Origin of the sequence: Bacillus sp. M13(2017) (assembly GCF_002218325.1) — a bacterium.
GTDB lineage: Bacteria > Bacillota > Bacilli > Bacillales > Bacillaceae_G > Bacillus_A > Bacillus_A thuringiensis_K.
On the sequence record NZ_KZ268504.1, the window covers coordinates 115,344 to 173,014 of the forward strand.

Sequence of the window (57,671 nt, forward strand, 5' to 3'; positions counted from 1 at the left end):
GATGAAATATTTATAACGCGTTTATCTACTTTCCATTCTTTCGTATGCTTCATGAAAGTAGATGTAAGAATCATAGGTGCAAGTAAATTAATGTGAACGTTCGTAATGAATTGTTCGCTTTCTGCTTTTTCAATTGGTTTCATAGGTGCGAGTGTACCAGCGTTATTAATTAAATGAATAGATGATACAGTGTCTTCTTGAATAGATGAAATGATTTTGTTAAAGTTCGTTTCTAAATTATGTACATCTTGAAGATCTAAGGAGTGGAAAACACAATTGCTATTATATTGCTGTGCAAGTTTCGTAAGTTCTTTATTTTCTCTTCTAGAAATAGAGATAATACTCGTGTTTTCTTCTAACAATTGCGCGGCGATAGCCTCACCTAAACCTTGTGAAGTTCCTGTTATAATAACATAGCGCATAGTGTAGTAAGCTCCTCTCATACGTGCGGAATTTTGTTGGACAAAGTACATTGCATAGTTTGTCTACATTTTATAGTATAGAGCACTTTTTACTATAAATGAAATGAGATGATTACGTGCCTTTTTTGAATCGCTTTACGACAACAGTAACTGGTGCCGTCACGTTCACTGGGAACACGTTAGGACTTAGTCCCACATCGCCTGCACCAGGTAATATTTTTGGTACACTTGCTGTTTTTACAACGGTAAATACAGCGCTGCAAGTACCAGGGTTCCCAGCAGGTACAACGGATGACTGGCGATTGAATTCTTCAAGTGCAATTTTAAATCTTCCGGCAGGGAGTAGTATTTTGTATGCAGAGTTAGTTTGGGCAGGAACTTTCCGGACTGATACGGAAGATGTTTTACCATTTTTAAATGATAATATTACATTTACAACACCAGCAGGAACATTTTCTGTTACGCCAGATCCTGCTACCGCGCAGCAAGGCTCAGTAGGCAATCAGTTTTATTATGCTCGCTCTGCTAATGTAACGAATCTTGTTAGTGCGGGTGGGGCAGGAACTTATACGACAGGGGCCGTGCCAGCTACAAGAACTTCGGCTGATCCGACAATCAGTCGTTCAGCTGGATGGACGCTTGAGGTAGTGTATCAAAATGCAAGTTTACCACTTCGGAATTTGTCGGTATATGCAGGTCAAGAAATTATCGATGCTTCATCACCACCAGTTGATACTATCATTTCAGGATTTGCTACTCCGGGAACAGGAGCAGTTACAGGAAGAGTGCTCGTAACTGCTCAAGAAGGTGATTCCAACATTGTTGGAGATCAACTTCGCTTCGGCCCGAATGCAAATGCTACAATTGCATTATTCGGCCCGAGAAACCCTGCTAATAATTTCTTTCAGTCACAAATTTGTAACGACATTGGAGAGTTAGATACAACTGGAACGTTTGGAGAGTTGAATCAGCCTTTAGGGATAGCTTTGGCTGTCCGAAGACAAGGATGGGATATTACAAATGTAAATGCCACTTCATCATTAGTAAATAATCAAACGTCAGCAACAGTTCGATTCGTTACAAATGGAGATGGATACGCTGCAGCTGGTTTTGGTGTTCAAATTGATGCGACGGGTCCAATTATTAATCCTGTTAAATCAGTTGATAAAACAGTTGCAGGAGTTGGAGATATTCTCACCTATACAATTACTGTTCCGAATACAGGGACAGGAAGTGCAGATAACGTTGTATTACAAGACAGTATTCCAAACGGAACGACGTTTATAACTGGTAGTGTGACGGTAGGGGGAGTAGCGCAACCGAGCGCGAACCCAGCTAGTGGAATTAATTTAGGAACGATACCTAATAATGCGCAGAGAATTGTAACATTTCAGGTAAGGATCACGTCATTTCCAAATCCAAATCCAATTCCAAATCGTGCGGTGGTATCTTATCAATTCCGTCCTTTCGTAGGAAGCCCACTCGTTACAAGTACAGCTTCTTCAAATACAGTACAGACGATAATTAATCGTGCGAATGTAAGCTTACAAAAGTCTGTAGATTTGCAAACAGCAACAATTAATGACATATTAACGTATACAGTTAATGTGACGAATAATGGAAACATCACTGCGAACAATGTTATTTTTGTTGATAATATCCTTGCTGGAACAACATTTGTTCCAAATAGTGTTACGGTAAATGGAGTAGCGCGTCCAGGAGCAAATCCAGCAAGTAGTATTAATCTTGGGAGTATTAATGCCTCGCAAACGACTGTAGTCCGCTTTCAAGTTCGAGTAACATCTAATCCTCTTGTAAATCCAATTCCAAATCGTGCAAGTGCAACATTTACCTATACCCCAGTGCCTGGTCAAACACCAATTTCAGGTCAAGCGACAAGTAATACTGTATTTACTACAATTAATGTAGCTGATATAAGAACGCGAAAAACAGTAGATCGAGCTTTTGCAACTGTAAATGACGTTCTTACGTACACCGTTACAATTGAGAATACAGGAAATGTACTTGCGACGAATGTTGTTTTTCAAGATCCAATCCCAACTGGAACGACTTTTATCGTAAATAGTGTAACTATAGATGGGATTTCACAACCTGGAGCAAATCCGGCAACTGGGTTTACGATAGCAAATATTTCTCCAGGCGGAAGTAGGACGGTTACATTTCAAGTACGGGTTACATCTACGCCATCCGGAGGCACGATTGCGAATCGCGGAAATGTATCTGCTAATTTCGTTGTTATTCCGAATCAACCACCAGTGACGATTAATAGACAAACGAATACAGTTGTGACACAAGTTAATACAGGTGGTTTAAATGTAATAAAAGAAGTGAATACGACACAAGCGGCAGTAGGTGATACTTTAACATATACGATTGCCGTCCAAAATACAGGAAACGTTCCGTTAACAAACGTGTTTTTCCAAGACACTATTTCTCCCGCTGTCTCATTTGTTGCAAATTCTGTAACAATTAATGGCGTACCACAAAGTGGATTGAATCCAAATACAGGATTTTCTCTTCCGAATATTCCTGCGGCTCAAACAGTTGTAGTCACATTTGACGTATTAATTGTACAGGATCCAGAAAATGAAGATATTTTAAATCAAGCAAATGTAACAGCAAGTTTTCAAGTGGATCCGAGTGAACCACCCGTAACAATCAATGTTCCGAGTAACATTGTGAATACAACAGTACAATCAGGGAACTTTGAAGTTGTGAAATCAGTGAATACGGATGTTGCAACGGTAGGGGATGTTTTAGTATATACAATCGAAATCATAAACGCAGGTAGTGTACCAGCAACAAATGTATTTTTCCAAGATTCAATTCCACAAGGTACATTATTTATTGAAAACAGTGTCTTTGTGAATGGGGTCTTACAAGAAGGGGCAGATCCAGAATTCGGATTCCCATTAAATAATTTGCCTACTGGTGCGAGTGTAATTGTTACGTTTGAAGTATTAATTGATGACATTCCCCAAGGAAATAATGTCCTAAATAATGCGAATGTAACTGGAGATTTTCTTGTAAATCCCACAGAACCACCAATTACTGTAACGGTACCAAGTAATACTGTTATGACAGTCGTGAATTCTTCAGGGTTAAATGTGAGAAAGAGTGTAAGCGCTACTGAAGCAGGAATAGGAGATACGTTAACATATACAGTTCGTATACAAAATAGTGGAACGGTAGCAGCGACAAATGTATCATTTCTTGATCCAATTCCAGTTGGAACAACGTTTGTAACAAATAGTGTAACAATAAACGGAACATCTCAACCAGGTTTAAACCCAACAACTGGATTTCCACTTGCCAATATTCCAGTAGGAGGGATGGTAACAGTTGCTTTTCAAGTGACAATCACGAGTGTACCACCAAATAGAGTTCTTCCGAATACTGCGAATGTAACTGCGGATTTCCAAGTAAGCCCTCTCCAGCCGCCAATTACAATTGTAACGATTAGTAATATTGTTGTGACGCGAGTGAATGTAGGATCACTTAATGTAATGAAGAGTGTAAATACATCGCAAGCAGGAGTAGGAGATACGTTAACGTATACGATTCTTATTCAAAATACAGGAACTGTTCCTGCAACGAATATTATTTTTCAAGATCCAATTCCGTCTGGTACTGCCTTTGTAGCAAATAGTGTGACGATAAACGGAGTCGTGCAGCAAGGTGCGGATCCTATGGCAGGTTTCCCAGTACCAAATATTCCGGTCGGGCAAACATCTACGATTACGTTTCAAGTTACAGTGACGAGTGTTCCGAACGGTGGAAATATAAGAAACCAATCGAACGTTACTGCAAGTTTTCTTATAAATCCAGCAAACCCTCCAATAACGACTGTAACAAATAGTAATTTTGTAGTGACGCAAGTAAACACAGCACAGCTAAATATACAAAAATCTTCATCTGTACAACAAGCAGCACTTGGAGAAACTTACACGTATTCTGTAGTCATTCGAAATAACGGCACAGTAACAGCAACGAATGTTTCTTTTATTGATCCAATTGCTTTAGAAACAACATTTGTAGCAAATAGCGTAACGATAAATGGAACGCCTCAACCTGGATTTGATCCAAATATTGGTTTCCCGCTTCCTAATATTGCAGCTGGAACATCATTGACAGTAACGTTCCAAGTTACGGTAGTTGCACCGTCTACACGTGGAGCAGTATTAAATACAGCATCTGCTACAGCCACTTTCTTATTGAATCCTTTACAACCACCTGTAACAACAACGAATTCAAGTAATACAACGGTAGTTACAATACCGTTACCTCCTCCTGGTGAAGTAACAGCAACAAAAACAGTTGATGTTGCAACTGGGGCTGTCGGGGATGTATTAACGTATACAGTGCTAATAACGAATGTAGGAATTATCCCTGTTACAGATGTACTCTTCCAAGATGTCATTCCAGAAGGGACGACGTTTGTTGACAATAGTGTAACGATAGGTGGAGTGCAGCAACCAGGATTAAATCCAGAAATAGGATTTACAGTTACTCCATTATTAATCGCTGGTGGAAGTATTGAGGTCACATTCCAAGTGACGATTACAGAAATTCCAGATAATGAAGTCATATTAAATGATGCAGATGTTACATTTACTTCACAACCAAATCCGCAGGAACCACCGATTACGGAAACGATATTAACAAATTTAGTCGTTACGACAATTAATATAGCGTTTATTTTTCCATTGAAACTAGTAGATAAAGAAGTAGCGACGGTAGGAGAAATATTAACGTATGATGTATTGATTTTTAATTTCGGAACAGTGCCAGCGACGAATGTTCAATTTATCGATACTACTTCCGCGGGTGTAGCATTTGTACCAGGAAGTGTGAGCATAAACGGGGTACCAGCACCAGGATTAGATCCTTTCATTGGTTTTACAGTTCCAGATATACCTGTCGATGATTTTGTACTTGTCACATATCAGGAAGTGGTTACAAGCATACCAGAAGGTGGAACGATTGTTAATTTTGTAGACGTTACAGCTACATTTGCTGTAAGTGAAACAGAACCGCCTATTACGGAAACAACGACAAGTAATACGACATTAACAGAAATCAATGAATCTGGTTTGAATGTTTTAAAATCAGTAAGTCAGCCGGTTGTTGCAGTAGGCGATACAATCACATATACAACAGTCGTTCAAAATACAGGAACAGTGGTAGCGACGAATGTTCAATATAGCGATGTATTACCGGCCTCTATCACATTTGTACCAGATAGTGTAACGATAGACGGTGTGTTACAACCTGGGTTCAATCCGAACAATGGATTCCCGCTTCCAGATATAAATCCAGGTGAAAGTGTAGAAGTCACATTCCAAGTAACTGTTGTTAGTGTGCCAACAAACGGAACAATTGCCAATACGGCAAATGTAACAGGAAGTTTTGTATTAGTACCAGGAGAACCACCAGTTATAGTAACAGAGCCGAGCAATACAACACTTACTACTGTAAATAGAGGACAATTTAATGTTATAAAACAAGTAAATAGGGCTGCTACTCTCGTTGGAGATGTATTAACGTATACGGTTCAAATAACGAATACAGGAACAGTAACAGCTAATGATGTTCAGTTTATTGATACTATTTCAGCAGGAGCGTCATTTGTACCAAATAGTGTAACGATAAATGGAGCCCTGCAACCAAACTTAAATCCAATTACTGGATTTGGAGTTGGAGATATACCAGTTGGTGAAACGGTTATCGTGACGTTTCAAGCGATAGTTACAAACATCCCGTCATCAGGAACAATTACGAACGTTGCAAATATAACAGGAAGCTTTACTTTAGTACCAGGAGAGTCACCGGTTGTAGTAACAGAGCCGAGTAATACGACGATAACAAGAATAAATAGAGGGCGTTTTAGCGTTATAAAATCTGTAAATAAAGAAGCAACACGTTTAGGAGATACGTTAACGTATAGTGTGCAAGTTACAAATACGGGAACGGTAACAGCAACGAATGTTCAGTTTATTGATGTCCCATCACCTAGTTTAGAATTCGTTCCTGGAAGTGTACAAATAAATGGGATTCCGCAAGTAGGTTTAAATCCATTTGTAGGCTTTTCATTACCGGATCTTGCAGTAGGGGATAGCGTATTAATTACATTTGAAGTAAATGTAATCGCAGTTCCGCCGTCTAGTAGCATTATGAATACAGCAAGAGTAACGGGTGATTTCGAATTGATTCCAGGAGAACCTCCGTCTACAATTACAAATTCAAGTAATACGACGGTTACGCCGATAAATAGAGGCAGCTTAGAAATGCTAAAAGAAGTAGACCATTCAGTTGTTGGCGTAGGAGAAACGGTAACGTATACTGTTCGTATATTAAATACTGGTACTGCTGATGCAATGAATGTTCAATTTATCGATGTACTATCTCAGGAAGCTGATTTCGTACCAAATAGTGTAACGATAAATGGGGTTCCACAACCGGGGTTAAATCCGCAGATTGGATTTACGATACCAGATATTCCAGTTGGTGAGACGGCACTTGTAACATATGAAGCTACGATTACAAGTTTTCCGGATGGTGGAACAGTAGTAAATGTTGCTGGAGCGTTAGCAGAATATATTTTAGTACCAGGAGAGCCGCCAGTTACATTGATGGACACGAGCAATACAGTTATTGTAACGGTAAATACTGCAATCTTATTTGTTGCAAAAGGAGCAAACTTTGAAGTAGCGATGGTAGGGGATGTTGTCACTTACGGAATTGCCGTTATAAATGATAGTACAGTTCCTGTGACCAATATTGTGTTAACAGATATCATTGATCCGAATACGCTATTTATAAATAGCACGGTAACGGTAAATGATGTACCTTTTCCATTCGCTAACCCGAATACTGGTATTCCGTTAGGTGATTTTCAGCCAAATGATGCAGCAATTATTAATTTCCAAGTTGTCATAACAGGAGAACAAATAAATAATTTAGTTACAAATACTGCTACAGCGAATGGGCTCGCAACTGTAAATCCGAATGAGCCGCCAGTAGTAGTTGAAGGTGATAGTAATACAGTTGTTATCCCGTTTATTCCTCAAAATGTCTCAACGACAGTCGTAAAAACGGCAGACCATCAAACAGCAACGATTGGAGATGTTATTACGTTTACGACAGTTATTACAAATACGGGGGATACAGCAATACAAAATATTCGTTTTCAAGATATGTTAGATAGTAGTGTTCGATTTGTCCTTGGAAGTGTAACTGTTGATAATACGCCAGTGTCAAATGTAAATCCAGTATCAGGATTTCTTATAGGAAGTTTAAATCCGGGTGAGGCACAGACAGTTTCGTTCCAAGTAGTAGTGGAGAGAGCACCAAGCGGTTCAGGGAATTATATAAACCAAGCGAGTATTCGTTTCGAACATCAAGTAGGCACAGTATTGCCACCTGTTACACAAATGGTAGAAAGTAACATAGTTGTCATTCCATTTGTTCCAACGATAGAACAAATTTGTGAAACGAATCTTAATTGCTTAGGGAAAATTCCTTTTCAATGTTCTCCGTGTAATCATTTGCAAATAAATAAAAAATAAATACAGAAAGAGCATCCGGAAAAAAGGATGCTCTTTCTGTATTGATCATGTAGATTCTTTTTTGGGTGAGGTGAAAAATTCGTCGATTTTGTCGGAGAGTAGTAATGGAATGGCTCCTTTTATAACAGAAATGTCCCAGTCCCACCATGCGAGATTCTCTAGTTTGTCAATCGTTTCTTGCGGGAAACGATATCGAACAAATTTTGCAGGATTACCAGCTACAATTGCATACGGGGGTACATCTTTTGTAACAATGCTCCTGGCGCCGATAATGGCCCCGTTACCAATTGTAACACCAGATAAAATGCAGGATTGATAACCAATCCATACATCATTGCCAATTACGATATCACCTTTTGAAGAAGGGTGACCAGTAATATGTGCTCCTTCATCAAAAAGTGCATTAAATGGATAAGTTGTTATCCAGTCTGCTCGATGTTCACCGCCAAGTATGAAAACGACTTCTTCTGCTAAGGAACAAAACTTACCTATTTTTAATTTTGTTTCATCGTTCCAAGAAAAAATGGTTGGCCCTACTTTACTATAAGTATAATCACCAATATCATATTTATTATATTCAGGTTTTTGATTTAAATATAACATGCTTCTTCAGCCTCCTTTCTCAATTAAGCGATACGTATGGAATATTATATGCAAGATGTAGTAATGTGAACTGTATTAATAGGTGAAATGAACAAAAGGGAGTGGGATGTATGCGATACGAAATGGGTTTATATAATAAACCGTTTCAGTCAATTCAATCAGGAAAAAAAGTATATGAAGTACGCCTATACGATAAAAAACGTCAACTAATAAACAAAGGCGATGAAATCGTATTTACGAATCTTACGACGACGGAAATGATGACGGTAAAAGTAACGGAAATAAAGCGATACGAGAGCTTTAAATCTATGTATGAACAAATTGATAAAAAATTATTGGATTGTGAGAATGATAGTTTAGAGGAAATGTTAGAAAGTACATACAAAATATATACGAAAGAACAAGAAAAAGAGTGGGGAACAGTCGCGATTCGTATTGAGGAAATAAAATGATAAGAAATCGCGGGGCGGCTATCATTGTACAGGAAGGGAAAATTGCTCTTATAAAACGTATTCGAGAAGAGGAAACATATTATGTTTTTCCTGGCGGAGGGGTTGAGGAAGGTGAAACGCCTGAAGAGGCAACGAAAAGAGAGGTATATGAAGAATTAGGGCTACATATAAAAGTGGAGCACCTTATTGCAAAGGTAAAATATAAAGGAAATGAATATTATTATGATGCCTATATTACAGGCGGAGTGTTCGGAAGTGGAACAGCTGAGGAATTTCAGCGGGAAGGTAGAGGAAGTTATATTCCGTTATGGCTACCGATAAACGAGTTGGAAAAAGTGAATATAAAGCCTTATGAAGTGGTCGGAAATATATTTAATCATTATAAAATATAACGTCTGACAACATACAAAAAAAACCATTGACATAGGCTTCTGATTTAAGTATTGTATTCGAGTATGTTTATAATCAGGAGGTTTATATGAGCAATCAAACTACTACACATCATGTGAAAATGACAACAGCGGATCCATCTGGAATTGGTCTATTTGGATTAGCGATGGTAACACTTGTAGCATCATCTCAAAAGTTAGGCTTAACAGATGGCGTTTCACTTGTATTACCGTGGGCAATCTTTTTAGGAGGATTTGCACAAATCTTTGCTTGCATTCACGATGCAAAGCATAACAATACATTCGGTACGACAGCATTTGGTGCGTACGGCCTATTTTGGTTAGGTGTTGGAATGACTTGGTTAATTCAACTTGGAGTATTTGGCGAAAAATTAGCACAAGCTGCAGATTCAAAACAGCTTGGTGTAGCCTTTATCGGATATTTGATTTTCACAATCTTTATGACGATTGGTGCAATGGAAACACATAAAGTATTATTTATGATCTTTGTCCTTATTGATTTCTTATTTATTGGTCTTTCATTAAGTACTTTAGGTGTTATGCCGCACGCAATGCATAATTTAGCAGCATATTCTGAACTTCTTATTTCATTATTATCTTTCTATGGTTCAGCAGCAGCAGTGTTAAATACACACTTTGGAAAAGTTGTTTTACCAGTAGGAAAGCCTTTTGGTATTTTTAAAAAGTAATAAAAAAGCACAGATGATTGTATAGTCATCTGTGCTTTTTTATTTATCCCGCTATTTGCCGGACAGTAAGACCCCCCACCTCAAAATTCAGTGGAAGCAAAGAAGTTAGGTGAGGGCCCTGCTGCCCGTAAAAGTCCGATTGGTTCAACTAATAATGAGTGGGGGATGAACAAAACTCCTACTCATTAAAGTTTCACTTTATTTGAAATAAGTAATGTAAATAAAAGTAGAAAAAATCAATTGAAATTGATTCTCATTATTAATATAATGAGAATGAGAATCATTTATTGTAAGAGGGGGATGCCGAAGTGGCGAAAATTTTAATAGCTTATGCAAGTATGTCAGGAAATACAGAGAGTATTGCTGATTTAATAAAAGTTAGTTTAGATGCTTTTGATCATGAAGTAGTATTGCAAGAGATGGAAGGCATGGATGCTGAAGAATTATTAGCTTATGATGGAATCATTTTAGGATCTTATACGTGGGGAGATGGTGAACTACCATTTGAAGCGGAAGATTTCCATGATGACTTAGAAAATATAGATTTATCAGGGAAAAAAGTAGCGGTATTCGGATCAGGAGATACGGCGTATGAACTGTTTTGTGAAGCGGTAACGATATTTGAAGAGAAACTTGTAGAACGTGGTGCAGAGCTTGTACAAGAAGGATTGAAAATTGAATTAGCTCCAGAAGATGAAGAGGATGTTGAAAAATGCAGTAATTTTGCAATTGCATTTGCTGAGAAGTTCTAAGAATGGGAGTGTCAACGTGGAGACAATGTTAAGTGCAACTGCTATTACAAAGTTAAGAGATGGAAAACTGTTGTTAGCTACTACATATAATGGCTTATTTATTGAACAAGACGGAGAATGGAAACGAATTTTAAATGGTTTTCAAAAACGAATTAGGGATTTACATAGCGAAGATAATGTAGTTTATGGTGTAGGTGACGAAGGGATTTTTATTCGTAGTATGAATGGTGGAGAGAACTGGACAATTCAGCGTTTTCCAACAAAAGCAACGAGTTGGAATGTATGTAGCAATGTACAAGGAACTGTCATTGCTCATGGAGAAAAAACGCTGTATCTTTCTAATAATTTCGGTTCGACATGGGAGACTATTCATCCGTTTCTTGAGTATGGCAGTGCGGCACCGTCTATTCGATCGTTATTTTTATATAAGCATTACTTATTTATTGGTACGAAAATACATGCTAAATATGGTGGTGTTTGGCTCTTTGATTTGAAGACACGTAAATTAAAGAGGATTAAAATTGCGATAAATCAAATGATCTCCGCGTTGACTTTACACAATTCTTATTTAGTAGCGGCAAGTGGATCGTGCAAGGGAGTTAGCGGGAATATTTCTTATTGTAAAATAGATGAAAGTATTGCGAGTGAAAAAATATATTGGCATACATGTCAAAGTGAGCAGAAAGCAAGTAGTTATTTAGACTTAAGTGTAGATCAACATGTTTTATATACAACTTCAACACAAAATAAGGCGGGTATTAGTAGTGTGTGCCGTGTGCTTCTTGACGAAGGTATTGTTACAGTATGTGATTCAGTTAAAGGGCACGGATGGCGCATTGTTAATCAAAAAGATGGTTATGTAGTAGCCGGATCAGGCGAATTAAAAGCAATGCAGTGGGAACGAAAAATAATTTAAGAAAAAAACTTTACTTTTATTATATTGATATGATATAGTATATTTAAACCATTTTACTTTTAATAATATAGAGATTTAAATGAGCTGTAACTTCCGAGGAGGATAGCAATGTTAAATCTCCTCAGGGGTTGCAGTTTTTTAATATCTGGCTTATTATTGTAAGGTGGTTGAAAATGAATATGTACATATAGGTACATTGTAGGAGGATTTTTTTCATGCAAAACGGTAAAGTAAAATGGTTTAACTCAGAAAAAGGTTTCGGTTTCATCGAAGTTGAAGGCGGAGAAGACGTATTCGTTCATTTCTCAGCTATCCAAGGCGAAGGCTTCAAAACTTTAGAAGAAGGTCAAGAAGTTACTTTCGAAGTAGAACAAGGTAACCGTGGACCTCAAGCTACTAACGTAAACAAGAAGTAATTTTTGAAAAAAGAAGGGCTCGCCCTTCTTTTTTTTTGCATTTTTATAGATGTCCTCCTACTTACATATCATAACAAGACTGAATTTTCATTTATTTTTTTGGGTATTTTTGTATAAAGTACATGAATAAATAAATACTGAAAATAAAGTGTTTGTGTGAAAAGGAATTTAGAAAGAGGTAAATAAATTGAAAAACGCTACACATTACATTGTGTTTGATATTGAGAGGAATTTCAGACCGTATAAATCAGAAGATCCGTCAGAAATAGTTGATATCGGAGCTGTAAAAATAGAAATAGGTACAATGAAGATAATCGAAGAATTTTCGGAGTTAGTAAAACCAAGTGCACGATTAACTCGTCATACAACAAAATTAACCGGTATTACGAAGAAAGATTTAATGGGTGTAGAAAAATTCCCTCAAATTATAGAGAAATTTATTCAGTTCATCGGCGAAGATTCTATATTTGTTTCATGGGGAAAAGAAGATTATCGTTTTCTATCTCATGATTGTACATTACATGGTGTTGAATGCCCAAGTATAGAAAAAGAAAGTAGAATTGATTTGCAAAAATTTGTTTTCCAAGCATATGAGGAATTGTTTGAACATACGCCAAGTTTACAATTTGCGGTAGAACAGCTCGCTTTAACGTGGGAAGGGAAACAGCACCGTGCTTTAGCAGATGCCGAAAATACAGCAAATATACTTCTTAAAGTGTATAGTGAGAGAGATATTAATAAGCGATACAAAAGACATGGTGAACTTGAACTTGTAAAAAACGGAAAACTAACAGAAAAAGCGAAAAAAAAGATGCGAAAATGGGTGTTTAAAGAACTAAAGAAAGATACAGAACGCCTTTTTGAATGGAGTACATTTGAAAGTAGTGACACGTGGGAAAGTATAACGGAAAGATATTATATAAGTGAAAATACAGTAGAACTGCTGAAAAAACATTTTCGTACGGCGGTTAGAAAAGCGGAAAGGCAGATTAGATACTTGGCTGAAATGGAGGAGAATACAGAGGTTAAATGAATTTCTTCTCCATCTCTAACTACATACATGTAATAACAGCGTATTGATATTAAATAGGCATCAACTTGTTGTTGTGATTGCGCATTATAATGGCTTAGGGAGTGTTAAGATGTAATAAGAGTTTTAAACCGTATTAATAAAATAAAAATATATATAAAGAAAAGAGTGTAGTTTAATGGAAACAATCTTTAACATTTTAACTGTTTTAGTTTTTGGGATAATATTTACCACACAATTAGTATTAACTACACTTTCTTTCATAGTAAAGAAGAATTGGAAAAAACTTAATATCTCTTTAAGTTGTGGTGTATTAAAGTTTAAAATAGAAGAGTAAGATTGAGTTTTGTACAAGGGAGGTGTGGTAGTGGTAGACTTGGATATTAAAGATGTCACAGTAAAGATGGAATTAAACGGTGTCTTTTGGAATGAGGATGGGATTGCTGAAATGAAGGTGACTACAAAAGAAGAGCATTCTTTTATTCTTCGTCTAGTAGTTGATTTAGAAAGTAAAACTATTAGGGCGACGAGTGCGGAAATAGTGAATGGATTCTGCCCTCTGTGCAAACAGAAAAAGGACGAATGTAGTGAACTTAATGACTTGCAAAACAAAATGGAAATTTTAGAAGAAGCCTACGATTGGGTAAGAGAACATCCGGAATATCGTTTTCAATTATCTTTTTACGAGTACAATAAATTTGAGGTAGTGAAGTGAAGTTTTAATTTTGAGAACATACATAGTGACTAAAAGGAACAACATAAAAAACTTATAGAAGGGTTTAATCAACTAGAAATATTGAAGCAGATATCTTTAATGGAAATACGCTTGTATAACAAGGAAAGAATCTACTTGATTCTGCAACAAATTTCATCTTAGATTAAAAAATTTTAAACATAAACATATTTTGCTATAAAGCAGAGCAACCGATTCTTAGTAGAATCGGTTTTTAATATAAATGTCAACTAAGTCTAAAATAAAAGAGCGCTTGTTAAAAGCGCTCAGTAAAAATAGTTATATGGAAGTATTTATTCAATACCGCTCGGATCAAACGAATACTGCTGCTTATTCTCAATCCGCTCAATCACATCTTGCAGCTCATCTGGCTTCAGAAACTCAATAGGAGAGAAGCCTTTTTCAAACGTAAGTGTGTCTGCTTCAATCATAAGTACATATCGGTCATTTACCTTCGCAATATGTATTTGATCCCCGAAATCAGCAAGCAGGGCCTTTACAGAGATATGGTCTGCTTTTAGCTTTAATTCCACTTCAGGAGCGTGCTCGACGATTTGAGCGGTTGCTTCCATTACCTCTTCGGTTGAAAATTGTTCCATAATTTCGCGTTTCGGACTGGCAGCCCATACTTCCATCGCTTGGTCGAATTGTTCGCGTTCTTCCGTACCTTCTTCAAATACATCTTCAATTTGGTCGTATACCATGTCCATTACCTGTGTTTTCATAATTTCAGGCATAGAGCGTTCATATTCGACAAATTTTAAGAAGTCTTCGAAGTAGCGGGCATGTGATGCTTGGTGTATTTTTAGTTCGCCTACTTCAACCATACCTTCTTCAGGCATGTACGGATATTGGATAGATTTCATATTCTTTGTTGTGATGGCCATTTCAACGTTACGAATCAGTGTTGATTCATCAGAAATAGAAGCCACCTTTGGTTCGAAGTCACATTTCATTACGAATACGAATGGATCATCAAAGTATTTGCGTAGTTTTGCCTGTGCAATTAAAAATACACCTCCGCGTACAGCGCTTGTGTCAAGATATGTATAAACGAGAGGTTCGCTCATATCTTTAAAGCTTTCCTTTGTTTCTGCAAAGCGAATACGATTAAAAAGGTTGTAATGAGGGTTTGAATCCAGTTCGTGTCCTTCTTCTACAATAAAGCGACCAATCTTTGTTGGGGCTTGTTCTGTTTTTGCATGACGTTCTACTTTTCGCTTTGATATTTTTAATAACTCACCATTCAAAAATTCTTTTAATGAGCTATCTTCATATTCTTCAGCGTCTAAAGTTTGAAAATGTTTGTAGCGTTTATCAACTGCTTCACCTTTTCCTTCTACTTGTACAACATAAAAGGAAAGATAATTTATTTCAAAATCCATATTTATCACCTTGTTTCATTTCATTAACTCTTATCAGTATAGAGATGGAAAAAACTTTCGTCAATTTATATAAGGAAGGGGGAGCCCCTTCCTTATATAATTTTTATTTTCTCGATTAAAATCCGTCTTCTAATGCTGCGAATGGAATGTTTAGTCTGTTTTCTACTGTGCGTAAACGTTGGTTTAAGCGGTTTAGTCTACGTGTATGGCGCTCAACTGTATTTTCTAGTCGACGTACTCTTTGTTCAAGCTCATTTACGCGTCTTTCTAATTGACGATTTCCAGTGCCAGGAAAAGAGATTGGAAGTTGGAATTGTCTATTTTGGTCATATGAATTCGTTTGCTCTGCTTGATCTATATAAGATTGGTATTGTGCTTGTAAGTCATACTGTGGTTGTTGGTACGCATATTGATTATATGGATCATATGGATTGTAGGGATACATAATAACATCCTCCATTTCTTTAAAATAGGTTGAATTCACCATAATGTATGTGCAAAAGCGGAGCGGTGACACGGCAAATACCTATTTATATTGAGGGATTTCTCTTTATCGTGCTATTTGCTGGGCAGTAAGACTCCCACTGATTAAAGTTTCACTTTATAAAAAATAGCTTGAGGGTTTTTAATTTGTATTTCTTTTGGTTAATGGTATATACTGGATAAAAGGGGAGTTTACATAAAAGTTACAATTCTATCAAGCTCAAACTTTTATGTAAATATGTATAGACATTTGTAAAAGAAAAGAGTAATTTATATAGAGTGAAAAATAACTTGTAACATTTTATAAACATATTGTAAAATGATTGTAACAAAACATACATAAAAATGAAATAAATACATAATAGTGATGTTGGGGAAAGGGAGAGAGTATATTGTTCCGTAAAGTAAAGGGTATATTAGTTGGGGTGTTATGTGTAGCTATAATGAGTGGCTGTGGTGCAAAAGTAAGTGATGTTGCATTGGTAAGTGATATTGGTGGGCACACTGTAGAGGCTAAAGCAGAAGTGCAGAATACTATTAGTTTAGTTGATGGTCGAACTGGTACTGAAGTGAAAAAATTAGATTTATCTAGTTTAGGCTATTTTGAAGATGAAGCGAAATTTAAAAAGTCTGTAACAAAGGTTGTTGGTGAGGTTGGAAAAAGCGTCGACAAAAAAATGGTTCCTTCACGTATAGCACTTGATGGAAGTTGGCAAGAAGGAAAACCTTCTTATGAATTAATGGAAAAAGAATTAGTAGATAAATTGTTAAATGTTGGTATGTGGGATGCTACGTATCAGTTGCCGATCGTGGAGAAAAAACCAGTCGCAACATTAAGTGATGCGCAAGGAAATGGTACGGTAATTGGTAGATATGAAACGAACTTAGGTGGTTCAACAGGTGGCCGTATTGAGAATATTCGTTTGTCAGCAGCGAGCATAAATGGAGTTGTGCTAGCAAAAGGAGACCGTTTCTCTTTTAATTCATTAATCGGTGATACAACACCAGATAAAGGATATCAATTAGGGAAAGAAATAGTTGATGGTAAATTAGTAGATGGATATGGCGGTGGTGTTTGTCAAACATCTTCAACTTTATACAATGCAGCAGATCAAGCTGGCCTGAAAATGGTGGAGAGAACTACACATTCTAAAACGGTAGGTTATGTTCCACAAGGAAGAGATGCTACAATTGCATATCCATATTTAGATTTAGTATTTGAAAATACGAATGATGCACCTGTGAAGCTTTATATGGGCATTCAGGGTGGAAAGCTAGTTGCTGAAGTACATAAAATGAGATAAGAGTTAAAAAGCCACCTTTTCTAAAAGTTAAAATGAAGTGCACCCCAATTGTTAGACACAGTCTAACAATTGGAGGTGCATTTTTTATTATGAAAATAAAAATGTATGTAAATTCTGACTTTTATTATTTACATAGGATGATTTTACTTGTATCCTTCATAGTAACGGTTATATGTAATGGGGAAATATAGGGATAAGGAGATGAAGTTATTCATGGTACAAATTCATCCGAAAACACGTATTGGTCATGTTGAATTTAAAGTGAAAGATTTAGAGCGTCAAATTGCTTTTTATGAAAATGTTGTAGGCTTAGAAGTAATTAAGCAAGAGGAAAATAAAGCATATTTATCTGGAAAAGGTGGAAAGAACGCGTTACTTGTTCTTGAAAAGTTAGAGGAAGGGGTACTGCAAGAACCGCGTACGACTGGTATATATCATGTAGCCTTTTTAGTTCCGACTCGTGAAGCTTTTGCTTCTGCGCTATTTGGGGTTCTTCGTAATAAGAATGTAATTGACAGCCCGGCTGAGCAAGAAGGGCGTTATACATATTCAAATGAAATTTTACCAATTTCAAGGTTTAATAGTGCAAGTGATCATACATATAGCGAAGCTTTTTATTTGCAAGATTTAGAGGGGAATGGTATTGAAATTTATGCAGACCGTCCGCGCGATCGATGGGGAGAAGGGCCAGGAGGAAGTACACCACTTGATTTAAAAGAATTGGCAACACTTGTTGATTATGAGTTTGCTGGTTTGCCTGCTAATACTGTCGTTGGGCACGTACATTTACGAATAGCTAATGTAGAGAAATCACATGAATTTTATGTGGAAACAGTAGGTTTTGAAGTACAACAGCGTGAAGAGGATTGCTTATTTATTTCAGCAGGGGGATATCATCACCATATTGGTGCAAATACGTGGAACGGAGTAAACAATCCACATCCACCAGTACATGCAACTGGACTAAAGGTATATGCGATTGTACTACCGCATAAAGAAGCATTAGATGAAGTGAAAGAAAGATTAATAGAAAAACAACATGAAATAAATGAAACTACAAATGGGTTTGCGGTGGTAGATCCAAGTGGTATTACAGTGCAGTTTGAAATAGAAGCAGTGTAAAAGAAGCGAGAAAGTGTATAATCACTTTCTCGCTTTTTTGTGATCATTCATAGCTCAATCCAATATCTTCTTACTACATTCCCATCTTCCTCAGTGAAATCATCATTACGAATCCCGCCGTTATGTAAAATTGTTTTTTCAGAAGCGGTATTCACTGCGTCGCAAACGACAAGTACTTTCGTGATGTCTAATTCCTTCGTTTTTTCTAATGATAATGCTAGTAACTTCGTAGCATAACCTTTTCTTCTTTCAGAAGGGCGAATGCCATAACCAATATGACCGCCAGCGTTAAATAAATGTTCGGTTAAACTATGACGTATATTAACAACTCCCACAATTTTATTTTCATCTGTAACAAGCCAATATGTAGAGTCTGGTACCCAAGTTTCAGGGATATTTATTCCGTTATGCGCATCGAGAAGTTCTTGAACCATAGCTGGGAAGTTGGCAGGATTTTTTGAGATAACCCACGGGATCATTTTTTCATCGCTATCTTTCCATTCGTTATAGAAATCTAAGTATTCTTCTTGTAAATCAGTAGTAGGTGTAAGTAACGAGACGTTCATTGTTAGTAAGCTCCTTTATTTATGTAGTTTTTATAAAAAATTATGACACAAAATGAAAGCGTTTTCCGGAATTTCTCAACCTAATTTCATGTAATCCACCTTTGGTTTTTTAGAAAATTAGTGAAGGTTTAAAATTAGGAGTTATTTATTTTATGTTAATATTTAAAATATTAACATAAAACGGTCGGAGTATTAAGTTTATTTTAGTGATATTCTTTCATATTGATAAATGGATATTTGTGATAATTTTTGTTTTATCTATCTATAATGAATGAAAGGGGGAAGTGCCCGTGAGTGTAGATTTTGATTTTATTATACGAATCGGTGTTGCTGGCTTGTTAGGAGCAATGATTGGTATTGAAAGAGAAATTCGATCGAAAGAAGCTGGATTAAAGACTCATTTCCTCGTAGGGGTAGGAAGTGCGTTAATAATGGTTGTTTCGAAATATGCCTTTTCAGATATTGTGTATGAAGAGCATACGTCTCTAGACCCAAGTCGGATTGCAGCGCAAGTCGTTAGTGGAGTTGGTTTTTTAGGTGCAGGCACAATTATTATTCAAAAACAGGCGGTGAAAGGATTAACGACCGCGGCTGGTTTATGGGCTACTGCCGGCATAGGATTAGCAATTGGAGCAGGAATGTATGTAGTAGGCATTGGAGCGACGATTCTCGTTTTAATTGGTTTAGAAATTGTAAGTCGTATTTTTAAGGTGCAATTTTTATTTCCACAAAATATTACAGTGCAAATGTTTGTAAACAAACATGAAGCGGTACAACAAGTATTGGAAACACTACAAGTGAAAGGCATCCCAATACTCTCATATGAGGTGGAAGCTTCACAGCAAGGTACAGAAACTGTTTATAAGATAGGGATGCAACTGAAAAATATATCGTCAGAAGAACAGAATGAGTTTATTCAGCATATGCAAACATTACCGGAAGTTACGTTTATAAAGTTAAAATCATAGTGTTGAAAATGAGGATAGATGTAGCAGGAATTTTGCTATTATCTATCTTTTTTTGATATAAAATGTACGGAAAGTCAAGCGTTAATTTTACATGGAATGAATACATGTGTGAACGTTACCTTATTTTTTCTCAATACAGGACATAAAGTGAAAATAGTAAAATAATGGAGCGGGACACTAAAAATGTAAGGTAGGGGAGAGCATGAAAGGCTATTCAAAGAAAATGTTAGTAGGGGTAAGTTTTGCTAGTTTAATGTTAGGGAGTTTTCAAGGGGGAAGTTTGGCAGAAGATACTAAGGGAGAGCAAGTTTCTTATCGAAATGTGCTCAAAATGGAGCCAGTCGGTGTACAACTACCAGTACAAGAATTAGCTCATTCATCGAAAGTGCTCGAAAGCAAGTCTTTTGAGAAAAGGCTACAATTTGCCGATTTATCACAAAGACCACCTGAGGTGAAAAAAGAAAGTAAGCAATTAGCTGTAGCGAAAACTTATACAATTGCTGAATTAAATCAATTAAGCAATCAGCAGTTAGTAGATTTACTTGTAACAATTGATTGGGAGCAAATTACGGGGCTATTTCAGTTTAATACAGACAGTCTAGCATTCTATCAAAATGATAGTAGGATGCAGGCGATTATTGATAAATTGAAGCAGCAAGGACAAGCCTATACGAAGGATGATTCAAAAGGGATTGAGACATTAGTGGAGGTATTACGTTCAGGATTTTATTTAGGATTTTATAATTCGGAACTTAGTAAATTAAATGAACGGGGTTATCATGATAAATGCTTACCCGCATTAAAAGCGATAGCTAACAACTCAAATTTCAAGCTGGGTACATTAGAGCAAAATAGAGTGGTATCATCATACGGAAAGTTGATAGGAAACGCTTCGAGTGATGTGGAAACGATAACATCGGCTGCAAAGATTTTTAAACAATATAATGATAATTTTTCTACATTAGTAGATAATCTTTCAGCTGGAAATGCTATTTACGATATTATGCAAGGTATTGATTACGACATTCAATCGTATTTGTACGATACGAGGAAAGAACCGAAAGATACAGTATGGTATCAGAAAATAGATAGTTATATTAATGAACTAAGTCGTTTTGCATTAATGGGAACGATTACAGAAAAAAACGGTTGGCTTATTAATAATGGCATTTATTATACAGGTAGACTCGGTATGTTCCATAATACAGGAACGAAAGGGTTACAAGTTGTAACAGATGCGATGAAAATTTACCCGTATTTAGGGGAGCAATATTTCGTAGCTGCTGAGCAAATCGCAACGAATTATGGCGGAAAAGATGCAAATGGTAACGTGGTGAATTTAGATCAAATAAGAGAAGAGGGAAAGAAAAAATATTTGCCAAAAACGTATACGTTTGATGATGGGGCAATTGTTTTAAAAGCTGGAGATAAAGTGACAGAAGAAAAAGTAAAACGTTTATATTGGGCGGCAAAAGAAGTGAAGGCACAATTCCATCGTACGGTTGAAAGTGATCAACCTTTAGAAAAAGGAAATCCTGATGATGTATTAACGATGGTTATTTATAATAGCCCAGCAGAATATCAATTTAATCGTCAATTGTACGGTTATGAAACGAATAACGGTGGTCTTTATATAGAAGGAACAGGTACGTTCTTTACTTATGAGCGTACGCTAGAAGAAAGTATTTATAGTTTAGAAGAATTATTCAGACACGAGTTCACGCATTATTTACAAGGTAGATATGAAGTACCAGGGTTATGGGGACAAGGGAAAATATATGAAAATGAAAGGTTATCTTGGTTTGAAGAAGGGAATGCTGAATTTTTTGCAGGGGCAACGAGAACGGATAATGTTGTACCGAGAAAGAGTATTATAGGAGGAGTATCTTCAAATCCAGCAGAGCGTTATACGGCAGAGCGAACGTTAAATGCAAAGTATGGAACGTGGGATTTCTATAATTATTCCTTTGCTTTACAATCGTATATGTACAATAAGAGATATGATATGTTCGATAAAATACATGATCTTATTAGGAAAAATGATATAACAGCATATGATGCATATCGCTCTACATTAAGTAAAGATGCGAATTTAAATAAAGAATATCAAGATTATATGCAAATGCTAGTTGATAATCGTGAGAAATATAATGTGCCATTAGTATCAGACGATTATTTAGCGAATCATGCATCGAAGCGAGTTTCAGATATTGCGGCAGAAATAACAGCGGAAGCAAAATTGAAAAATGTATCAGTGAAGAAAAATAAATCACAGTTCTTTAATACATTCACACTACAAGGAACATATACAGGAACTACAGTAAGAGGAGAATATGAAGATTGGAAAACAATTACACAAAACGTTAATGATACGTTAAAACGTTTAAGTGCAAAGGAATGGACAGGCTATAAAACAGTAACAGCATACTTCGTAAATTATCGCGTGAATGCATCAGGACAATTTGAATATGATGTTGTGTTCCACGGTATTAATACAGAAGAAGGTGCAGAGAATAAAGCACCAGTTGCAGTTATAAACGGTCCGTATAGTGGAAATGTAAATGAAGCAATTTCATTTAAAAGCGACGGATCAAAAGATGAAGATGGGAAAATTACTTCATATAAATGGGAGTTTGGTGATGGGGCAGTAAGTAATGAGCAAAATCCAATTCACGTATATACAAAAGAAGGAACGTATACGACGAAATTAACGGTAACAGACGATAAAGGAGCAACTAATACTGCTACAGCGACTGTAACTGTTCAAAAGAAAGAAGATAACAGTGTAGAAAAAGAACCGAATAACTCATTCCAAACAGCAAACAAACTGCAGTTAAATCAAGTTTTACGTGCTAGTTTAGGAAATGGCGATACAAGTGACTTCTTTGAAATTAATGTGGAGACTGCTAAAAATCTTCAAATTAACGTAACGAATGAAAATAATATTGGAATGAACTGGGTACTTTATTCTGAAGCAGATTTAAATAATTATGTTACGTATGCTCAGCAACAAGGGAATAAACTAGTAGGTAGTTACTACACGTATCCTGGAAAATATTATTTACATGTGTATCAGTATGGCGGGGGGACAGGGAATTATACGGTGGAAGTGAAGTAGTAAAAGGGTAGTTGCCTTTTTCAATGAATGGAAAAAGGTCTGTACTTTAATGGAAAAACAGCTGCAGGAAATGTCCCTAATGATAATAACAAATTAAGTGTCGCGAGATATTATATTTACATTAAACAAGTCTAATCAGTAAATGAGATAAAATCGATGAACTAATATTTCATCACGATGTAAGAAAAGTTATAAATATTAAGTGTTTTTAATTGAATTAAACTAAAGGATCAGAGTATATCTGTAACAATAGATAAGCTCTGATCCTTATTAGTTTTAATTAACACACATAAATTTAAGATAATTAATAAGTAAGCTAGCTAGCTAACGGGATTCTTAAAATGCGCTTATGTAATTAACTAAACAGAAAATTGTTATCACGTTAGCAAGGGATACTAATAGAAAAGCGTGTCCCTTTCCCTAATTCACTCTCTATTTCTATATCTCCGTTTAATTCTCTAATAATACTATAAGCAATCATAGTACCAAGCCCAGTTCCTTTTTCTGTTGTTGAATAGAATGGCAAAGCAATTCGTTTTATTTGTTGAGATGACATCCCAATTCCTGAATCAATAATATCAATTATGATATTTCCTTTTACTTTTTGTATATTTATTTGTAATAATCCACCATTTTTCATAGCTTCAATTCCGTTTTGGATGATGTTGTTTAGACAGAGTTTGAATTTTTCGGGGTCCCCATTTATATAAAAGGAATCTGTACTATTTTGTTTGATTTCAACTTTGTATGATAGAGCGAGTGGTGAAATAGTATCTTTCACCTGATTTAAAATGTGATTAATATCTATTTTTTCTTTTAGGGTGTTCTGTGGTTTGGTTAAAGATAAATAGTTATTAATAGTAGATTGTATTTGCTGCATTTCAATTAACATGATTTCTAAGTATTGATCCTGAGAAGGCTTAGAGGCATGTTTTTCATTTAATAATTGAGTGAATCCATGTACCGTGGTTAGTGGATTGTGGATTTCGTGTGCAATTGAAGCTGCTAGTTCGCTAGCTATATAAAATTTTTCAGCCCGTTGCAGTTTTTCTTTCATTTTATATTTCTCAATCATTTCCTCTATAAAATAAACTGATAATAATAATGTGAAAATATTAATGACTATATAATTTAATAAAAATTCTATGAGAGTAGAGTCTATTTTACCTCCTGTATTTATTTGAGTTACAATACCGCAAATAGAAAGTGAAGCTGTACATACTAAAATAAGAAGTAAGCTTAGTGATATCTTTTTTTCTTTAAAATACATAGGTAATAAGTAACGAAAGAGCATTGTTATACCCAAAATAATAGTGAAGATAATAAATGATGGAAGAACGCCATTTCCGCCTAAGTAAAACCGATAAGAAAGATATAAAATTCCTATAAAAACAATGTTTTTTGTATTTCCATATAGAAAAACCAATATTATAGGAATAAAACGTAAATCATAAATAAATCCGACATGTAAATGAAAAGGAAAAGTCATACAAAAAATAATAGCAATGGAGGAAAGGATAGAAAATAACATATTATTACATGTTATTTTTTCTTTAAACTCTAGCCAAAATACGTGATAGCTAAGGATACAAATTATTATAATAAAGGTATTTAATAAAAGAGTAGAAATTCCCATAGTTTTGCATCTCCGATAGTTTGTAAGTAGAATTATGTATGAGTTGGACATAGATGTTTAGTATTAGTAGACTTTTTATTTAAAAAAGGAAGGGTACTTGAAAAGTGCTGTTATATTACTCGTATTAAAATTGATAAGGAAAATAGAAAAAAATAATAGATAAAAAATCTATTTAAATTTATGTACATATGAAATCATAAACTAACTTTTGTATAGGTGAAATTTGGATTGAGTTACTGATAAAATAAGTCTTTTTAAGTATGAATATTCTGTAAAAATGATATGCGTGGTGACTCCTGTTTTGTAGCCTTCGTTATATTAACATGGAATATATCAAATTACAAAGTGAAATTTTAGAAAAATTTTATTAGTACATTTTATCTGAAATAGAAATGCTATTTATTTGATTATTTTGGTACTTACTCGTATAAAACTTTGTTAGAAAAAGACTTTAAAATTTACATGTTTTTTATGAAGTGTAATATTGTAGCTTTATCTATGTGGCTTTCTCAATAACTATTAAGGTGAAAAGTTAAGATATATAGGTTTATAGATATGAATTATTACATAAAAACGCACTTAAAAAAGGATGTATGATGGTAATAGAATACAAACATCAAGGGGGAACTTAAAATGAAGTTAAATAAACTAGTGCTTAGTTGTGGAGTAGTTTCAGCATTAACACTTGGTGTGTTAGGGAATAATACTTATGCTGAAGAAGTACACAAAACGAATGATCCAATTCATTTAGTTGAACATGTTTCTGCAGACTTATTATTAACTCAAACAATGGATTATAGCGGCGAGGCTGTAACTTCTTTCGTATATGATGGGAGTACTGACTTAAGCTTCTCTATGAAAAATAATGGTCAAAATACAATGGGATATAGTGTAAAAGGTCCAAATACAGAGCTAATTGTTGGTGGTTATATAAAACCTGGAGAACAACAAATTAATGTTACAAATGTACGGAATGCTTTATCTCCATTACCGAATGGAACATATAAAATTTACGTTTCAAATGATGATGGTTCTAAGGGGCAATTCCAAGTTTCAGTAAGATCTATGAATTAAATTTAAAACGCTTTGTTTTTAAGTTAATTTAATCTTTGCTTATTGGAAAGAAGCTAAAATGAATTGAGAATTACCGATAAAAATGAAAACGAGCACCTTATCTAATTGTGAGAGGGTGTTCGTTTTTTGCTATTAAACAGAAAATAATTATAAATATATTTTGATATCCCCATTGCTAACCTACTAGATTGTGTCAACGAGAGAATGTCTACTATAAAAGATATTAAAATAAAGATGATGTAACATTTAGCTACATTATATGGGGAAATAGAAAAACCACTCTTATATGAGTGGTTTTTAGTAATTATTTTTAGGTTATACATTTAAAATTAGACTAAGTTATAGAAATAATAAACATTTTATCCGTTGTTATTATTTTGGTTCTGGATAATGATTGTAGTATGAGATTCTAATAAATTCTTGGTAGACATTTGTTAATTTGGCATCTCTAAGAGCATCGTTGAATTTTTGCATACGTACACTCCCTTGAGCGTAGCCTCCACCTGGAGTATAAGGGTTTTTAGCTTCAAAGTCATCCAAAAATACTTTTAATTTTTTATAGTCTTGAGATTGATAGAAAGCCACGGCCTCTTCAGGAGTGACATCAAAGTAAGAGGATGACGTTAAGTTATAAGAAGCTGCTTGAGCAGTAGGTGCCTCTAGCATAGTTGCAGCTCCACCGAACATAGTAAGCGCCATAGAAGATACAATAATTTTTTTAAACATAATAAAACCTCCATGTAGAATATTGGATTAATAGTAATCCTGTAATCATTATAGTTACATCGAAAATGATTATCAAATGCAATATTGCATAATATATCCCGCTATTTTTGGGCAGTAAGACTCCCGCCCAAAAATTCAATGAAAGCAAAGAAGTTAGAGGGGAATCGGGCGGATTAAAGTTTCACTTTATTCTTTGAACAAGAAGTCACCTTTATATTTAAATGGAGGAGTGTAATAGATTAAAAGAGGTGTATAAATTACTCAGATTAATAAGAAAGTGAAAAGGCTATTTTTAATAGGGGGAAAGCTTAATAATTGGAGTAAAGGAATTGCTATTTATATATTTAACATACATATTTGTCTTTTAAATTGTAGGCATGTTTTAGAATTTGTATATAGTAAATTCGTTAAAAAACTTGATAAATAATAAAATGTGTAAATTTTTTGACTATTTTATTAAAATTATTTAATATTTGTAATTTATTGTTTTATAATGATAATTGGGTCGATCGTGAATGTTTTAGATATTGCGATATATACTCGAATTAATTTATTCTAGGGAGGTTACAAAATTGGGTAAGAGAGTCATTATAAGAGTTTTTACATTATTATCAGTACTGGTATTATTCCTTAATGTATTTTTACCTAGGGCTAGTGCAGAGGTTATGACGCATGAGAAATATTCAATGGACTGGAGTTATAGTAACAGTCTAGCTAAGTACATTCGCACTGAAATGATTAAAAATTCAAGTGGTCAAATTGCTTATTGCTTAACTCTTGGATTAAAATCACCAAATGGTGAAGATCTTCCTGAAATGGGGAAAACAGATAATGTAGTATATAGAGTCTTATTAAATGGTTTCCCGCAAAAAAGTGCTGAACAGCTGGGAGTAGCTAATAAAAATGAAGCGCATTATGCAACGCAACTTGCGGTTTGGAATGCATTAGGTCAACTCGATGTAAATGAATTAAAACATGAGAATAAAAATGTTGAAAAAGCAGCTAAGGCTATTATTAGTAATGCTAATAATAGTGAAGAGACTCAAGATGTTTTTATGAATGTGATTCCTGCTGAAAAGCAAAAAGCAGAATTAAAGGGTGAATTCTTCGAAACAAATCTATATTCAGTACAAACAAATGCTAAGAGTGGTTCTTATAAGGTAGTAGCGAAAAATGCACCTAATGGAGTTAGAATTGTTAGTGAAAATGGAGAAGTGAAAGATCAGCTTTCAGTTGGAGAAAAATTTCGTATCCAAATTCCTAAGAATACAAAAACGGGTGAATTTAATTTAAGTGTTGCTGCTAATTTAACTAAAGTTCAAGCAATTGCTTACCGTGGTACGGATACTGTTCAGAATGCTACAGTACTATTAGAAAGAAATGAAGAAAAGCTTAGTAGTGATCTTGCAGTAAATTGGGAAGCAGCTGGTTCTTTAAAAATTAAAAAGGTTGGAGAAAATGGAGAAGTTTTAGCTGGTGCAGTATTTGAGGTCTTTAATACAAATAATGAATCAGTCGGAAAAATCACGACTGGTGCTGATGGTATGGCAGAATTAAACAACTTACCAATTGGTACTTACACATTAAAAGAAATTAAAGCACCAACAGGCTATGTTTCAGATGATAAACCACAAACTATTGAAGTTAAGACAGGAGAAACAGGAGCTGTCCAAATAGTAAATAACAAAGTAAAAGGTAACATCGAAATTAAAAAGCTTAGTGATTCAGGAAAGATTTTACCAAATGTTGAATTCACAGTCTTCACTGAAGATGGAAAAGAAGTGAAAAAAGTAGTAACAAAAGAAAATGGAATTGCAAACGTTGAAGGTCTTACGTATGGTAAATATTATTTCTTAGAGACAAAAACACCTAATGGATATGTTGGAAATAAAACAAAGTATCCTTTTGAAATTAAAGAGCACAATAAAACACTTACTTTTACAGTGGAAAATACCGAAGTGAAAGGTAGTGTAAAATTACTAAAAGTAGATAATGAAGATATTAGTAAAAAATTAGAAGGTGCAGTATTTGAATTGAAAGATGAAAGTGGAAAAGTAGTTGGGAAATATAAGACAGATAAAAATGGCGAGATTAACGTCAAAGATTTAGCGTATGGTAAATATTCATTTGTAGAAAAGGCTTCTCCAAACGGTTACGTTCTTGTTAAAGAACAAATCGTGTTCGAAATAAAAGAACATGGGAAGATTATTGAGTTATTGGCAGTTAATCATCTTATCAAAGGTGATCTAGAAATTACAAAGGTAGATGTGGCTGATGGAAATAACAAGCTTCCAAATGCAGAATTTACGATTTATAACGAAGTAGGAAAAGAAGTAGTAAAAGGAAAAACAGACGATAAAGGAATCGCTAAATTTGAAAAATTACCATTTGGAAAATACACATATAACGAAACTATTGCACCAAAAGGCTATGTATTAAATGAAGAAACGTTCTCTTTTGAAATTAAAGAGAATGGTCAAATCATTAAACACATTGTCAAAGATGAAAAGATTCCTTCAATAAAAACAACAGCTACTGATAAAACAGATGGTACAAAAGAAATGCACACGTCTAAGTCTGTAACAATCCAAGATAAAGTGGAATACAAAGATCTACAAGTAGGTAAAGAGTACACTTTAAAAGGTAAATTAATGAATAAAGAGACTAATAAACCATTAGTTGTAAATGGTAAAGAAGTAACAGCTGAAACGAAGTTTACACCAAAAGAAGCAAATGGTTCTATTACATTAGACTTTACATTTGATGCAACTGGTTTAGAAGAAAAAGAAGTAGTAGTATTCGAAGAGTTACTGAAAGACGGAAAAGTTGTTACGACACATGCTGATATCAATGATAAAGGTCAAACAGTTAAGTTCGTTAAGCCATCAATAAAAACGACAGCTACAAACAAAGCTGATGGTGGAAAAGAGATTCATTCAAAGGATTCTATCACTATTCAAGACAAAGTAGAGTATACTAACTTAGTTGTAGGTAAAGAGTACACTGTAAAAGGTAAACTAATGAACAAAGCTATTAACAAACCATTATTAATTGATGGTAAAGAAGTAACAGCTGAGACTAAGTTTACTGCAAAAGAAAAGAACGGTTTTGTAACATTAGACTTTACTTTCGCTGGTGCTGAACAGCAAGGAAGAGAAGTAGTCGTGTTTGAAGACTTATTACATGAAGGTCAAGTAATTGCAACTCACGCTGACATTAACGATGTAGGTCAAACAGTTCGATTTGTAGAACCGTCCATTAAAACGACAGCTACAAACAAAGCTGATGGTTCTAAAGAGTTAGACGTTTCTAAATCTGTAACAATCCAAGATAAAGTGGAATACAAAGACTTAATCGTGGGTAAAGAGTACGTTGTGAAAGGCAAACTAATGGATAAAGCAACAAACAAACCATTATTAGTTGATGGTAAAGAAGTAACAGTAGAATCTAAGTTTACTGCTAAAGAGAAGAATGGTTCTATCACATTAGACTTCATATTAAATGCTTCTGAACTACAAGGTAAAGAAGTAGTAGTATTTGAAGAACTGTATCAAGATAATATATTAGTAGCTATTCACGCTGAAATTGAAGATAAGGGGCAAACAGTGAAATTTAAAGAGGTAAAGCCGGAACAACCTAAACCAGAACAACCAAATTCAGATAAAAATACGCCAACACCAGAGCAACCTAACGAGCAAGTAAAAGAACAACCACAACTTAAGAAAGAAATTCAATCTAAAATTGGATGGTTACCACAAACAGGTACTAATCTTACAAGTTGGATCTCTATGGTTGCAGGAGCATTACTATTAATTGTTGGTGGAGTGATTTTCTTAAAACGTAAAAATGCATAGAAATTAAAAAATAAGCACATCTGTTTTTATAACAAGATGTGCTTATTTTTATCATTTTAGCTAAGAAGACTCCTATATTTAAGCGTGAATGGCATTTAAAATAGCAACTTTATTTGTAGTAAACAATACATAATTTTGTTTTACTGTTTTAATTAAAATACGGTCTGTTGTCCCATAAGCTGTTCCAATACATATTACATCTACTTCTTCAACACCAGCATAGGTAGCATCTTCGGTAACCTCAATCACATCACGTAATGGAATTATAATCTCCGCCAATTGCCATGAAATAATTAACTCTTCATTTGTTTTTTTTACATTAATGCCTAGCATTATACCAAGACCTTCCAATAATAATAATATGCTATACTTCTGATCTTATTATATAAATTTTTAGATTATTTATCTATATATAGGAATAGAATTTATTTCTATTTGTGAGCATCTTAATGATGTCAAACAAATAGAAGGATATACAGTCTTTCTATTAAGAAATATGTTAAGAACAAAATTTTACTTCAAATTAATATGAATTTGATATGGTTGAGATATTATGAACGAGAAACAGTAAGAGTTGCAGGAAGGAAATGAATAATGAGACTTAAATTAGTAGGGATTTTCATTTGTGTAATTATGATGTTAGGTATCTTTATAATTTACACCAATCAATCTATTGCTAAAGAACCAGATAAGATGAACTATGAATCTCGTGAAAACTTCATAAATAAAGAGAAAGATAGTAGAGGAAAAAGGCAATCAAAATACAATGAAAGTTCTTTTGCTAGTATACAGGCTGTAGTTAATAAGGAATATGGATTACCCGAAGACTTAGTGGACAGGATTGTTACTGCATTAACAGATAAACCTAATGTGTAAATTATTCAGTGTTTATGAATTCTATTATTACTATTTAAAGCCTAATTTCTCAATGTATTGTAGAGAAATTAGGCTTTTTTTATCAATTCATTAAAGTTTTTATAATTCAAGGACTCAAGTTAATGATTATATTTTCAAGTATTCGTTTTGAGCTACATAGATATAGTTTTCGTTGCAACTGTTTGTTGAAATATTTTATCATGCTCAACAATAACCATTGTGGGATTAAATTGTTGAATAAGTTCTTCAATCTGCATACGGGAATAGATATCTATAAAATTTAGTGGTTCGTCCCATATATATATATGAGCTTTTTCACATAAACTTTTAGCGATAAGCAGTTTTTTCTTTTGTCCACCAGAATAATGAGATATATCTTTTTCAAATTGAATTCGGTCAAAGTCCATCTTACTTAGGATGGACTTAAATAAGGTTTCATCAATCTTGTGCTCTTCAATAAAGCCTGATAGCGATCCCTTCAAATGAGAAGTATCTTGTTGGACATAGGAAATGATGAGTCCTGTACCTAAAGTAACTAAGCCTGTATGCTGTATCGGATGTCCTAGAATTAGTTTTAGGATACTACTTTTTCCGCTCCCATTCGTTCCATCAAGTACAATTCGGTCACCTTGTTCAACTATGAAGCTAATCGGCTCATTCACAATTTGATCATTGTACTTAACGGACACGTCAACTAAAGTAACCAATTCATTTGATTTAAATTGTAGTTGTTCCAATTTTAATGACTCAGTTTTTTCCACATTTTTTAGTAATTTTGATTTTTCCTCAATAGCTTTTTGTTGCCTTGATTCAAGGTTTTTTGCTCTTTTCATCATCTTGGCTGCTTTATGTCCTACAAACCCCTTATCCAACTTAGAGCCTGAATTCCTCGTTCCATTTTTTGAAGCTTCCACGTCATTAGACCAACTTGCTGAACGTTTGGAAGACTGTTTTAATCGCCCTATGTCTTTTTGTAGACGCTCATTTGTAGCCTTCTCGTGTTCTTGCTGTCTATCAAAATTTAACTTCCAAGAAGAATAGTTACCACTTTGAACTTCAATATTTGCTCTATTAATAGATAGGATATGGTCAACGCACCCATCTAAAAATATTCTGTCATGTGAAATTAAAATAAATCCTTTTTTCTTCCTTAGATAATCGGAGACTATCTTTCGTGCATCTGTATCTAAGTGATTTGTTGGTTCATCAATTAATAGAAATTGACCCGCATTTAAAAACAGTGCAGCAAGCAACACTTTTGTTTGTTCCCCATTTGATAATGTTTTAAATGGTCTGTACATGACCTCAGCATCAACATTTAAATAGGATATCTCACGTAGAAGTTCCCAATCTGCGGCTTGGGGACAAATTTCTTCAAGGATTTCATGAGTGAATTTGTTCTTATCTGAAACAGAGTAGGGGAAGTAATTGAATTCTACTGAAGCAAGGATTTTCCCGCTATACTCATAATTCCCTAACAATAAATTAAAGAATGTCGTTTTACCTCGTCCGTTTCTACCAATAAATCCTAGCTTCCAATCCGTATCTATTTGGAAGTTTACACTTTCAAAAATATTATCAAAGCTACCTGGGTATGAAAAAGTTAAGTCTTGGACCTTTATCATTGACATAATAATTCCTCCTTTATATATCGAAACGTTTCATATAAAGTCGGAACATCCATCCATTTTTTAATTCCTCTATATAAGTTTGATGGATATTAACGACTTATATAGAGCATTACATGTGTAACAATAGTATCTGAAGTACTCATTTTTCTCGCTCCTTTATTTGTGAAGTACATTTAACAATTAGTAAGTTTCAACTAAGACAAACGGGAATAAAAAAATCCCCCAATTTGTAATCGGAAGGATTAGTCTTTCGTCTATACTTAATAAGTACTTATTAATCATTTGAATCATGACAAATAAAGTATGAACTGAATTTTAAAAATGGATAGACTAACCCTATATTTTGTAGTTTGAAGTTATAAAATTCAACTTAAAATATAAATTAGTTAATCATTATTCATCCATCATTCCTTTCATAATTCTATTTTTAGAGTAACATTCTTTTTAGGGAGATGCAATATTAGCTTCAATTTCATCTAATTCTAAATCATTTATAATTCTTTGAGTAAGGAGATAAAACTTTACCGCCCTTTTTATAAACATCACATTTTTGTTCAATAGGTCATGTCTTTTGTCCGTTAAAAAGGGAGGATATGAAATTGACATCAACTTTTTGTGTAACTATAATAGTTACGGTTAGTTTCGTAAACTAATTTGAATTTCTATTTTAATGATAGTATATTTTCATTCCTTTTTAAGTGTGACAGATAGCAACTATAATCCAATAGAGGAGTAGATTCTATCTCATATGTAAAGAGTAGATAAGTTGTACCCGCCAAATTTACGATGCTCAAATACTTAAAAAATTACATTTTTCAGCTTATCCTTTTTAGAATCCTCAGTATTGATAATTGTAAACATCTACAAAAAGTTAATAAGATTGTTGTGTGTAGAAAGAAATCTTTTAAAAAGGTCATAATATGGATAATAGGTAGCACACATTTTAATTAGTAGGACTTGTGCCACCATCAAGCCATTTTTTAATAAAAGTATAGAAAAATCAAGAAGGTGAATCCATTGCGTAAACATGTATATGTGCAATTTTATGTATTGATATTGGCTTTAATAACTTATATAAGCTTTTGCTTTATATTTTTATTTGTTTTTCCGAATCATTATTTCGTATCAGATTTTAATATCCGACTATCATCTTTAGTCGTTGAAACTACTGTATTTATCTCATTACTGTATTCTATATTATCCCAAAAAATTAAGTTAGGAGTATTCTGGGTTTGCATTACTATTGCAATAGGGTGTTTTTTGATAGGGAATTTCATATCCGCTTTTCAAGTACTTAATGTAGAATTACCAATACAAAATTTTAATATTTCTGATGTATTTCTACTGTTTTTCTTATTCTTCTTTCTTTTTGCGTTCTTTTATAAAATTATGATGGAATGTAACAAATGGGAGAAAGCGTATTTACTTTGTGATTTATGCATTGTTGTTACTGCTATTTTTACATTAGAGTGGTACCTATTTAATAAACCATCTGCAAATATTTTATTCTTATCAATTGGAGATGTTTTTCTCTCATTTATTTTTCCGATTATAGATTTATTGCTTCTATTACTTGGAGTTACACTGATCTTTCGACCTGCTATTTTCAATGCAAAAAGTAAATTGTTTATTTTTATCCTAGTATTAACTGGATTGGCTATTACGGACTATTTGTATTTTTACTTACAAGGTGATTTGTCAGAGCGTTCAGTTATATTTTTAAGGTGTTTGTATAGAGTTTTCCTATTATTTATCGCTATTGCTGCTACAATCCCAAAGAATACTTCTTCTAAAAGAAATTATTTTATTATTAATCCGACATTTGGAGAGAAACTTCTTGGTATATTCCCTTATCTTGCAGTTGCAGTCTTAATTGGCTTTACTTTGAAAGAGCAAACTTCTTCAGCTACATTAATTACGGGAAATTGTATTGCTTTTGTATTTGTACTGATTCGTCATACAATCGTACGAATGCAAAACAAAGAGTTAACTAAAACATTAAAAGTGTTTAATAATCAATTAGAACAAACAGTATCTCAAAGAACAAGGGATTTAATAAATAAATCTAATGATTTAGTAAAAAATCAAGAGAGATTTAAGTCATTATATGAGTATCATCCGGATCCTATTTTAACGATTGATTCAAACGGTATCGTATTAAATATAAACCAGGCTGGAAGTATGTTATTAGGAAAAGAAAGTGCTGCATTGATAGGGAAAGAAAGTGCTGCATTGATAGGGAAAGAGTGCTTCTCTATTTTTTTAGATGAAGATAAATCTGAATTGGAAGCAGCTATAAAGAAAGGGAAACGATGTAGTTCATCTTCACTACAGTTACGTGTGAAAAATAACAATGAGAAGGATATACTCTTTTGGTATGTCACTATAGTTCCTATTATGATAGAAGGACAAACCTTTGGGAGCTATGTAATGGTAAAAGACATAACAAGGATGAAACAACAACAGGAAGAGATAAATTACCTTGCATTCCATGATACGGTGACGGAGATTGGAAATCGTATATTCTTCCAACAAGAATTAGATAGATCTATTAAGCGTGCACAAAAAACACAGGATAAGTTTGGGCTCCTGTATATTGATTTAAATCGCTTTAAGACTATTAATGATACATTGGGTCATTCGATTGGTGACAAGGTTTTAAAAGAAGTTGCCAAACGTTTTAGGACATGTCTGTCACCGACTATTCCTCTAGCAAGAATAGGTGGTGATGAGTTTGCGATCATTGTCCATAACCAAACAGAGCAACAGCTATTGGATTTGTGTACAACTCTATTTCGTATAACTGAAGAACCATTTGTAGTAAATCAGCATAGTTTTTACTTATCTCTTAGTATAGGAATAGCAGTGTATCCATTTGGAGGAATAAATACTACTACACTTTTACAACACGCTGATATCGCTATGTATAGCGCAAAGGAAAAAGGTAACAATGCTGTTTGTATGTATGACGAGACATTATCTCAAAAAGTAACTCGTCGATTACGATTAGAAAAGGATTTACCAAATGCAATTGAAAATAATGAGTTGTTTTTATTGTATCAACCACAAATTGATAGTAAGGCAGGTAAGGTTATTGGTGCAGAGGCTTTAATACGTTGGCAACATCCAGAGCTTGGGCTGATTTCTCCTTTTGAGTTTATACCTATCGCAGAAGAAACGGCGCAGATTATTTCAATTGGGAAGTGGACGTTACAGAAAGCGTGTCAACAACTGAAAGAATGGCATTCTGCGGGCTTTTCAAATCTAAAGATGGGGATAAATTTATCAGCTATAGAGTTTGAACAGAAAGATTTTGTTCAAACCATTATATCTACCATAGAAGAGATAGGAATACCTGCTAATTCGATTGATTTGGAATTAACAGAGCGAATAGCAATGGTAGATGAAAAGGAAACCTTATCGAAGTTAAAAGCATTAAAATCATATGGTGTACATTTATCAATTGACGATTTGGGTACAGGTTATTCTTCATTAGCGTATCTGCCTCTTTATCCAATTGATACTTTGAAAATTCCAAGAGAATTTGTTAATAGGATTGGAACTTCTACTGATGGAGATGAAATTATACAAACCATTATTTCACTTGCTCATACTTTAAACATGAAAGTGATAGCAGAAGGGGTAGAAACGAAGGAACAATTAACAGTGTTACAACGTACTGCATGTTATCTAATTCAGGGCTATTACTACAGTAAACCTGTAAATGAAGATGAATTTATTGGTTTTTTAAGTACAATACAAAATGAATAAGTGAAAAATCAGTATATGTATGAAATAAAGTGAAAAGACGATCTATCCATATGGATTTGAACGTCTTTTCATTTTATTTTCAGTAGTTATGCAGCAAGGTTTCAGCCTTTGAAAGTAAAATAAGTATCTATATTCCTTGTATTTAGGGCTAATGGGATATGAGGTGAAAGTTGCTTCTTGTGAAACCGCATTAGGGACAGCTCGTATATTCTTAAAGCAATTTGAAAAAGCGGAAGAACATTTCAATCGTTCCATTGACCTTTTGCAAAAACATCATGAAGAAAAATTGATTTTAATAGTAAGGCATAATCTAGGACTATTATATGCAACTCAAAATTTATCTAAATTAGCAATTCGTCATTTATCAGAAGTGACAGAGAAGAATATTGCCCATTTTAAAGCATTGTTCTTACAAGCGCGTGAACACTATAAGCTAAGAAAAACAAATATTGTAAAAGAACTTATTGAAAAAGGATTAGCAGTTTGTATGGAATTAGGAAATGAAGAGTATATCATTTCAATATTTTACGTTCTCTTAATGAAGATGAAGCAATTAAACTCTTAGAAGAAGTGAAAAAAGTATTTCTTACTTCGAAAAGCAAGGTTTATGGGATTTCGTAGAAGAATATGCAGATCTAAAAAAGGAAGAAATTATACAATAATCACATGCTATCATTTTTAATAGCTAATTAACAAAAGGACTTCAATTATGGATTCTCTTTGTTAATGGGATAATGCTTTAGTTTATCTAATTATAACAATATTTGTAAAAGGTGTAAAAGGGTCCTAGTTTGGAGGGGGAATTATTTAATAAAAGGGATGATATTTAGTTATCTGCGCTTCTTAATTATGTTTTTTATCACAATTTGAAGTAAATTTCAGTTAATCTTATTTATTTTATAGGAATTATAAGTTATACTAAAAGTAGGTGCAAAATGTACCATTTGAAAAAGAGTGCATTGCAAAAAGGAATCCGTAAAGGATTCCTTTTTTGTTTCTTTTAAAATGAAGCAACGTTCTAATTATCTCTTTCTTTTTTTATGAATGAACTACCAATGTATAAATTTAAAAGGTATTTTTGGAAAATTGCCATATTCCTGTAACAAAACAAAGGTATGTTATGTGTGTTAAATATAAAGAGAAAGAAGGGAAAGTTGTGAAAAAAGTTTTGCCAATTGTTGCGTTATTAGGCATGATGAGTTTTGGAGTACAGGAAATGAATGTAAGAGCTGATACATACCACAAGGGAGATTCAAAAATTAGTTTTTGGGATTCGAAAAGAAAGGGTACTAATTTCATGAATAGTACGTCATTACCTGAAAACTATAAAAGTGCAAAAGAAGCTAATATTGAATATGTGCGTTTAGCACCTGATAAATGGGCAAAAGATAAAGATTTTCTATTTGAGGATAAACCAGATACTTCTGGAAAGGATTTTCTGATAGGTAATGCAGATAACTATCGGGGATTAGTAAAGGAAGATCTAGAAAAATTAAAGGCGGATTTAGATGCCGCACAATCACAAGGAATGAAAGTCGTTCTTACAATGTTATCCTTACCTGGTGATCGATGGCGTCAATTTAATAATAATAAGAATGACGACAGAATATGGGAAGAAGAGAAGTATCAAGAACAAGCAAGTCAATTTTGGAAGGACCTCGCTCTGGAACTAAAAGATCACCCCGCGGTGGTTGGTTATAATATTATAAATGAACCACATCCAGAAACAGCTAAAAATAATAGATATAATGATTTTTGGACGGAAGATTACGAGAAATGGTATGCAAAAGTAAAAGGAACGACAGCTGATTTAAACAGATTTTATGAAAAGGTGATTAACTCCATTCGTGAAGTGGACAAAGAAACACCGATTATTTTAGATTCAGGTTTATATGCTACTCCATGGGCCTTTAAATATTTAAAACCAGTAGAGGATAAAAAAACACTATACGCATTTCATATGTATGAACCATATGAATTAACGAGCCAAGGTGAAAAACAAAACAAGGAATATCAATATCCAGGATTAGTAAAAGTAGGGGATTTAGAGAAACCTGTAATGTGGAATAGACAGGGATTAGAGAAGTTTTTGAAGCCAATTCAACAATGGTCTAAGAAAAATCATGTACCATCTAATCGAATTATTGCAGAGGAGTTTGGAATTAACCGTACTGTTCCAGGTGCTACTCAATACATGCAAGATCTTATTTCTATCTTTAACCAAAAAGGATGGCATAAATCATTCTATGCATTCCGTGAAGACACATGGACAGGGATGAATTATGAATTGGGAACAGAAAAAATAAAATGGGATGAAGAGGGTAAACCGATGCGTCAAGATAATTCACTCTGGGATGTAATAAAAAAAGATTTACAAACGCGTAAATAGTTTAGAATATTAGGTTTAAGGACTAAAGGTAAGCATCTAATTCAAATAGAATTAGATGCTTTTTATTTCGAAAAAAGGTGGAGTTGAATTAAAGGTTCCATCTTTTCTTTTGCATAAAGAGTACCAATCAGGTTTATTTACAACGAAAAATAAGATTTTTAGAGAATAGCTTAGAAAAAATTGTGGAGGTTTAAACAAATGTGGTCACAATTGTTTAAACCTTTAAAGTAAAATGGAAGTTGGACAGTTGCTATACAGGCAGCAAATTTACAATATGTTTCGGCTGAGCCTTCGGGAAATATAATAGCAAATCGTAATGCAGTTAATGAATGGGAGAAATTCGAATTAATTCGGACTGGGGAATTATATACGTACGCTTTAAAAACTAAAAGTAATGGGAAGTATGTTTTGTTTGAGCCAAATGGTAGAGTAGTAGCAGATCGTACATCAATTGGTGCATGGGAAAAGTTTATCTTATATAATGGTGGAGACAATAGGATATATGTATTACAAGCACTAAGTAATGGTAGATATATATCAGCAAATGGTGGTAGAGAATTAACAGCTACTAGTTATGTAGCTGGAAGCTGGGAAAGATTTGTTATTGTATACTTCTAAACTTTGAAGTGTTATATATCTAAATGATAATGGCATGTTTAGTTGGTATAAATACCTAATACAATAAAGTTTTAAGCATGTAATACAAGTGTATATTAACGTGTAAAAGGGCTGCAAATAATTAGCAGTCCTTTTTGTATGGACTTACTGAGGTTATAATGAAAAGAAAAAGAACCCTATAGGGTTCTTTTTCAAGGCATATTAACAGTAAGGAGAATCATGAAATGCTACTTCAAATCTTTATTAGGGGAAAGATTTTGAAAAAGCTTAACATGTATTTATTTTTACATAAATGTAAGATGTAGTAAATTGATAATGTTTATACTTACTATTACTAATATTCAATTAAGATAGTTAATACTATTTATATAGTGTTAACTGGTGTATAGTACAGTATAGATTTAGAAATTTAATATTAGATTACATTTGTTAAAAAAGTTAATAGATATATTATTTCAAATTCTAACTAACATTTAAACGGTTTTAATTGAAATTGGTTGTGTATTAACCCTTATAAGCCGATAAAAGTAAATAAAATAAACAAAGACCCTGTAATAAATACAGGGCCGGATACAGGGTTAAGGGAACGCATAGTTTCTTAATATCATAGTAGCATATATTCTTTGTATAGCTACATGAGGATTTTGACAGAATTAAGAACAAGACAGAAAATCTGTAGGAAAGCAAATATAGTGCTGGAAATGGGATTTTAAATTAAAATATATTTATATTGAAATAGATGAAAACTCTTGAGTACCATGATTAAATTGCCTTTAATTATGAGGTTTAGGTTAGAGGGATAATTGGATCTTACTGAAAAGAAAAAATGTTTTTTAGATTAAAAGAAGAAAAGACACCTTTTGGGTGTCTTTTCTTTAGGTAAACAGTTCACATATTGCTGAATTAGCTACGAAACCATAATTCGACTACGAAGTAAATCCTAACATAATCTGAACAGAAAAAATATGTAATATTACATTTTTATTTTTTAATTATTTTATTCAATATAGAGAAGCAACGTAAATAAAAGGGCATGCAGTCGTATCTGCAGCCCTTTTTAAGAGGAATTTAAGATACCAACAGGACGCGTATTGGTAAACAGGTTCAAAAATAGTATATGTGTTAAGAAAAAGTCCTATACAAAAAAATTACTGTAAGTAAGCCTATTTGTATGTGAAATAAAGAAGGGCCGTCCTATTTGGAGGGCTCTTCTCGTTTGAAGAATTAATATTCAAATAGTTTATCCATTAAATTTTGAATTTCACGTTTTCTTTTTTCTTTTATCAATTGTATACTAATTACCCTCAATTATTAATTGAGGGTAAAGAAGTAACTGTTGAGATTAAGTTTATTGAAAAAGAAAAAAGGTTTTGTAAAGCTAGCCATTACTTTCGTTGGTACTAAACAGCAAGAAAGAGAAATAGTAGTGTTTGAAGACTTATTACATAAAGGTCAAGTAATTGTAACATACCCTGATGTTAATCAGATTTGGAAAAAGAAAAACAAATTTACATACTATACTTAGCATCTAGATGAGACTTATATCAAAGTCAAAGGAGAGTGGGGTTATCTTTATTGTACAAGGGAGCAAGATGGAGTTAATGATGAATAGTTAATTTCATAATTAAGAAATAGTTAAGAAATAGTTAAGCCCGGTTTAAAATTTGCTTTCTATACTAAAAACATAAGCATACAAGAAAGTTGGTGTTCTTACATGAGCGCAATAATAAAGACTACAAATTTAACAAAGATTTATGGCAATCAGAAATCAGTGGATAATCTTAATATAACCGTAAATCAAGGAGAAATTTACGGCTTTTTAGGTCGAAATGGTGCAGGGAAGACGACTACAATTAGAATGTTATTAGGATTGATAAAGCCCACCCATGGAAAGATTGAAATATTTGGAGAAGATTTATTAAAAAATCAAAAAGAAATCCTTAAAAGAATTGGGTCTATTGTTGAAGTTCCTGGATTTTATGAGAATCTTACAGCACGGGAAAATCTACTAATTAATGCGAAAATTATTGGGATACACAAAAAAAATGCAATTGATGAAGCGTTAGAAATCGTGGGATTGCAACATGAAACTAAAAAGCTTGTGGGCAAATATTCTTTAGGGATGAAGCAAAGATTAGGGATTGCTAGATCTCTTCTTCATTACCCAGAATTATTAATATTAGATGAGCCTACTAATGGTTTGGATCCAATAGGAATTAAGGAAATTAGAAGATTGATACAAAATTTGGCTAAAGAAAGAAAAATTACTTTATTAATATCCAGCCACATTTTATCGGAAATAGAACAGTTAGTAGATCATATGGGGATCATTCATGAAGGTAAGCTCTTAGAGGAAATCGAATTTAACAGCCTTAGAAAAAAGAATCGCAAATATATTGAGTTTCAAGTATCGAATGACAATAAAGCTACAAAAATCTTAGAGAAAAACTTTGGTATTTTTGATTATGAAGTTCATAATGAGGGGATTATTCGCGTGTATTCTAAACTTGGGCAACAAGGAGATATTAATAAAATATTTGTACAAAATGATATTCAGGTTTTGAAAATCTTGATGAGTGAAGACAGATTAGAAGATTACTTCACAAAATTAGTTGGAGGTGGAACAATTGGTTAATCTGTTATATACAGAATTATTAAAGCTAAAAAGATCCCATATGTTCTTAATTAGTATTCTCGGTGCATCGGTAGTACCTTTTATGGTAGTAGTAGCATCATTTGTAAGCTTAAAAACTAAACATCCTACTCCTACTATTGTATTTAGTCAATTGTTTGGTGAAGTAAATTTATATACTGTTCTAATAATAGGAGTACCACTATATGGGGTAGTAACCGCCTACCTATTTATTCGGGAATATACAGAAGATACATTAAAGAATTTATTAACTATACCTGTATCACGTATGAATTTTCTTATAAGTAAATTCCTACTTCTATTTTCGTGGATTATGATGTTAACTTTTGTAGCATGGGGATTAACATTATTATTAGGGATAATATTTCAATTTGATGGACTAAGTTCATCCTTAATAAGGGAATCTTTTGTACAGTTTTTGATAGGTGGATTATTGCTTTTTATTTTATCAACACCAATCATACTTTTAACAATTGTACTTAAGAATTACGTACCGACCATTGTATTTACAGTTGTAATAACCATGATTAATTTAATGACAGCAAATTCAGAACATAGAGGATTGTTTCCATGGGCAGCAGCAGGTGATATCTCAAGAAATACGCTTCAGCCCACTTATCCTCCCGAGTACTCCTATATAGGTATATTCGGAACATCTATTATTGGATTAGTATTATTGATTTCATATTTTAAAAAGGTAGATATTCATTAAGAAAAATAAAATGGGACCATCTAAAACTATTAGGTAGTAACAAAAAGTAGATTAAAAAATTATAATTAGCGTTTGATTTATATATGGTAAGGAGGAGTTTGAAAATGTCTTTTTCTCAATTCAATATTGATGCTTTTCGAGCCGTTAACGATTTAGGTAAACAGTACCCATTTCTCAATTCTACTATGACGTTCGTGGCAGAATATATGGTATATTTCTTAGCTTTAATTATTGTAGTGTATTGGTTTACTCGATCTAACCAAAATCGAATGATGGTTGTTCAAGCGATGATTGCTTTTGTGATTGCTGAGGTTATCGGGAAAATAGCAGGAAAGTTTCATTCAAACTATCAACCATTTGCAGAGTTACCCAATGTTAATAAATTGGTAGAGCATGCTGTTGATAATTCATTTCCAAGTGACCATACAATTTTATTCTTTTCAATTTGTTTTTCATTTTGGCTTGTTCATAAAAAGATTGGTTGGCTATGGATTACACTTGCATTCTGTGTAGCCATTTCTCGTATCTGGGTAGGAGTTCATTATCCTTTCGATGTTATAACAGGTGCTATATTAGGGATTGTTTCAGCGATAATTGCTTATTGGTTAGTACCAAAAGTTACTTTCTTGAAAAGAATACTTTCTATATATGAAAAAGGGGAAAACTACATTTTACCTGCAAAAGATAAATCAAAAAATTTTTAAGGAAAAACATCTGAATTATAAGTAGCTTTTTGCTTATAGTGTTAATTTGATGTTAGATAAAGATGAAACATTTCTAGGACAATTGAAGTGGCAAGTTTAAGCCACTTCAATTGTCCTAGAATGACTGAGTGAAAATATGGTTTATATATGTATCATCAATACGAATAACGTTTTCTTGGTAAGAATTTACTCATTACAATTTTTTTTGGAAGACTAAACCTCATAGACATACCCCACATCATTTTCACTTCAAAAATGAATTTCATACTTAAGTTAAAACAGTTATAAGGGATAGGATAACATTGGTGTTCATTCCTTGTTGTAATAATTGTAGATATACATAATTATTTTTTGGAAAACAATTTACAGTAATATTACGTTTTTAGAGGAGAAATCAAGTTGTCAAAATCACTAATAAATATGATTTATTAGTGATTTTGACAACTTGAGAAAATAATTCGTTTATTATTTTGATTACAATATAAGGTAGTATTAGAATGTAGCGTGGAAAGTTAGAGAAAATAAACTGCATATCAAAAGGAGGATGCTTTTGGATAGTTATGTTTGGATTATGAATATCAGAATGAAAAACTATACAATTTAATGAGTGGTAATGTACATTTGGACGTGTAATCCGCGATAGAAATCCTAATGGCAAATTATATCTTAAAGCAGTATGTTAGGCTCTAACCAAAGGAACTGCGATGAACGTTAGGGATTTAGATATTATACGTTTCAAACATAGCAAAGGTATTAAATTCTGAATAATTAGAATTAAGTCAAATTAAATGGGGAGTCCTTATGAAGAAAATTTTAGTTATATTTCAAAATGGGAATTACTCGAGGCTATTTTTTGCATCTTTTACTTCACAAATGGGTAGTACAATTGGTTTAACTGCACTTATGTTTTATTTTTTAAATCGTTTTTCGCACCAACCTGCATATGCTACTATTACGGAGTTGATGTTGTCTTTGCCCACATTAGTAGTATTTTTTCTTGTTGGTGTAGTTACTGATAGGATTGATCGACAAAAAATAGCTCAAAATTGTGATTGGATCTGTTCTATATTATCGCTTTTATTATTATGGTCTCTTTTTCTAAACTGGATGCCAGCAGCATTTGCGCTGTTATTTTTAAGAAGTATGGTAAAGAGCTTTTTTACACCCGCGCAATCATCCCTTGTACAAGGTGTTTTAACAAGAGATGACTATGCTACTGCAGTTGGTTTGAATCAGATGGTTACAAGTTTGTTTATGCTTTTTGGTAGTGGTATCGGGATTTATTGTTATTGGGTAATCGGTATTTATGGTGCAATCTTAATTGATGCAATTAGTTTTTTTATTAGTGCTCTTCTAATAAAATCTTGTAGAATGTCAGAAGAAATTCGTATGCCAAATGGAAAGCATAATATCAAGGATTTGAACATTTCAATTGTAATGAAGGATTTTGTGAAGGGAATACGTTATATTTTGAACCACAACTTGTTACTTACACTTATCTCCGGATTTATAGTTTTCGGAATTTTAAATGGAGGGCTCTCAGTGATGCAGGTATTTATTTTAAAATACAAACTAGCCCCAAGAAACTATGAAGAAGTTTCAATTATATTAAGTATAGTCTTTGGTATCGGGATTTTACTTGGTAGTGTTATAGCATCTATACTTTCTCAAAAAATAAAGCTTTATCATTTACTAATTTTAGCTTTGTTTATTGGAGGAGGAGCGACTATTTTGAGCTCATTAGTCAATACAGTTTGGCTGTATGTTATTTGTACGGGCATAGTTGCCCTAGCACTTCCGATGATTAATGTAGCAATTGGAGGTTGGATTCCGAAAATAGTAAATCCCAAAATGATGGGAAGAGTACACGGGTGTATTAATCCTTTGATGATGCTCTCACAGTCACTAACCTTACTTTTTATTGCTGGATTTTACCCAGGTATTCTTGCAGTTGAAACTCTTTTTTGGATAGTTGGCGGATGTTTAATATTTGTAGGAGTTTTTTACATGATTAGCATTCCACGATTAATGAAAGTAGAAAAATCAGTTAGCATAACGCTCGAATAATTGTAGTTGATCAATTAATTTAACTAGGATTTGTGAGGGATTTTATGGAAATTTTTGTTACCAAAATTAAAGATATAAATGATCGCAAATTAGAAAAAATTTGTTCGTGGATAGATGAAGAGAAAAGATATAGAATAAAAAAATTTATTAATAAAAAAGATAAAATTAGAACCTTGATTGGTGAATTACTAGTAAGGACTCTAACAAATAAAAAGCTTAAAATCGGTAATGAAAGAATAGTATGGGGGAAAAATCATTATGGAAAACCTTATTTAAAGGGGTATCCGAATTATTACTTTAACATTTCACATTCGGGAGAATTTGTAGTATGTGCAATTAGTAATAACCCTGTTGGAATTGACATTGAACAAATAAAACATATTGAATACGAAGAAATAGCAAAAAGTTTTTTCTGTGATAGTGAATATGCTTATATACAAAAAGGTGATGTTAATTATCAATTGAGGAAGTTTTATGAGGTATGGACATTGAAAGAGAGTTATATTAAATGCTATGGAAGCGGATTATCAATGTCACTAAAATCATTTTCTATTAATATAGATAGTCACAAAGCTGTTCGTATACTTTCCGATAATGAAGAAAAAAGTAATTCTTATTCAATGGCGATTTTTGATATAGAGTTAGAATACAAAATGGCCGTATGTTCATTAAATGAAGAAATTTCTAGTAATATAACAGTGATTAACCAAGATATTATTATTAATGATTTCTACAAACTTTTATGAGATAGAGGTGCATTTTAATGATGTTATTTTGTTTGCCTTATGCAGGAGGATCCGAAGCGTTATATTATAAATGGGGTGATTATCTAACCCCATCTATAAATCTATGTCCAGTACTGTTAAAGGGAAGAGGGAAAAGATTCAATGAACCATTTTATAATAGCTTAGAAGAAGCGGTAGATGACATCTTTGATAATATTCGGGATAAAATAGGTGAGGAAGATTATGCAATTTATGGACATAGTATGGGGAGCCTATTAGCGTATGAATTATACTATAAAATAATAGGAATGGGATTCAAGAAACCCAAGCATATCTTTTTTTCTGGATACAAAGCACCGAGTGAAAGGGAAAAGAAGGAGATAACTTATAATTTACCAAATAACGAGTTTAAAAATAGAGTTATAGAATTAGGGGGAACACCAGAAGAATTAATTCGTAACGAAGAATTGTTCGAATTTTTCATTCCTTTACTAAAACATGATTTTAAAATAGTTGAAACATATGAATATAAAGAAAAAGCGGACAAAATCACATGCGATATTACTGTATTAAACGGAACAGAAGATTTAATTAGTCTAAAAGGCATAATTGGTTGGAAGAAGCATACTTGTGGGAATTTTAAGATTTATAATTTGGAAGGAAATCATTTCTTTATAAATAACAATGTGGAAAAAATTACAACAATAATAAATGATACGTTAACTGAGGTTTTAAATTAGATTCCTCAGATATATACCAATAGTTATCCTTACTTATTCATGTTCTTAATTATGTGCTGTAGTAGCCTTATCTGTAACTTGATATGAGTTTTAATATTTGTCTTTAATTAAATTACAGTAAAAAAATCTGATTATTTTAATTATTTAGATAAATTTTTATCATATGTTTTTTGCGTGAAAATAAGGAAATTTTTCTCGTAGTAAGTTAAATTTTTTATAGAATTCCTTTTAGTAACTTCTAAATAGGGGGGATTGTATACCTTGTTATGAACGATGAATTTTTTATTTAATTCATTCTCTATATTTTTAACAGTAATAAAATAATAAATAATTTTGGTAATGGATAATTACTAAAAAAGGGGAAATCCAACATGTCTATTAAGAATTCTGGTGAAATAAACAAGGATGGGACAAGAACTTACGATGAGATTACAGTAGCAGAGCAAGATATGATATTAAATAAATTCAATTCCACAAAAAACGAATATCCAAGAAATAAGACCATAAACCAGCTATTTGAAGAACAAGTGGAGAGAACACCTGAGAATATTGCAGTTGTGTTTAAAGATAAACAACTCACATACAGGCAACTTAACGAGAAATCCAATCAATTAGCAAGGATGTTAAGGAATAAGGGCGTTAATACAGATGCTATTATAGGATTAATGATTGATAGATCACTTGAAATGATAATTGGAATAATGGGTATTTTAAAATCTGGAGCAGCTTACCTCCCAATTGATCCTGATACTCCAAAAGCAAGAATTGATTATATGTTACGGGATAGTCATACCATGATTTTATTGACTCAAGAGAAATTCATTAAGAAAATCGAATATGATTTAGAAATAATCAATTTGGACGAGCTAGATTCAAGTGACTTAAGTACAGGTAATCTGAAACATATAAATCGTTTTGATGATACAGCTTATATTATTTATACATCGGGTTCTACTGGAATACCAAAGGGAGTTATCATTTCGCATTATAGTGCTATCAGAGTCGTTCGAAATACAAATTACATAGAAATAAATAATAATGATACCATTCTGCAGCTTTCGAATTATTCTTTTGATGGATCAATTTTTGATATATATGGTGCTCTGTTAAATGGGGCGAAATTAGTAGTTATAGAAAAAGATACAGTCACGGATATAAATAAGCTTGGAAATATAATTAAGCAAGAAAACATAAACGTGATGTTTATTACAACTGCTTTATTTAATGCGCTTGTAGATATCAAAATAGATTGTTTAATCAATGTGAGAAAAATATTATTTGGTGGAGAAAGAATTTCTGTCTCCCATGCAAGAAAAGCATTAGAATTTCTGGGGAAAGATAAACTCATTCATGTATACGGACCAACGGAAAGTACTGTTTTTGCCACATATTACTTTATAAATGAAATAGATGAGGATGTTGACACTCTACCTATAGGTAAACCGTTAGCAAATACTTCAGTTTACATAGTAGATGAAAAGAAAAATTTACTTCCTATTGGTGAACCTGGAGAACTTTGTATTTCTGGTGATGGATTAACTAAAGGGTACTTAAATAATGAGCAGCTAACATTAGAGAAATTCGTTAAAAACCCATTTGCAGAAGGAGAGCGTTTATACCGCACAGGAGATTTGGCAAGGTGGTTACCTGATGGGAATATTGAATTTATAGGAAGAATTGACCATCAAGTAAAGGTTCGGGGATTTAGGATTGAACTTGGAGAGATAGAGAGTCAGTTATTAAAGCATCCAAATGTAAAAGAAACTGTAGTTGTAGCAAGAGAAGAAAAGGACAAGAGCAATTATATTTGTGCATATCTAACATTAGTAGGAGAAGTTATTGTTGAAGAATTAAGAAAATTTTTAGGTGAAAAGTTACCTGATTATATGATTCCTACTTATTTTCTTAAGTTAGATAAAATGCCGTTAACAGCAAATGGAAAAATAGATAAAAAGTCTTTACCTGAACCAGATCGAAGTTTTAATACCGAGGTTGAATATGAGGAACCAAGAAGTGAGATTGAAAAACAGCTCGTTTTAATGTGGCAGGAAACTTTGAATATAAATAAAGTTGGTATTAATGACAGTTTTGCAGTTCTTGGTGGGCATTCGATAAACGCAATGGAGCTTTTATCTAAAATGAATGATAGGTTAAGTGTTGATTTACCATTAAAGGAACTGTTTAGATTATCCACAATAAAGAAAATAAGTGCTTACATCGAAACGAACAAGGGAGAAATTATTGAGAACCGACAATTTACAAAAACTACAGATTTAAAGAATTTACATGAACCTTTCCCACTTACAGGTATACAATTAGCCTATTTAATAGGTAGAGATCCGGCTTTTGAAATTGGTGGAGCAGCTACAAATTTAACGGTTGAATTTGAAATAGATATTAATATAGATAGGTTTAATAGTGCATTACAAAAATTAATTAATAGACATCCAATACTAAGAACAATAGTTTTTGAAAATGGAACACAAAGAATCTTAGAAGGAGAACTTCTTTATTCTGTAGACACAGTAGATGTAAGGCATTTAAATCAAGAAGATATAATGATACGTATATTGGAACAAAGACAAAAAATGATAGCTAAAATCATAGATCCAAGTACTTGGCCATTATTTGAGATAAAAGCATTTATATTACCCAATAATCAAAAATATTTTTGTTTAAATATAGATCCGCTAATTTGTGATGACAGTAGCATGAAAATATTAATCAAGGAATTTAAAATGTTTTACAATCAGCCAAGTCTGCAGCTGCCTGAGCTGGAGTATAATTTTAGAGACTATGTTTTAGCAACCAATGAATTTAGGCAATCTAATCGATATAAAAAAGATGAGAAGTACTGGTTAAATAAATTGGATAATTTCCCAAGTGCACCAGCATTGCCTTTAAAATGCAACCCATTAGAAATTGAAAAACCTACATTCAATAAATGTTCGGAATTTTTAGAACGTGAAACGTGGAATAGATTAAAACAAAAAGCAAGAGAAAAAAATCTTACCCCTACATCGGTTTTATGTGCTGCATATGCTTATGTCTTAGCATATTGGAGTAATCAGAGTCGATTTGCAGTAAATTTAACTGTTTTTAATCGGATACCGTTTCATCAAGACGTAAAAAAAATCATTGGGGATTTCACAACTCTAATGTTATTAGATATTAATGCGAAAGATAGTATTGAGTCATTTTGGAAATTTGCTGCGAAGGTACAGGATACCTTGTTAGAAGCCCTTGAACATAGACATTATGATGGTGTGGATTTTATAAGAGCTATTGGGAAAAAACATAGAATGGTTAATCAAGCTATAATGCCTATTGTATTTACAAGTGTATTGAGTGAGGACTCAGATGATTCATTTAATCATTTGATAGATTTTGAAAAAATTAAATTTTTTAGTACAAGAACATCCCAAGTTTATATAGATAACCAAGTTTATGAATTAAATGGAGGTTTATATATTACATGGGATTACGTTGAACAATTATTTGAGATCAATGTTATTAAATCAATGTTTGAACAATATATAAATGTATTAAATCAGGTTATATTTAATGATCAAGTGTCAGGTATTAACCTTAGTGACAATAGCATAAAAGTTATTGAAACCTATAATGATACAAACAAAAAGTTTGATAAGTGTACTTTACATGAAATGTTTGTGAATCGAGCAAAACTAGTACCAGATAAGGTAGCTGTAATTCATCATGATGATTCGATAACTTATAAAGAACTAAATGAAAAATCGAATCAAATTGCAAGATACTTAATGGATAAGGGAGTTAGAAAAGGTGATTACATTGGTGTGATAGGTAAGCGATGTATAGATACCATTATAAATTTGTTTGCTGTCTTAAAGGCTGGAGCAGCATATATACCGCTTGATCCTGATTATCCTGAAGAAAGAAAAGAATATATAAAAAAGAAAAGTAATTGTAAGTTCTTTATAACACCTTCTACCTATAAAGATGAAAATATTAGGGAATATTCTGGTGATGAAGTCAATATAAAAGTAGATGAAACAGATATGGCATATGTTATTTTTACTTCTGGTAGTACAGGAAAACCTAAAGGAGTTCAAATAACTCATGGTGCAGCAACAAATACAATTATAGATATTAACGAAAAATTCTGTGTGACAGAAAATGATAAAATTATGGGGATTTCTTCACTGTGCTTTGATTTGTCAGTTTATGATGTTTTTGGTGCATTGAGCTGTGGAGCGGCCCTTGTAATTATAGATGATCAAAGGGATGTATATAACCTAAAAAAAGTTGTAAAGAAAGAAGGAATCACAATTTGGAACTCAGTTCCAGCAATTATGGAACTGACAGTGGACTTATATAATGATAGTGAACAGGATGATAGTCTAAGGCTTGTATTGCTTAGTGGGGACTGGATACCGCTGGAACTTCCTCAGAAGATAAAGAAAACTTTCAAAAATGCGGAAGTTATTAGCTTAGGTGGAGCAACTGAGGGGTCAATATGGTCCATATATTACCCTATTAAGGAAATTAAGGGAGATTGGAAAAGTATACCATATGGGATGCCGTTGGCTAACCAGAAAATTTATGTATTAAATCAAAACAAGCAATTGTGTCCCGTAGATGTAGAGGGAGAATTGTACATTGGTGGAGTGGGAGTAGCAAGTGGATATATAAATGATATTGAAAAAACTAAGATGTCATTTATTTTGCACGAAGAATTAGGATATATTTACAAAACCGGTGATTATGGCGTGTTAAAAGAGGACGGATATGTCGAATTTTTAGGAAGAAAAGACAGTCAAGTTAAGATAAGGGGATATAGGGTAGAATTAGGGGAAATTGAAAATTGTATAATTAAATATAAAGGTGTAAATAAAACAGTAGTAATTGACTATACAAACGATAATAAAATGAAAAGCCTGTATGCTTTTGTAGTTTCAGATGAAGACATAAACCCAAATGAACTAAAACAATATTTGCAAAATCAGCTCCCGAATTATATGATTCCATCAAGATTTTTCAAAATAGATGAAATACCATTGACTGTAAATGGAAAAGTAAATAAGAGTATTTTGGGGGAATTAATAAAAAATCATGAACTAGATGAAGTTGCAGCAACTACATGTGAAGAATCAGAAAATGAAACTCAAGCCCAAATATTAGATATATGGAAAGATGTATTCGAAATAGAAAACATAGGAATAGATACTAATTACTATGAAATAGGCGGAGATTCATTAAAAGCGATATCGATTGTTACTGAAATTAAAAAGAGAATGAATATAGAGGTGCCGATAGGAGAAATATTTAAAAATGACACTATAAAGGTATTAGATCAATATTTGAAAAATAGCCAAGACAATCATAGGGGAAATAGGATTGAAAGGGTATCGAAAAAGGATTATTATGCTACATCGCCTTCTCAAAAACGAATGTACATGCTTTCTATGATGGAAAATAATAGAGGAGCATATCATATTCCTATGGCGTTACTTGTCGAAGGTGAAATCGAATGTAATAGACTTGAAAAAGCATTTAGAAAATTTATAGATAGACATGAAATCCTGAGAACAGGATTTGAAGTATTAGATAATGAATTAGTTCAAAGGGTTTATGATAAAGTTGATTTTGATTTGGAATACCAATGTTTAGATATAGTCGTAACAGATGATGAAGGTTTAAGAGATTTAACTAGCAAAATGTGTAAGGAATCAACAAAGCCTTTTGATTTAAATAAACCATCATTAATGAGAGCTAAACTAATTAAAATCGGAGTAGAGAAGCATATATTGGTTGTTAACTTCCATCACATAATAGCAGATGGGGTATCACAAGGAATATTTATGAATGAAATACTCGATTTATATAACAATCTTGATCTACCTAAGATAAATATACAATACAAGGATTATGTAGAATGGAATAATACGTATAATCAATCTAATGCTATAAAAAAACAAGAGCAATATTGGCTGAATTTATACAGTCATCTGCCATCTAAATTAGAATTACCTTATGATTATAGAAAAGAAAATATTGATACCTTTGCAGGAGAAAATGCATACTTTCATATAGAAAAAGAGTTATCTGAACAGATAAGAAGGGTAGCTAAGGATACAGGGTCAACTTTATATATGCTTATGCTTAGCGCTTATCATATATTACTTCACAAATATACTGGAAAAACTGATATTGTTGTCGGAACAGCTGCATCAGGTAGGTTACATCAAGATTTACAAAATATTTTTGGTGTGTTCGTTAACACTATTGCTTTAAGAAACAATATAGATGCTACAAAAAGTTTTAAAGAAATTTTGGAACAGGTAAAAGAAAATACAATTACAGCATTTGAAAACTCAGAGTATCAGTTTGACGAACTAATTCGCAGTATAGACTATGAAAGAGACTCTAATAGAAACCCTTTATTTGATACCATGTTTGTATTGGAAGACGCTAAATTATTTACTAAGAAGCAAGGTGCTTTAAATCTTAGTCCAATTATATTTGAATTAGATAATGCAAAATTCGATATCACTTTTAATATTTTAGATTATGACGATGAGATCGTGTTAAATGTCGAATATAGTACTGGATTATTCAAAAGAGACACAATATTAAGAATGACAGAAAATTATATTAATATTCTGAGAGAAATATCAGGAAATCTTTCGATAAGTGTAAATAAAATAGATATGATCCCACAAGAAGAAAAGCGCTTTTTATTGTATGAACATAACGATACAAATGTAGATTTCTCTAAAAACCAGTTAATACACAAGTTATTTGAAGAACAAGTAGAACGAACGCCAGATAGCATTGCAGTTGTTTTTGAAGATAAGCAATTGACATATAGGGAGTTAAATGAAAAATCTAATCAATTGGCAAGAGCGTTAAGAGAAAATGGTGTTGGTTCTGATAAAATAGTAGGAATATTATTAGAACGTTCGGTTGATGTGATTGTGGGAATTATGGGAATTCTAAAAGCTGGTGGTGCGTATTTACCAATTGATCCTACATATCCTATAGATAGAATTAAATATATACTTCAAGATAGTCAAACTGAAATATTATTGACCCAGGATAAATTAATTAATTTAGTTGATTGTACAGAAGTTGATGATATTAGCATTATTAATATTCATAATGAGCATTTGTTTAAATACGGAACCGAGAACTTACGTATTGATAGCAGCAGTAAAGATTTAGTCTATGTCATTTATACATCTGGTTCTACTGGAAAGCCAAAAGGAGTTATGGTGGAGCATCATTCATTGGTGAACTTATGTAATTGGCATAATTCCTTCAATAAAATAAGTGAAACTGATAAAAATGCTAGTTATGCAAGTATAAGTTTTGATGCATTTGCTTGGGAAGTATTTCCTTATATCATAGCGGGTTCAGAGATTCATATTATAAATGATAATTTAAAATTAGATATTACGAAATTAAACAAATATTTTATTGAAAAAGAGATTTCAATAAGCTTTTTACCTACACAAGTATGTGAACAATTTTTAATGCTTGAGAATACATCTTTAAGAAGATTATTAACAGGTGGAGATAAACTAAATTATTTTGAAAATAAAAGTTACCAGATTGTTAATAACTATGGTCCTACAGAGAATTCAGTAGTAACAACAAGCTTTATTATAGAAAATTCTTATGACAATATACCGATAGGAAAACCAATATGTAATACAAAAGTCTTTATTTTAAACGAATCTAATGGGCTTTGTCCATTGGGAGTGCCAGGCGAGCTTTGTATCAGCGGAGAAGGTTTGGCCCGTGGTTATTTAAATAGACCAGAGCTCACAGCAGAAAAATTCATTCCAAATCCGTTCATTCCAGGAGAGAGAATGTATCGAACAGGAGACCTTGTGAGAATGTTACCTGATGGAAATATTGAGTTTTTAGGAAGAATTGACCATCAAGTGAAAATTCGTGGTTTCAGGATTGAACTGGGTGAGATAGAGAGTCAACTTCTAAAACATAAGGAAGTAAAAGAAGCTGTTGTTATCGCAAGAGAAGATAATAGTCATCATCAATATTTATGTGCGTACTTTACTTCCGAAACATCGAAGGGCGAGACTAGGGTTCAAGAAATTCGAAAGTTTTTGACAAAAGAGTTACCAGAGTATATGATTCCTGCTTTTTTTGTTCAGCTAGACAAGCTACCACTTACTACAAATGGGAAAGTGGATCGAAAGGCTTTACCAAGTCCTGATGGAAGTTCGGTTGCAGGAGTAGTAGAGTATGAGGCGCCAAGGAATACAGTCGAAGAAAAGCTTGTATCCATTTGGCAAGATATTTTAGATATAGAAAACATAGGAATTCAACACAACTTTTTTGAAATTGGAGGCCATTCACTGAAAGCGACTACGATGGTTTCTAGAATCCATAAGGAACTTATGGTGGAGATACCTTTAGGACAAATATTCCAAGTACCTACTATAAAAGAGATTGGAGAATTTATTAACTCTACAAAAGAAAGTGTATATGCATCGATCAAAAAAGTAGAAGAACAAGATTATTATCCGCTTTCATCTGCCCAAAGAAGACTCTACATTTTAAACAAAATAGAGGGTAGCGGAGTATCTTATAATATGCCTTTCGCTATGAAAATAAAAGGTGATTTGGATGTTCATCAGCTTGAACAGGCTTTCCGTAAATTAATCGAAAGACATGAATCTTTAAGAACTTCTTTTGTAATGGTAGATGGTGAACCAGTTCAAAAGATTGAAAAAGACATAAATTTCCAAGTGACGTATAGAGAAATGGGTACCAATAAACTAGATGATATAATCAATGGATTTGTTAAACCGTTTGATTTGGAGAAGGCTCCTCTTTTACGGGTTGAAATCATACATGTTACAGATGATGAGCACGTGATGGTATTAGATATGCATCATATCATTTCAGATGGTGTATCAATGGGGATTTTCATGCAGGAATTAGCTGAATTATATAATGGTCAAAAATTATCTCCATTAAGCATTCAATATAAAGATTATTCTGAGTGGCAAAGAGGCTTGTTTACTCAAGAAGAAATCACAAAGCAAGAAAAGTATTGGATGAATGTGTTCAATGAAGAAGTACCAGTACTAAATATGCCAACGGACTATAAAAGGCCAAAAAGAAGAAGTTTTGCTGGAGATAGAATCAATTTAAAAATCAATAGTGAAACTTATAATCAGTTAAACAAGTTGGCTACAGAAAATGAAGTTACTATGTATATGCTGATGTTAGCAGGATACACGACTTTGCTTTCTAAATATTCAGGGCAAGAGGATATAGTAGTAGGATCACCAATTGCAGGAAGAAAACATGTAGATTTAAATAATGTAATGGGAATGTTTGTGAATACCCTTGCAATGAGAAATTATCCAAAGGGCAATAGATCTTTTAGAGAGTACTTAAAAGAAGTAAAAGAAAATACATTGAAAGCATATGAAAATCAGGATTATCAATTTGAAGAATTGGTAGAAAAGGTAAATGTGAGAAGAGACATTTCAAGAAATCCACTATTTGATACGATGCTGGTATTTCAACACACTGATAATATGCTATTAAATTTGGATGGACTAAAGGTTAGCATGTTAGAAGATCAGAGGGAAATAGTTAAGTTTGATATTACTATACATGTAAGTGAGTTAGAGGATGGATTAGGATTAGAAATTGAATACTGTACGGCTCTCTATAAAAAGGAAACAATAGAGAGGTTTTTAGAGCATTTTATAAACGTCTTAAGAGAAGTAGTAGAAAATCCAGAACAGAAATTAAGTGAAATAGATATATTAACAGAGAAAGAAAAAAGTAAGTTATTAAACGAATTTAATAATACAAAAGGAAAATATGCTAAAGAAAAAACACTTCCAGAGCTTTTTGAAGAACAGGTAGAGAAGACACCTAATAATGTGGCACTTGTTTTTGAAAATCAAAGTATAACATATAAAGAGCTAAACGAAAGGGCAAATAGCCTTGCGCATATACTTCGCGAAAAAGGAGTTGGTCCTGACGTAGTAACGGGAATAATGGTGGAACGCTCTATTGAAATGATAGTAGGTATAATGGGGATTTTAAAAGCTGGAGGAGCTTATTTACCGATTGATCCAACTTATCCTAGGACAAGAAAAGAATATATGTTACGTAATAGCCATATAGAGATACTATGCGTAACGAATGAGGTTCATAGCGATATATCTTTTCATGGACAAATTATACAATTAGATAAATTAAAATATAAAGAAAATAGAACGAATATCAGTAAAATAAATAGTCCTCGAAATTTAGCTTATGTAATATATACATCAGGTTCTACAGGGAATCCTAAAGGGGTAATGATAGAACAAAATAGTGTAAATAACTTAGTCAATGGGTTAAATAATGTAATTTATAAAAGGTTCAATACTAATGTTAATGTCGCGTTGCTAGCACCATTTATATTTGATGCATCGGTGAAACAAATATTTGCCACATTACTTTTAGGACATACCTTATTTGTTGTGCCAAAGGAAGTATGTTGGAATGCAATGAGTTTAAT

At 33.0% G+C, this 57,671-nt stretch carries 33 protein-coding genes and 5 pseudogenes (2 of these 38 cut by a window edge); 29 read left to right on the plus strand and 9 right to left on the minus strand.

Features of this window, described 5'->3' with window-relative positions:
- Window positions 1–422, minus strand: the 5' portion of a protein-coding gene (locus CGQ22_RS14255; protein WP_001271038.1) for a (S)-benzoin forming benzil reductase. It extends 328 nt beyond the left edge of the window; only the first 422 of its 750 coding nucleotides appear in the window; the start codon lies at window positions 420–422; its stop codon lies off the left edge, out of view.
- Window positions 423–538: 116 nt separating this feature from the next.
- On the opposite strand from CGQ22_RS14255, the gene CGQ22_RS14260 reads away from it, so the two are divergent.
- Window positions 539–8,011 carry a DUF7507 domain-containing protein gene (locus CGQ22_RS14260; RefSeq protein ID WP_089148869.1) on the plus strand — a complete coding sequence of 2,491 codons (7,473 nt, stop codon included), beginning with the start codon at window positions 539–541 and terminating at the stop codon, window positions 8,009–8,011.
- Window positions 8,012–8,056: 45 nt separating this feature from the next.
- Here CGQ22_RS14260 and CGQ22_RS14265 read toward each other — a convergent pair whose 3' ends face one another.
- Window positions 8,057–8,614, minus strand: a complete 558-nt coding sequence (locus CGQ22_RS14265) for a CatB-related O-acetyltransferase (protein ID WP_000966299.1) — start codon at window positions 8,612–8,614, stop codon at window positions 8,057–8,059.
- 110 nt (window positions 8,615–8,724) lie between these two features.
- On the opposite strand from CGQ22_RS14265, the gene CGQ22_RS14270 reads away from it, so the two are divergent.
- The 8 genes from CGQ22_RS14270 (at window position 8,725) to CGQ22_RS14310 (ending at window position 13,994) form a co-directional block, all read left to right on the plus strand.
- Window positions 8,725–9,066, plus strand: coding sequence for an ASCH domain-containing protein (locus tag CGQ22_RS14270; RefSeq protein ID WP_001268365.1), 342 nt, complete (start codon window positions 8,725–8,727; stop codon window positions 9,064–9,066).
- Complete coding sequence (locus CGQ22_RS14275) at window positions 9,063–9,458, plus strand: NUDIX hydrolase (RefSeq protein WP_000620833.1); 396 nt, start codon at window positions 9,063–9,065, stop codon at window positions 9,456–9,458. The genes CGQ22_RS14270 and CGQ22_RS14275 overlap by 4 nt, the downstream gene beginning before the upstream one ends.
- Before the next feature lie 86 nt (window positions 9,459–9,544).
- On the plus strand, window positions 9,545–10,165 hold the full coding sequence (locus CGQ22_RS14280; RefSeq protein ID WP_000070938.1) for an acetate uptake transporter: 621 nt from the start codon (window positions 9,545–9,547) through the stop codon (window positions 10,163–10,165).
- A gap of 308 nt (window positions 10,166–10,473) precedes the next feature.
- On the plus strand, window positions 10,474–10,917 hold the full coding sequence (locus CGQ22_RS14285) for a flavodoxin (RefSeq protein WP_001062755.1): 444 nt from the start codon (window positions 10,474–10,476) through the stop codon (window positions 10,915–10,917).
- Between the two features lie 16 nt (window positions 10,918–10,933).
- Complete coding sequence (locus CGQ22_RS14290) at window positions 10,934–11,833, plus strand: WD40/YVTN/BNR-like repeat-containing protein (RefSeq protein WP_000449488.1); 900 nt, start codon at window positions 10,934–10,936, stop codon at window positions 11,831–11,833.
- A gap of 215 nt (window positions 11,834–12,048) precedes the next feature.
- On the plus strand, window positions 12,049–12,249 hold the full coding sequence (cspB, locus tag CGQ22_RS14295; RefSeq protein WP_001179150.1) for a cold shock-like protein CspB: 201 nt from the start codon (window positions 12,049–12,051) through the stop codon (window positions 12,247–12,249).
- Window positions 12,250–12,436: 187 nt separating this feature from the next.
- Window positions 12,437–13,282 carry an exonuclease gene (locus CGQ22_RS14300; RefSeq protein ID WP_000786428.1) on the plus strand — a complete coding sequence of 282 codons (846 nt, stop codon included), beginning with the start codon at window positions 12,437–12,439 and terminating at the stop codon, window positions 13,280–13,282.
- A 364-nt stretch (window positions 13,283–13,646) separates the two neighbouring features.
- Complete coding sequence (locus CGQ22_RS14310; protein WP_000227979.1) at window positions 13,647–13,994, plus strand: hypothetical protein; 348 nt, start codon at window positions 13,647–13,649, stop codon at window positions 13,992–13,994.
- A gap of 311 nt (window positions 13,995–14,305) precedes the next feature.
- On the opposite strand, the gene CGQ22_RS14315 is transcribed toward CGQ22_RS14310, so the two are convergent.
- Window positions 14,306–15,397 carry a DUF3900 domain-containing protein gene (locus tag CGQ22_RS14315; protein WP_000345055.1) on the minus strand — a complete coding sequence of 364 codons (1,092 nt, stop codon included), beginning with the start codon at window positions 15,395–15,397 and terminating at the stop codon, window positions 14,306–14,308.
- Between the two features lie 115 nt (window positions 15,398–15,512).
- On the minus strand, window positions 15,513–15,842 hold the full coding sequence (locus tag CGQ22_RS14320) for a hypothetical protein (RefSeq protein WP_000283713.1): 330 nt from the start codon (window positions 15,840–15,842) through the stop codon (window positions 15,513–15,515).
- A 430-nt stretch (window positions 15,843–16,272) separates the two neighbouring features.
- Here CGQ22_RS14320 and CGQ22_RS14325 point away from each other — a divergent pair, with 430 nt between their 5' ends.
- Entirely contained in the window at window positions 16,273–17,184 is a 912-nt protein-coding gene (locus CGQ22_RS14325; RefSeq protein WP_089148870.1) for a VanW family protein, read from the plus strand.
- 213 nt (window positions 17,185–17,397) lie between these two features.
- A complete protein-coding gene (locus CGQ22_RS14330) occupies window positions 17,398–18,306 on the plus strand; it encodes a VOC family protein (RefSeq protein ID WP_061884464.1) in 909 nt (302 codons plus the stop codon).
- 47 nt (window positions 18,307–18,353) lie between these two features.
- Here the strand turns inward: CGQ22_RS14330 and CGQ22_RS14335 are convergent, their stop codons facing one another.
- Window positions 18,354–18,872 carry a GNAT family N-acetyltransferase gene (locus CGQ22_RS14335; protein ID WP_089148871.1) on the minus strand — a complete coding sequence of 173 codons (519 nt, stop codon included), beginning with the start codon at window positions 18,870–18,872 and terminating at the stop codon, window positions 18,354–18,356.
- Between the two features lie 290 nt (window positions 18,873–19,162).
- Here CGQ22_RS14335 and CGQ22_RS14340 point away from each other — a divergent pair, with 290 nt between their 5' ends.
- Window positions 19,163–19,840, plus strand: a complete 678-nt coding sequence (locus tag CGQ22_RS14340; RefSeq protein ID WP_089148872.1) for an MgtC/SapB family protein — start codon at window positions 19,163–19,165, stop codon at window positions 19,838–19,840.
- A gap of 202 nt (window positions 19,841–20,042) precedes the next feature.
- On the plus strand, window positions 20,043–22,958 hold the full coding sequence (gene colA / locus CGQ22_RS14345; RefSeq protein ID WP_089148873.1) for a collagenase ColA: 2,916 nt from the start codon (window positions 20,043–20,045) through the stop codon (window positions 22,956–22,958).
- 382 nt (window positions 22,959–23,340) lie between these two features.
- Here the strand turns inward: colA and CGQ22_RS14350 are convergent, their stop codons facing one another.
- The gene (locus CGQ22_RS14350) at window positions 23,341–24,594 is read right to left on the minus strand and encodes an ATP-binding protein (RefSeq protein ID WP_000513015.1); all 1,254 of its coding nucleotides are present in this window, start codon (window positions 24,592–24,594) and stop codon (window positions 23,341–23,343) included.
- A gap of 633 nt (window positions 24,595–25,227) precedes the next feature.
- Here CGQ22_RS14350 and CGQ22_RS14355 point away from each other — a divergent pair.
- A complete protein-coding gene (locus CGQ22_RS14355; RefSeq protein ID WP_000773515.1) occupies window positions 25,228–25,668 on the plus strand; it encodes a hypothetical protein in 441 nt (146 codons plus the stop codon).
- Between the two features lie 372 nt (window positions 25,669–26,040).
- Here the strand turns inward: CGQ22_RS14355 and CGQ22_RS14360 are convergent, their stop codons facing one another.
- On the minus strand, window positions 26,041–26,394 hold the full coding sequence (locus CGQ22_RS14360) for a hypothetical protein (protein ID WP_000473480.1): 354 nt from the start codon (window positions 26,392–26,394) through the stop codon (window positions 26,041–26,043).
- 572 nt (window positions 26,395–26,966) lie between these two features.
- On the opposite strand from CGQ22_RS14360, the gene CGQ22_RS14365 reads away from it, so the two are divergent.
- Window positions 26,967–30,248: a VaFE repeat-containing surface-anchored protein gene (locus CGQ22_RS14365; protein ID WP_061884459.1), complete on the plus strand. Its 3,282-nt coding sequence runs from the start codon at window positions 26,967–26,969 to the stop codon at window positions 30,246–30,248.
- A 78-nt stretch (window positions 30,249–30,326) separates the two neighbouring features.
- Here the strand turns inward: CGQ22_RS14365 and CGQ22_RS14370 are convergent, their stop codons facing one another.
- Window positions 30,327–30,581 carry a SunI/YnzG family protein gene (locus CGQ22_RS14370; protein ID WP_061884458.1) on the minus strand — a complete coding sequence of 85 codons (255 nt, stop codon included), beginning with the start codon at window positions 30,579–30,581 and terminating at the stop codon, window positions 30,327–30,329.
- Window positions 30,582–30,842: 261 nt separating this feature from the next.
- Between CGQ22_RS14370 and CGQ22_RS14375 the strand changes: the two are divergent.
- Window positions 30,843–31,076 (plus strand): annotated as a pseudogene (locus CGQ22_RS14375) (hypothetical protein); the annotation flags it as partial.
- 200 nt (window positions 31,077–31,276) lie between these two features.
- Here the strand turns inward: CGQ22_RS14375 and CGQ22_RS14380 are convergent.
- Window positions 31,277–32,755 carry an Lsa family ABC-F type ribosomal protection protein gene (locus CGQ22_RS14380; protein WP_000061799.1) on the minus strand — a complete coding sequence of 493 codons (1,479 nt, stop codon included), beginning with the start codon at window positions 32,753–32,755 and terminating at the stop codon, window positions 31,277–31,279.
- Window positions 32,756–33,772: 1,017 nt separating this feature from the next.
- Here CGQ22_RS14380 and CGQ22_RS14385 point away from each other — a divergent pair.
- The 13 genes and pseudogenes from CGQ22_RS14385 to CGQ22_RS14440 form a co-directional block, all read left to right on the plus strand.
- A complete protein-coding gene (locus tag CGQ22_RS14385) occupies window positions 33,773–36,526 on the plus strand; it encodes a sensor domain-containing protein (protein ID WP_139032782.1) in 2,754 nt (917 codons plus the stop codon).
- Between the two features lie 154 nt (window positions 36,527–36,680).
- Window positions 36,681–37,164: pseudogene (locus tag CGQ22_RS32925) on the plus strand (tetratricopeptide repeat protein); the annotation flags it as partial.
- A 482-nt stretch (window positions 37,165–37,646) separates the two neighbouring features.
- On the plus strand, window positions 37,647–38,915 hold the full coding sequence (locus CGQ22_RS14395; protein WP_002026152.1) for a glycoside hydrolase family 5 protein: 1,269 nt from the start codon (window positions 37,647–37,649) through the stop codon (window positions 38,913–38,915).
- Between the two features lie 231 nt (window positions 38,916–39,146).
- Window positions 39,147–39,533: pseudogene (locus tag CGQ22_RS14400) on the plus strand (fascin domain-containing protein); the annotation flags it as partial.
- A 1,308-nt stretch (window positions 39,534–40,841) separates the two neighbouring features.
- Window positions 40,842–41,022 (plus strand): annotated as a pseudogene (locus CGQ22_RS32930) (VaFE repeat-containing surface-anchored protein); the annotation flags it as partial.
- Window positions 41,011–41,130, plus strand: a pseudogene (locus CGQ22_RS32465) (IS6 family transposase); the annotation flags it as partial. The pseudogenes CGQ22_RS32930 and CGQ22_RS32465, both read left to right, overlap by 12 nt.
- 117 nt (window positions 41,131–41,247) lie before the next feature.
- Window positions 41,248–42,168, plus strand: coding sequence for an ABC transporter ATP-binding protein (locus CGQ22_RS14410; protein WP_001273092.1), 921 nt, complete (start codon window positions 41,248–41,250; stop codon window positions 42,166–42,168).
- Window positions 42,161–42,898, plus strand: coding sequence for an ABC transporter permease (locus CGQ22_RS14415; protein WP_000247702.1), 738 nt, complete (start codon window positions 42,161–42,163; stop codon window positions 42,896–42,898). Before CGQ22_RS14410 ends, CGQ22_RS14415 begins: the two co-directional genes overlap by 8 nt.
- A 104-nt stretch (window positions 42,899–43,002) precedes the next feature.
- Complete coding sequence (locus CGQ22_RS14420) at window positions 43,003–43,602, plus strand: undecaprenyl-diphosphatase (protein ID WP_000010574.1); 600 nt, start codon at window positions 43,003–43,005, stop codon at window positions 43,600–43,602.
- 801 nt (window positions 43,603–44,403) lie between these two features.
- Complete coding sequence (locus CGQ22_RS14425) at window positions 44,404–45,669, plus strand: MFS transporter (RefSeq protein ID WP_000722985.1); 1,266 nt, start codon at window positions 44,404–44,406, stop codon at window positions 45,667–45,669.
- 44 nt (window positions 45,670–45,713) lie between these two features.
- Window positions 45,714–46,415 carry a 4'-phosphopantetheinyl transferase family protein gene (locus tag CGQ22_RS14430; protein WP_000402329.1) on the plus strand — a complete coding sequence of 234 codons (702 nt, stop codon included), beginning with the start codon at window positions 45,714–45,716 and terminating at the stop codon, window positions 46,413–46,415.
- Between the two features lie 17 nt (window positions 46,416–46,432).
- Window positions 46,433–47,134 (plus strand): thioesterase II family protein, encoded by a 702-nt coding sequence (locus CGQ22_RS14435; RefSeq protein WP_000979068.1) that lies wholly within the window; start codon window positions 46,433–46,435, stop codon window positions 47,132–47,134.
- Window positions 47,135–47,505: 371 nt separating this feature from the next.
- Window positions 47,506–57,671 carry the 5' portion of a non-ribosomal peptide synthetase gene (locus CGQ22_RS14440; RefSeq protein WP_089148875.1) on the plus strand. It continues 5,656 nt past the right edge of the window, so only the first 10,166 of its 15,822 coding nucleotides appear in the window; its start codon is at window positions 47,506–47,508; its stop codon lies off the right edge, out of view.

Bases quoted from the DNA above. Each gene is read 5' to 3' on its own strand.
- CGQ22_RS14265 (WP_000966299.1), bottom strand. From the start codon at position 8,614: ATGTTATATTTAAATCAAAAACCTGAATATAATAAATATGATATTGGT.
- CGQ22_RS14270 (WP_001268365.1), top strand. From the start codon at position 8,725: ATGCGATACGAAATGGGTTTATATAATAAACCGTTTCAGTCAATTCAA.
- CGQ22_RS14275 (WP_000620833.1), top strand. From the start codon at position 9,063: ATGATAAGAAATCGCGGGGCGGCTATCATTGTACAGGAAGGGAAAATT.
- CGQ22_RS14280 (WP_000070938.1), top strand. From the start codon at position 9,545: ATGAGCAATCAAACTACTACACATCATGTGAAAATGACAACAGCGGAT.
- cspB (WP_001179150.1), top strand. From the start codon at position 12,049: ATGCAAAACGGTAAAGTAAAATGGTTTAACTCAGAAAAAGGTTTCGGT.
- CGQ22_RS14315 (WP_000345055.1), bottom strand. From the start codon at position 15,397: ATGGATTTTGAAATAAATTATCTTTCCTTTTATGTTGTACAAGTAGAA.
- CGQ22_RS14320 (WP_000283713.1), bottom strand. From the start codon at position 15,842: ATGTATCCCTACAATCCATATGATCCATATAATCAATATGCGTACCAA.
- CGQ22_RS14330 (WP_061884464.1), top strand. From the start codon at position 17,398: ATGGTACAAATTCATCCGAAAACACGTATTGGTCATGTTGAATTTAAA.
- CGQ22_RS14335 (WP_089148871.1), bottom strand. From the start codon at position 18,872: ATGAACGTCTCGTTACTTACACCTACTACTGATTTACAAGAAGAATAC.
- colA (WP_089148873.1), top strand. From the start codon at position 20,043: ATGAAAGGCTATTCAAAGAAAATGTTAGTAGGGGTAAGTTTTGCTAGT.
- CGQ22_RS14350 (WP_000513015.1), bottom strand. From the start codon at position 24,594: ATGGGAATTTCTACTCTTTTATTAAATACCTTTATTATAATAATTTGT.
- CGQ22_RS14355 (WP_000773515.1), top strand. From the start codon at position 25,228: ATGAAGTTAAATAAACTAGTGCTTAGTTGTGGAGTAGTTTCAGCATTA.
- CGQ22_RS14360 (WP_000473480.1), bottom strand. From the start codon at position 26,394: ATGTTTAAAAAAATTATTGTATCTTCTATGGCGCTTACTATGTTCGGT.
- CGQ22_RS14370 (WP_061884458.1), bottom strand. From the start codon at position 30,581: ATGCTAGGCATTAATGTAAAAAAAACAAATGAAGAGTTAATTATTTCA.
- CGQ22_RS14380 (WP_000061799.1), bottom strand. From the start codon at position 32,755: ATGTCAATGATAAAGGTCCAAGACTTAACTTTTTCATACCCAGGTAGC.
- CGQ22_RS14395 (WP_002026152.1), top strand. From the start codon at position 37,647: ATGTGTGTTAAATATAAAGAGAAAGAAGGGAAAGTTGTGAAAAAAGTT.
- CGQ22_RS14410 (WP_001273092.1), top strand. From the start codon at position 41,248: ATGAGCGCAATAATAAAGACTACAAATTTAACAAAGATTTATGGCAAT.
- CGQ22_RS14420 (WP_000010574.1), top strand. From the start codon at position 43,003: ATGTCTTTTTCTCAATTCAATATTGATGCTTTTCGAGCCGTTAACGAT.
- CGQ22_RS14425 (WP_000722985.1), top strand. From the start codon at position 44,404: ATGAAGAAAATTTTAGTTATATTTCAAAATGGGAATTACTCGAGGCTA.
- CGQ22_RS14430 (WP_000402329.1), top strand. From the start codon at position 45,714: ATGGAAATTTTTGTTACCAAAATTAAAGATATAAATGATCGCAAATTA.
- CGQ22_RS14435 (WP_000979068.1), top strand. From the start codon at position 46,433: ATGATGTTATTTTGTTTGCCTTATGCAGGAGGATCCGAAGCGTTATAT.